This is a genomic window from Granulicatella sp. 20925_1_45 (genome assembly GCF_041433555.1).
Taxonomy (GTDB): Bacteria; Bacillota; Bacilli; order Lactobacillales; family Aerococcaceae; genus Granulicatella.
Genome location: NZ_JAPWBR010000019.1, coordinates 1 through 40,392, shown reverse-complemented (window position 1 = coordinate 40,392; position 40,392 = coordinate 1). Strand labels below are relative to the sequence as shown.

The window sequence follows — 40,392 nt, the reverse complement described above, 5'->3', positions numbered from 1 at the left end:
GCCGGCTTAGCTCAGTTGGTAGAGCATCTGATTTGTAATCAGAGGGTCGAGGGTTCAAGTCCTTTAGCCGGCATTAAAATCAAATTGCGGAAGTAGTTCAGTGGTAGAACACCACCTTGCCAAGGTGGGGGTCGCGGGTTCGAACCCCGTCTTCCGCTTTGCCAATGTAAAACCATGGCCCATGCCGGGGTGGCGGAATTGGCAGACGCACAGGACTTAAAATCCTGCGGTCAGTGATGACCGTACCGGTTCGACCCCGGTCCTCGGCATTAATTAAATATACAATGCACCCATAGCTCAATTGGATAGAGTACTTGACTACGAATCAAGCGGTTACAGGTTCGACTCCTGTTGGGTGCATTTTTTACTTACGGGAATTAGCTCAGCTTGGTAGAGCACTTGGTTTGGGACCAAGGGGTCGTAGGTTCGAATCCTGTATTCCCGATACGTAAACAAATGAGGAAGCTAGACATCTTGTCTAGCTTCTTTTTTATCAAAAAATGCAAGATGATTGGCAAAAGGCGCATTCTTTTGTATAATTAAAGTCAAATATAGTCAAGGTAAAAGGAGGAAGATGAATGCAAAATCAAAATCAAAATCAAAATATGTCGGATTTGATTGAAGATTACTTAAAGAATGTACTGCATAAGAATGAAACAGTTGAAATCAGACGCAGTGAGATTGCAGACCAATTCAATTGTGTACCTTCCCAAATTAATTACGTGATTAATACTCGCTTTACCATTCAACAAGGCTATGTCGTTGAAAGTAAACGTGGTGGCGGTGGTTATATCCGCATTATGAAAGTAAATCTAGTGGACGAGATGGATGTCTTAAATGCTTTAGGAGATCTTGTTCCAGAAGAGCTTTCAGAGCGAGAAGGCAATCATTTATTACAAAACTTATACGAGAATAAGCTGATCACGAAACGTGAGGCGCAAATGATGTCACTCATGATGGAGAAGGATACATTCCCTTCAAATGTGAAGAATGCTGCAGAAGTTCGCAGTAATATGATGAAGAAATTAATCGACAATTTGAAATACCGTTAAAGAAGAAAGGAATAAACGCATGAGTGAAATTTTTACACCAAAAGCAAAGAGTGCGATGGTCTTAGCCGCAAGAGAAGCCATCCTGTTCAAACACCAAGCTGTGGGAACAGAGCACTTACTATTAGGATTAATCCTTGAACAAGAAGGCATCGCGGGAAATGTGCTACGTGCTGCTGGGCTGACTGCGGAAATCGTTCGTTCTGAAATCGAGTCACTCACAGGATACGGCTCAAACCGCAAGCAAATGGATCCGTACTTAATGCCATATTCACCAAGAGCGAAGAAAGTGATTCTATCGGCGACCGATGAAGCCAAACGCCTCGAAGTACCACAAGTCGGAACAGAGCACTTACTATTAGCCTTATTACGTGAAGAAGTATTAGCAACGAAGATTCTCCGTGATAACCAAATTGACCCTCAAGAGTTGATGAAAGAAATCTACGGTAAAATCGGAATTCAACCTTCAAACGCTGGTTCTAAGAGAAAAGCACGCCAAGAGTCTTCACAAGAAGGAACGCCTACATTAAACAGCTTAGCGCGTGACTTAACCGAATTAGCACGTGAAGGTAAAATCGACCCAGTTGTTGGTCGTGAAGACGAAGTACGCCGCATTATCCAAATCATCAGCCGTCGTACGAAAAATAACCCTGTTCTTGTTGGGGAACCAGGTGTTGGTAAGACAGCCATCGTTGAAGGCTTAGCACAACGTATGGTGAGCGGAGAAGTTCCAGAAGAAATCGCCGAAAAACGTCTGATGATGTTAGACATGGGTGCGGTTGTTGCGGGAACAAAATACCGTGGTGAGTTCGAAGAGCGCATGAAGAAAATCTTGGACGAAGTATACCGTGAACAAGATGTGATTCTCTTTATCGATGAGTTGCATACCCTTATCGGTGCAGGTGGGGCAGAAGGCTCAATCGACGCTTCAAATATCTTAAAACCAGCGCTTGCTCGTGGTGAAATCCAAGTCATCGGGGCGACAACTTTAGATGAATATCAAAAATATATCGAAAAAGACGCTGCTTTAGAACGTCGTTTTGCCTCAGTTCATGTTAACGAACCTAGCGCAGACGATACGGTTGAAATCTTAAAAGGCCTTCGCAAACGTTATGAAGACCACCACCGTGTGGAAATTACAGACGCAGCGATTGAAGCGGCCGTTCAATTATCGGTTCGTTATATTACGTCTCGTAAATTACCAGATAAAGCGATCGATTTGATGGACGAAACAGCAGCAAAAGCCCGTCTGGACCGCAGTGGTAAACATTCACCGCTTCAAAAACTGGAAGCAGAAGTGGCAGAACTAGCAGTGAAGAAAGACGAAGCGATTCGTGAGCAAAAATTCGAAGAAGCAGCTCGTTTACGCAAGAAAGAACAAGCCAAACGCGACAAGCTTGAAAAACTACGCCAAAAAGTAGAAGTTGAAGCCAAACGAGAATTTGTGGCGGCGATTACGGATGAAGATATCGCAGAAGTCGTATCACAATGGACTGGAATTCCATTGAAACAAATGGAGAAAAAAGAAAGCGAACGTCTCGTTCATCTTGAAAAAGAATTGCACCAACGCGTGATTGGACAAGAAGAAGCTGTATCAGCGGTCGCTCGTTCGATTCGTCGTGCTCGTAGCGGATTGAAAGATCCAAAACGTCCAATCGGTTCATTCTTGTTCCTTGGACCTACAGGGGTTGGGAAGACAGAGTTAGCGAAAACGTTAGCGGAAGCGATGTTTGGCGACCAAGACGCCCTCGTTCGTATCGATATGTCTGAGTACATGGAGAAACACGCGGTTAGCCGTTTAGTGGGTTCACCTCCAGGATACGTTGGATTCGATGAAGGCGGACAATTAACAGAGAAGATTCGTAACAAACCTTACTCTGTGATTCTGTTAGATGAAATCGAAAAAGCTCATCCGGATGTATTTAACATTCTGTTGCAAGTCTTAGACGATGGACATCTAACGGATTCGAAAGGACGTAAAGTTGACTTCAGAAATACGATTCTAATTATGACGTCAAACCTTGGGGCAACGGCTCTAAGAGATGAAAAAGCAGTTGGATTCGGTGCGAAAACCGTACAACACGACCATACGGCAATGGAAAAACGCATCCGCGAAGAGTTGAAGAATGCGTTCCGTCCAGAGTTATTGAACCGTATTGATGAAATTATCGTCTTCCATAAATTAACGAAACCTGAATTACGTCAAATCGTTCAATTGATGACAAAAGACATTAAGACGCGTCTTGCGGAACTCAATATCGAATTGAAATTCACTTCAGGTGTGATTGATCTTATCTCAGAAGAAGGATTCGACCCAGAATACGGGGCACGTCCAATTCGTCGCGCGATTCAAAAGAAAATCGAAGACCCACTTAGTGAAGCACTCCTCAGCGGAGAAATTCGCTTCGGTCAAAAAGTGACTATCGGTTCTCAAAAAGGAAAAGTGACGATTAAAGAAACAAAAGTCGCTCCTAAAAAAGAAGCCGTTAAAGCATAAAAATCATAATGAAAACAGCCACTTCTATGTGAATAGAAGTGGCTATTTTTTAATAACTTTGTTTTTGTAAGAGTAGGTGACCAAGCGTAAGGTCATTCATGTCTTTGACGTTCAGCCCTGTTTGTTCTGCGAAACGGTCAATTCGATACTGCAAAGTATTGCGGTGTAAGAAGAGTTTTTGGCTCGCCTTTGAGACATTTCCATGAGCGTCCCAGAGCGCTTCAATCAGTTCTTTTACTTCGTCTTCGCTTAATAAGAGAATCAACTCGTCGGCAATCGGTGCGATATCAACCAAAGCGTTGGCAATCGCCCATAACATCACTGGTGCAAATTCCAAACTCGAGCGCTTGTGCGAATGCATTAAGTATTCCACGAAGAGCGCTTTTTCGGCTTGATAGAGAAGAGGCACAGGGCTTGACGTTGCCCAGCGGTTTCCGATAAAGAGTTGTAATTCCACTGCAAAGTCATCTTCAATGGCGGATTGCACTTCAAAGAGCGTGCTTGCTAGCGAAGGAGCGACTTCTGGGTTCACGACTAGCGTGTAATGATGGCGGAAGTTTTTGAAGACGGCAAGGGTCCCAACCGTTAAGTTCTCGACGAACTCCAACCAGTCTTTTTCTTGAAAGACGCCTTCTTGCTTTGGAAATACCGCAAAGTGTACGCATTGGATATACGCAGTTGGAGTGGGCAGTGCGCCTTTTCCTTCTAAGTACGCTAGCCAAGGATGCGTTGGGATTGAAGATTTTGTCGGTTGTGTATTTAAGGTTTCAATGAGGAATCGTTCGCGCTCAGTTAGGCTCGATTCTAAGAGATAAATCACTTCACCGTTCAGCGTTACAGGAACAGCGTTTTGACCGTTTTCTCCAAGAAGAGCATCCGGAAACAATTCTTTCCAAGTCTTTTTCATAAGAACTCCTTTTTTGAAAAGTGTTTGCCTCTTAAGTATACACGTTGTTGCCTAGAGAATAAAGGTTCTTATACTATGATTTTATAAAGAAATTCGGTAGAATAGGACATATAGTCAATATAAGGGGGATACGAAATGTCAACAGAATGGTCATTAAAAGAAATATACCCTTCATTTGAAAGTGAAGAGTTTCAACGTGACTTTGAACGTTTTTCAAACTTTAGAGAGGTATTCAACGGTTTAACGCTCGAAGACAACTTAGAGTCTATCAAAGCGGCAATTGCAGCGCTAGAAGAGTTCAGCGTCTTAAGCAGCCGTCTTGGAAACTACATTAATTTAACATTAACTGCCAACACAACAGACGAAACAGCGAATAAATACCGTACTTTATTCGGAAATGCGTATGCTGCGTTAAACAGTGCATATACACAAGTCTACAAATTTATCGGAAGTGTGGAAACAGATATCACTGCCGACGAAAATCTAAAAGACTACGAATTCTACTTTGCAGAAGCAAAACAACAATACAAACATCTATTATCAGATGAATTAGAAGATGTAATCGCGAAATTCTCTATCAGCGGTGGCGACGGTTGGGAACAACTTTTCGAAGCGATGACTTCAGGCGTTGAAGGCGAATTTAAAGGCGAAAAAGTAACGCTTAGCGAAATTCGTAATATGGCGTACGATGCGGATGCAGCGGTTCGTAAAGAAGCGTACGAAACAGAATTGAAGATGTACGATACGATCAAAGAACCAATCGCATTTGCCTTAAACAATATTAAACAACAAGTATTAACAGAAACAAGCTTACGTGGTTTCGAATCACCACTTGCACAAACATTAGAAGCGTCTCGTATGTCTCGTAAAACATTGGATGCACTTCTTGAAGCGATTCGCGAATATTTACCACAATTCCGCGCTTACTTAAAACATAAAGCAGCGCTCTTAGGTCACGAAAATGGATTACCATTCTACGACTTATTTGCACCAATCGGAGAAAGCTCACGTCGTTTCACAATCGAAGAGTCGAAAGAATTCTTATTAGAAAACTTCAAAGGCTTCTCAGAAGATTTAGCGCAAATGACAAAAGAAGCTTACGAAAACAACTATATCGACTTCTTACCACGTAAAGGAAAAGTGGGGGGCGCGTTCTGTAGCAACCTACCGTTCATCAAACAATCACGTATCTTAACAAACTTCTCTGGTTCATTGAGCGACGTTGTGACAATTGCGCACGAATTAGGACATGCGTATCACGGTTTACATATCGAAAACCACCGTGTATTAAACCAAGAGTACTCAATGCCTGTTGCTGAAACAGCGTCAACTTTCAACGAAAATATCGTGATGAACACAGTGATTAGCGAAGCAAGCGATGCTGAAAAAGTAGCCTTACTCGAATCACAATTACAAGATACAACACAAATCATCGTGGACATCTACTCACGTTACTTATTCGAATCAGCAGTATTTGAAAACCGTGAAAAGAGCTTCATGTTCTCGAAAGATTTAGAACAATTAATGTTGGATGCGCAAAAAGAAGCATACGGCGACGGATTAGATCCAGACGCAATGCATCCATATATGTGGGCTTGCAAACCGCACTATTACAGCAGCGGCTTAAGCTTCTACAACTTCCCATACGCATTCGGAGGTTTGTTCTCTAAAGGGTTATATGCAATCTATCAAGAGCAACCTGAAGGATTCGTTGAGAAATATCAAGAGTTATTGCGTGCAACAACAGTGACTTCTGCGGAAGATACTGCAAAGGTGTTGGGCGTGGATGTTGAGGATAGCGCATTTTGGAAGAAGGCACTCGCGCAAGTTGCCGATAACATCGAGCAGTTCATTGCTTTAACTCCGGTAAAATAAAACAGAATATCTGACAGATTCATCCATCTTACGATGGGATGGATAAACCTTCGAGCATCAGTTTGATGATTGAAAGAGTCATAGTGGGGTACCGGCTCGTGCCTGTAGTCACTCACCTTTGAAGCCTCAAAGAGGGAGTAAGGAATCAATTCCTAACCCCCTCTTATTCGTTTCAATACAACTTCCCACTATTCTTTCAATCAACTGATGCTCTTTTTGTTTATCCATCACGCTCTACGATTGGAGCAGTTAGATATTCTGTTATATTTTCCTTTTTTGATAAACTGCTACGATGTTATCGGCAATGCTTAGGAAAGGAACGCAAAGGGTGTGTGCTTCATTATTGGAGGAAGTTTAGCGAGTTTGTTTGGTTTTAATTAAATGGGTAGTTGCCGATGTTATCGCCAATGCTTTGGAAGGGAACGGCAGGGGTGGGGTGCTTTTGGAGGAAGTGGGTGCCAAAAAGGCTTTTTTTATTGGATTTAACCGATTTTTTATATTGCATATGGGGGTAAAGAGGAGTACCATTAGGGTATCAACCTTAAAGGAGATGAAGTTATGTTTACGTTAACAAAGGAATTGACGAAACAATATAAAGAAAATTTTCAAAGTAAGCCAGAGCGTATCGTGGCGCAAAATGCTGCGGTGAAGAATGGTTTGAAAGGTGCCAGCGAAACGGTCGCTTCTGTTGTGGAAAATCAGCCGGTGTATTCGATTGATTTGGAACACGGAAAAGTAGCCAACCAAAAGGCTTCTGGTCGTTGCTGGATGTTTGCGGCGCTGAATACATTCCGCCACAGACTCTTTAATAACTTCAAGCTCGAAGAATTTGAACTCTCACAAAGCTATACATTTTTCTGGGATAAATACGAAAAGGCTAATTATTTCCATGAAAATATTTTAAAAACAGCGGGCGAACCTGTGACAAGCCGCAATGTAGCCTTTCTCTTACAAACGCCTCAACAAGACGGTGGGCAATGGGATATGATTGTGTCACTGTTCAAGAAATATGGGGTTGTGCCAAAGAGTGTGATGCCGGAAAGTTTTTCAAGCTCGGCTTCAAGCGATTTGAACAAATACTTAAATAAAAAACTTCGCCAAGACGCAAAAGTGCTTCGTGACTTAGTGGCAAGAGGTGCTAGCGAAGAAGAAATCAATGAAACGCGTAAACAATTAATGCAAGAAGTGTACGACTTACTTAGCGTGACTCTTGGAACTCCGCCAGAAACATTTGACTTCGAATATCGTGATAAAGACAAGGAATTCCACCGTCACTTGAATTTGACACCACAAAGCTTCTTCGAACAATTCGTGGGCTTAGATTTGGACGAGTATGTGTCTATCATCAACTCGCCAACAGCGGACAAACCATTCAACCGTTCATATACTGTTGACATGCTTGGAAATGTCGTTGGCAACCAAGTTCGCTACTTGAACCTTGATATGGCAACGTTCAAAGAGTTAGCGATTCGTCAATTAGAACGAGGCGAGTCAGTTTGGTTCGGCTGTGATGTCGGTCAATCTTCAAACCGCGGTAACGGCCGTCTTGCGCTTAATAACTTTGACCTTGAAGGCTTAACTGGTATCGACTATTCTCTAACGAAGGGCGAACGTCTTGAATATGGCGATAGCTTAATGACACACGCGATGGTATTAACAGGGGTGAACCTTGTCGATGGCAAACCAAATCGCTGGAAAGTGGAAAATAGTTGGGGTGAAGAATCTGGGGTTGAAGGGTTCTGGATGATGAGCGATGCGTGGATGGACGAGTATACGTACCAAATCGTTGTCAGAAAAGAGTTTCTTACAAAAGAGCAACTCGACGCTTTCAACAGCGAACCAATTGTGTTAGCTCCATGGGATCCAATGGGGTCTCTTGCCTAATCATGTAAAAAAACAAAATAAGTCCTCTGGACATCTTCATAGTGGTGACAGTAAAGGCACCGGATTGAGCCGAAGTCTCAATTCCTAGCAAGCTTCAAACCGAGGGTAAGTGATAAATCACGAACCCTCGGTAATTCACATTGCTTGCGCTTCTTTACTGTTCCCGCTATAGAGTCCAGAGGATTTTTGTTTTTTAGATTAGGTAATAGAATCCGTGCTTCCTAGGGCTAACTCAATTAGTTTTGAAAAGTCGAGTTGTCTTTTGCTTTTTAGGCTAGAAGGGTGCAAGGACGGAGAGCGAAATTAACAAATATGTTAATTGAGGCAATAAAAAAGGTGGGTAAAGGCCTGGGCCTTTATCCACCTTTTCAAATTTGAATGGTTATTCGCTGCGGAGCGATTCGACTGGGTCTTTCTTCGCGGCGATGCGTGAAGGGATGAGACCGGCTAACATGGTTAATACAATCGAGATACCAATTAGGATAAGCGCGGCTTCCCATGGTAATTGTGCTACATTTTCCACGTTAGTCATTTTCGCAACGACGGCATTGATTGGAATTGTCGCAAGGAGCGTAATGGCGATGCCGAGCACTCCGGAGATAAATCCTTCGATGGCTGTTTCGGCCGTGAAGATGCGACGGATGTCTTTCTTCGAAGCCCCCATTGCACGTAGGATTCCGATTTCTTTTGTACGTTCGAGAACCGAGATGTACGTGATAATCGCAATCATAATCGATGATACGATGAGCGAGATAGCTACGAAACCAACGAGTACGGTTGTAATCACGCCCACCATTGTCGTAATCGAAGACATGATGGTTTGAATATCGTCGGAGTAGGCGAGCACTTTGTCGTCTTCGCCGGCGTCTTTTTTCGCCGTGTTATAGGCGTTGATGAAGTCCTTCAACTCTTGTTTTTGTTGGAATGAAGAGGTGTAGAACTCGATGGCAGCTGGTTTGGATTTGTCGATGACACCCAATTTCGCGAGGTTTTCCTCGTAAGTGGCTGCCGAGTTTTCGTTGTATTGTTGGATGTATTGCGCTTGTTGTTCAGGCGTCAATTTGACCAACTGGATTTTTTCTTCTTCGGTTAAATCAGCCGAATTGAATGGTTTTGGATCTTTGGCAAATTCTTTTCCAGTAAATACATTAATGGTTGGGTTGGCTTCTTGCTCTTTCACGATGTCACTGTTTTGAATTTGTTCAGAAGTGTAATCGATCAGGGCGCTTGTGTAAGCCACACCACCAGAAGGAGAGTTCACACCAGAACTTGTGCCTTCTTTTTGACGAAGAACGCCGACGATTCTAAGCTCGAGGCCATTCTCGATTTGCGTCTTCATATACGCTTCGTCATCAATTTTATTCATCCATTGGTTGTTTTCTTTCACGAAGCGGTTCGTGTTCACAACGGCTTTGAATGTTTTCCCGATGAAATCACTATATTGATACGTTTGTGATTTGAGTTCGTCGAGTTTCTTTGCATCGTTTAATTCGCTAGGATCTTTGATGCGTAAGCTATAAAGGAGCAGGTCACTGATTTGGTTATCTTCGTCGACGATAAGGACGATTTCAGATTTATCCTTTGGAAGGCGACCTTCTAGCACGTCATATTGCGCATTCAGCATCTCCTCGTCGCTTGAAAGTTGGCTCCAATAGTCGATATTTTGCAAGTAGCCTTTAATCGTTTGGTTCGTCGTGTCGACTTCGCTTGCTATGTTCGACGGAAGAATGCTCTTTGGACCGCCTGATGTATCACTAGCGTAAATATAGGGTTGCAGGTTGTATTGGTAACGAATGTCTTTTGTGAGTTTTTCGACTTCGGATGCGTGTTCGTCCAAGTATGCCTTGAAGGACGCGATGTCGTTTTTCCCGATTTGTTTTTTCAATAAATTCGTCAACACCGTATTGACACCGAGCTCGTTATTGTCTTTATAAGGCTTATCGCTTAAATCCGGAGAGGTCGCTAGCAGATTGCTTTGGTTCTGCTCGCTAATCGTCAGTGGAAGAGAGACGAGGGTGTCTTCTTGCACCTTCTTCACGTAGTCGCTCACACCGTTCGAGAGGGCCAGGATAAGGGCAATCCCGATAATTCCGATAGAACCGGCAAACGCAGTCAGGAAGGTACGGCCTTTCTTTGTCAATAAGTTATTAAACGAAAGGGCTAGAGCCGTCATAAAGCTCATCTTCGTCTTCGTGAACTGAATGTCCCCTTGTTTAGATTCTTCGGTTGGTTCGTATGGATTCGAGTCGCTTAAGATGTTTCCGTCTAATACTTGTACGATTCGAGTGGAGTACGTCTGTGCCAGTTTCGGGTTATGCGTCACCATGATAACGAGACGTTCCTTGGCGATGTCTTTTAATAGCTCCATGATTTGAACAGAAGTCTCAGAATCGAGCGCTCCTGTCGGTTCGTCGGCTAAAACGACTTTTGGATTATTGACAAGGGCACGCGCAATCGCAATCCGTTGCATTTGTCCCCCAGACATTTGGTTCGGTTTCTTATATAAATGGTCTTTCAATCCAACGCGTTCGAGCGCTTCGATGGCACGTTTCTTGCGTTCTGCTTTGGAAACACCAGAGAGTGTCATTGCAATCTCGACGTTTGAGAGTGCCGTTTGGTGACCGATAAGATTATACGACTGGAAGACGAATCCAATCGTGTGGTTTCTGTAGCTATCCCAATCGCGGTCTTTAAATTGCTTTGTTGATTTTCCTTGGATGAGTAAATCACCCGATGTGTATTGGTCGAGTCCACCGATGATATTTAATAGGGTGGTTTTCCCTGAACCCGATTGCCCGAGAATCGAGACAAACTCATTTTCACGGAAACGAATCGAGATATCTTTCAACGCGTGAAACTCTTGATTAGCTGTATGATAAACTTTTGAAATGTGTTGTAGTTGTAGCATCACCAAGCTCCTTTCATCAATGTCCATAGTGTACCACAGTTGAAGGACTCTGGCATAGGACTGGAGTCGGAATTTTAGAAAAAAGTTGGCGGGGAGAAATGTTGAAACTCTTTATAAAATCTGTATAATAGGAATACAACACAAAAAAGGAGTACAACCCATGACAACAATTGATAAAGTGGCTCTGATGGAGCAAGCGAAAGAAGTTTTAAAGAATGCTTACTGTCCGTATTCAAAATTCCCTGTAGGCGCTGCGGTGTTATATAAAGATGGCCGTGTAATTACGGGAGCGAATATTGAGAATGTATCGTTTGGTGTGACAAACTGTGCAGAACGTAGCGCGATTTTCTACGGAGCTTCACAAGGCTATCGTAAAGGTGATATTTTAGCGATTGCCGTTGCGGGGGAAACAGAAGGATTCTTACCACCTTGTAACGTTTGCCGTCAAGTGATGGTTGAGTTCTGTGGACCAGATACTCCTGTATTCTTATTGAATGGAAAAGGCGAAATTCTAGAATTACGTCTAGAGGAATTAGTTCCTTATTCATTTGTTAGCTTAGAAATGTAATGAAACATTAGAAGAAATGAAGCAGCCAGCCGTTGCTTCGTTTCTTTTTTTTGTCCAAAAAATTGAAAAATAAATTCGACGGGAGTTGTTGGATCTATTCCGAAAACTGAATTTTTAGAATATAATCGCCCGAATTTCTAGTGATTGAATGATATAAAAGTTATTCAGCTGGTTTATCGAACGGCAGTCAGCAATCAAGTGATTGATTGGCTAGAGTTCCATTTCTAAAGGGATCTTCTATAAAGTGAAGAGCACGCTTATACAAAATTTGTTTGATTTAAAGTGTGTTGAAATGAGCTGTCTGTATAAAATTTTCTCGCGCCATTTTTGCATGAAAAAAAGTAAAATGTAGCATATATGTTACACTTCGAAAAATGAAGTGGAAAGATTGAGGCCGTAGAATCCAGCGGATGCCATAATGGCAGTAATGGGGGATGGCAACCAATGTGAATTACTGACTCTAGGGAATTCCCGTAGAGTCAGTTTGAAGCTTGGTAGAGCTTGAGACTTTGGCTCAAGCCGGTGCCCTATTACAGCTTTTATGGCCAAATCCGCTAGGATTCGAAGGGATTAAGCGCCAACCGAAATTAACTTATAAGTTAATTTTGATTTTTGAGTATTCGTTCTACTTGCAAGTGGTGCGGGAGTGTTTTATACTGAAGTCAACCAAATAGGTTTACACATTTGCAGGAGGTGTACGATGTATCAACCAGAGAAATTAAAAGAGAGAAGAGTGGCGCAGGGCTTGACGCAACAAGAGCTCGCCAATGCACTCGGTGTCTCTAAGCAGGCTTATTCTGCATGGGAGCGTGGAGTGAAGGTGCCAGCTTCGGATAAGGTGGAACAGCTGGAGAAGCTTCTATCTGTACCAAAGGGATATTTTACAGAAATAGAAATTGTACGATTATACCATACGCTCACGCCACCCAACCAAGAGAAGGCGGTGCGCTATGTCAAGGCGTTAGCAACCGAGGAACAAACGCCAAAAGTGGTGCCGATGAAGAAGAAACTAGTCGCGTATCATGTGTACGAGAAGATGTCGGCCGGGATTGGGGCGACGATTTACAACGACCGAGACTACGATACGGTTTACTACGATGAAGAGTTGGCGCATGATTTTGCGTCATGGGTATCAGGGGATTCGATGGAACCACGCTACCACAATGGATCGGTGGCGCTCATTCGTGAGACGGGATTCGATTATGACGGAGCGGTCTATGCGGTGGTATGGAACGGACAGACGTTTATTAAGCGCGTGTACCGTGAAAGGGACGGGTTGCGTTTAGTATCGTTTAACCCAGACTATGCGGACTTATTTGCTCCGTACGAGGAAGAACCACGAGTGGTAGGAATGATTGTTGGAAACTTTATGCCGTTGGAGGGATAAAGATGGGCTGCTTTGACTATTCGAAGGAACCGAGAAGCGACATTGCCTTTGTGGACATGAAGTCCTTTTACGCGAGTGTGGAATGTGTGGCGAGGGGGCTTCATCCATTGAAGACGTCGCTGTGCGTGATGAGTCGTGCGAATAATTCGGCGGGATTGATTTTAGCGTCCTCTCCAACGTTTAAGAAGGTCTTCGGGAAATCCAATGTCGGTCGTGCGTATGAATTACCTTTTGATGTCAAAACACGCAAGTTTAGTTATGCCAATGCGCGCCGTCAAGGAATTGAAGTGACGCCGCAGTATGTGCGGTTTATCGAAAGTTGGGCGAAGGTGACCTATATCGTGCCGCCTCGAATGGACGAGTATATTAAGGTGAACATGCAAATTCAACGCGTGTTTCAAAACTTCGGTGGGCCAGAGGATATTTTTCCGTATTCGATTGATGAAGGGTTTGTTGATTTAACGTCGTCGCTGAATTATTTTGTGCCGGATGATGCCTTGTCTAGACGGGAAAAGCTCGACCGGGTGTCTGCGGATATTCAACGAGCGATTTGGAAGGAGACGGGGATTTACTCGACAGTTGGAATGTCGAACGCGAATCCTCTCCTGGCCAAATTAGCGCTCGATAATGAAGCGAAGAAGATTCCGCATATGAGAGCGAACTGGTCGTATGAAGATGTCGAAGAGAAGGTCTGGGGAATTCCAGAGATGACAGACTTCTGGGGAATTGGCTCCCGGATGGAGAAGCGGTTGAATGCGCTCGGGATTTATTCGATTCGCGAACTGGCTAATGCCAATCCTGACCGATTGAAACAAGCGCTTGGGGTCGTGGGACTCGATTTATGGTTTCACGCGAATGGCATCGATGAGAGCAATGTGCATGTACCGTATCGCCCCAAGTCAAGAGGGCTCGGGAACTCACAGGTGCTTCCGCGTAACTATGTTCGCCAGCGTGATATTGAAATCGTGCTTCGCGAGATGGCGGAGCAGGTAGCGATTCGCATGAGACGGATTAAGAAGAAGGCGACGGTTGTTTCGATTCACGTAGGCTACTCCAAGGACGAGGGATTGTCGTCTATACAGGCGCAGCGTAAGATTGACCCGACGAATCGCACTTCGGTGTTATCGGAAGTGGTGTTGGAACTCTTTCGTAAGAAATACAAAGGAGGTGCGGTGCGTAATGTGACGGTGCGGTATTCCGGATTTGTCGAAGAAAGCTTTGGACTCATTTCACTATTCGAAGATATTGAAGCAGTTGAGAAAGAAGAAAGGCTCCAGACGGCGATTGATACGGTCCGCGACCAATACGGATTCACCTCGCTTTTAAAAGGGAACGCTCTGGAAGGTGGTTCGCGCGTGGTGGCTAGAAGCAAGTTAGTCGGAGGACATTCCGCTGGAGGATTAGACGGTTTGAAATAATGGAAAGAGCGTATTTGCCGTATCGCTCGGCAAGAGAGCACGAGGATCGCGGCATGGCCAAATGGATGGGATTTTTCCTGTCTGAACATACGACGTCCCTAAAGGATGAACGTAAGCGCGAGGACCAGACGAGTCGGCTCTCGATGGAAGAAAAATGGATGCTGCTGTCGCAACTGTATGTCGGCAAGTTGCAAGCCAGCATTACGGTGCCGTATCGGATGATGCGACAAACGCTCATTGGCGAAGTGAGTGAATTATACGAGAGTGAAATCTCGCTAAAGACAGAAGAGGGCTACCGCCGCATTGCAGTGGAAGACATCTTGCAAATTCAGTTGGTGGAAGGCGAATGAATATTGTATCGAGGTACGGTACTAGAGTAATTGAGGTGAGACTATGTCGAAGATAAAAACTGCAAGTGTGCATATAAGAATAAAAGAAGATACCAAAAAGCAAGCTGAAGCAATTTTGGAGGAATTGGGAATTTCGCGAACAGTGGCGATAGAGATGTTTTATAGACAAATTATCCTCAATAACGGAATTCCTTTTGAGGTAGCTATTCCAAATGCGTCAAAATCACGTGAAGAACTCACATCAGAAGAATTTGACAAGATGATGAAGGTAGCCGTTAAACAAGTAGAAAAAGGCCAAACAACACCGGTAGAAGAAGTTTTTGAAGAGCTATATCAAGGTGTAAAATAACCACTCAAAACACTGTTTGTGAGTGTCCAATAAGTGAACGTCCCCCGTTATTCACTAGAGTTGACGGGGGCGTTCTTTTTTGCTAAAATAGTCGTGTTGTAATTGTGAAGCACCACAGCTACAACCGCTCGGATTAGAGTACAAAAGACCGGAATCGGCACTTTAAACTGGCGAGTCTTAGTCTAAAATATAGGAGGTGCAATATGTACGCAATCGTAAAAACTGGTGGAAAACAAGTTAAAGTTGAAGTTGGTCAAGCAATCTACGTTGAAAAATTAAACGCAGAAGCTGGCGACAAAGTAACTTTCGAAGAAGTAGTATTTGTAGGTGGAGATGACGTTAAAGTTGGTGCTCCATTCGTAGCAGGTGCAACTGTTGAAGGAACTGTTGAAAAACAAGGCCGTCAAAAGAAAGTTGTAACTTTCAAATACAAACGTCGTAAAGACTCACACCGTAAACAAGGTCACCGTCAACCTTATACAAAAGTTGTTATTGACGCAATCAACGCTTAATCACGATGATTCAAGTGACTGTACACAAAAAGAACCAACGTATCGTTTCCTTTGAAATGACTGGTCATGCAAACTTTAGTGAACATGGTTCAGATATTGTTTGCGCAGGGGTATCGGCTCTAGCCATTACAACTGTGAACAGCATTGAGAAGTTAGCAGGATACCAACCGATTGTCGAAGTCGACGAGGTTGAGGGTGGTTACTTATATATGGAAGTTGTAGAAGACTTGACGAAAGAGCAAGAACATACAACTCAAATTTTATTAAATAGTCTATTACTAGGGTTAGAAGATATTCAATCGGAATATCAAGACTTTCTAGCTGTAACTGTTGCATAATCAATCAAGGAGGTGCACAACTATGTTAAAAGTGAATTTACAATTATTCGCCCATAAAAAAGGGGGCGGTTCTACATCAAACGGACGTGACTCACAAGCGAAACGTCTAGGTGCTAAACGTGCTGACGGACAATTCGTTTCAGGTGGTTCAATTTTATACCGTCAACGTGGAACAAAAATCCATCCAGGTGAAAACGTAGGTAGAGGTGGAGACGATACTTTATTTGCTAAAGTAGACGGAATTGTACGTTTCGAACGTAAAGGCCGTGACAAAAAACAAGTATCTGTATATCCAGTAATCGCTGCTGAATAATATTGAGGAGGATGTGACATTCAGTCACATCCTTTTTTTTAGGAAATTTGAGCGAATTTAAAACTACTACGAACTTTTCAGATATCTCTATAATTGCTATACTAGCTGTATCGGAGGAAGCCTTGCGTCTTCCTTCCTCTCACGCTTCAAACTGACTCTAGGAAATGAATTTCCAGAGTCAGTCATTCACATTGAGTACAATCGCTAGTGTTGCTATTATAGAATCTGAACGTTCTGCGTAGTTTTGCAAAAAAGCATGTACTGCTGTCGTAGTACATAGTTTTCATAGCTCAAAAAGTCTTAAAAATAGAAGGAGGGATTCTTATCGAAGCAGGTAAAGAAATTAAAGCGTTCGAAGAATTGGCAAAAGCTGTAGAGGTGCTTCAACAAGAAATCGGTTATTCGAATGTAGAGGCGCTTGGTGAGACGTTACAAAATATCGTCAATAATAACACTGCGCAACAAGTCGAAGGATTGCCAAGTAACGAAGTCGCTGAAAAATTAAACAAAGCGTATCAACAATTAGATTTAACAAGCTATTCGAGTGAAGAGATTCGCCGTATGATTCAATTCACGTTCTTAAAAGCCGCTAAAGAAGATGGCTTACAAATGAACCATCAAATGACGCCAGATGCCATCGGCTTACTCGTGGCGTATATGATCGACCAAATGACGAAGAAAGACGAGCCATTGCAAATTGCGGACTTTGCTGCAGGAAGCGGGAACTTGCTCAGCACGATTCTATTATTCTTACAATCTGCTGGTAAAACTGCGAGTGCAACAGCCATCGATAATGACGAAGTGCTCGTTCACTTAGCCTTACAAGCTTTCGCGTTAGAACAGTTGGATGTAAAGACTTCCTTACAAGATGGCTTGCAAGATTCACTTGTGGATCCGCAAGACTTCGTGGTGAGTGATTTACCAGTTGGTTACTATCCAGTAGATACGAATGCCGCTCGTTTTGAAACGAAAAACGACGAAGGACATTCATTCGCGCATCACTTACTCATTGAGCAACAAGTGCGTTACTTGAAAGAGGCAGGAGTTGGATTCTTTATCGTTCCAACAAATCTTTTTGATACACCTGAAGGAGAGAAGTTACTTTCTTATTTACAAAAAGAAACATACGTGCAAGCCATGTTGGCATTTCCACGCAATCTCTTCAAAGATGTGCAATTTAGCAAGTCGCTTTTAATCGTTCAAAAACGTGGAAAAGGCGCAAAACAAGTGAGTCAAGTGCTCCTTGGAGATATCCCAGAATTTAAGAACAGAGAAAAATTCAGAAAATTCACTCTAACATTCGAAAAATGGGTACAAGAAATGTTATAATAAATCTGTTAGACCCACTAATGGGCTTAATTTGAAATTAAAGGAGAATGTGCATGTCAAAATCAATCGCGATTAATGCAGGAAGTTCAAGCTTGAAGTTCCAATTATTTAATATGCCACAAGAAGAAGTAGTGGCTAAAGGTTTAGTAGAACGTATTGGATTAGGTGATTCAATCTTCTCAATCAGCTATGGAGACGACCAAAAATTTGAAGTGGTAGAAGATATTCCAACCCACGAAGTTGCGGTAGAAAAATTATTAGAACAATTAGTAGCTCTAAACATTATTTCTTCATTCGACGAAATCACTGGTGTTGGTCACCGTGTCGTTGCTGGTGGAGAATTATTCAAAGATTCAGCTTTAGTTGATGACACTGTTATCCAACAAGTTGAAGACTTAGCAGAATTTGCACCATTACACAACAAAGCTGAAGCGGTAGGAATGCGCGCATTCAAACACATCTTACCAGACATTACAAGTGTTGCTGTATTCGATACTTCATTCCATACAACAATGCCTAAGAAAGCTTACTTATATAGCATTCCAATGGAATACTACAAAAACTTCAAAGCTCGTAAATACGGAGCTCACGGAACAAGCCACCGCTACGTTTCACGCCGCGCTGCTGAAATGTTAGGTAAACCAATCGAAGAATTAAAAATCATCACTTGCCACTTAGGTAACGGTGCTTCAATCACTGCAGTTGATGGCGGTAAATCAGTAGATACTTCTATGGGATTCACTCCATTAGCAGGGGTTACAATGGGTACTCGTTCTGGTGATATCGATGCTTCATTAGTAGCATTCTTAATGAACAAATTAAACATTACAGACGTTAACGAAATGGTTGACATCTTAAATAAAAAATCAGGTTTATTAGGCCTTTCAGGTGTATCAAGCGACATGCGTGACGTTGAAGCTGCAAGTGCAACAAACGAAGATGCTAAAGTTGCAGTAGAAATCTTCGTTGACCGCGTTCAAAAATACATTGGACAATATGTTGCTGTTATGAACGGTGTGGACGCTATCGTCTTCACTGCTGGTATCGGTGAAAACTCTAAGACAATTCGTGCTCGTATCATCGACGGTTTAACTTGGTTCGGTTGCGATATCGATCCTGAGCGTAACGATACTCGTTCAGAAGCTATCATTTCTTCTGAAGGTGCGAAAGTTACTGTATTAAACATCCCAACTAACGAAGAGGTTGAAATCGCGCGAGACATCGAACGTTTACGCAAATAATAATACAAACTGAAGGTTTGAAGAGAAACTTCTAAATCCTTGGATTTGTTTATAGTAGTGATTGTAGGAGACCGGCTCGAGCCTGTAGTCTCTCACCTATCGAATTCAAAGAGCCCCATGGCGGAACATCCGCTGTGGGGCTCTATTTCATTTCGATTCTTATTCCCTACTATCACTACTATAAAATCCAAGGTTTATCCGTTTCTCTTCAAAGGAACAGATTATTGCGTAAATCTTTCTCAGTTAGTACGTGACAAGTGCTTTTGGAGAAGGGCTTAAATCCTTCTCAGTTAAATACGCGACGAGTGCTTTGGAATGTGGGGTAAATTTTTGGAGGTAGAGTACGTGACACAAGTCGTGATATACTATAAAAAACTTCTGGGTAGAAAGTGGGAGTCTAATGAACATAACAAGAAAAATAATAAAGGGAATAGTTGCTGTATTAATTCTTATAGGTTTGGTTATAGGTGGAATAAAAATCATGCAACAAGTTCAGTATTATGAAATGATCCACACGGTCAAAAGTGAAGAAGTGAAAAATATTATTGAACATAATTTAAAGCTAAGACATGCAAGTGCTTTAGAGAGTGGAGATGTCATTCAATCCTATCAAATCGATGTTGATTCTATTGAACATAGTCCAATGGGAGGAATAATCTTTAAAGTGTACATTAATAATGATGAACAGTTATACGTTCATTTTTTAATCAATAAAGACTTAAATAGTGGTAAATTAGTTCACGAGGGCGGAGGAACTTCTGAAAAATTCAGTGAATTGATTAGAAATCAAAAGTAGTGAATATGAGTCCGTAAACAAGAGAGTATAAATCATCGATAGTGGTGAGCTATACTCTTTTTTTCTATTTATTCAAAAGAATGCGTTTTTAGGAATAACCATTGGAAAATTCGAAACTATATAGATTTCCTTCTAGATTATGTGGAATTAGAATTTTTATGGAAAGAAACGGGTTCATACATTTGAAAAAATATTTAAGGCATGAAAGGATTTCTAAAAAGGGGTTTGGAATTTTCCATAAAAAGCAATTCGAGCTTCAAAGTCCATTTTTAAAATAGAAGAGTGAAGAATGAATCGAATGGAGATGAAAATCATGATGATTTCAAACGGAAAAAAGAAATTCTTACTGGCGGCTGCGCTCGTTGGGCTTAGTGCTGCGACGCTCGCGCCTACAAATGTGGTAAACGCGGATGAGATTTACTACGAAAATCAATATGGAGCGAATCAAAACTATCTTCGCTATGAAGCGGTGGACGGTCAGTTGAAGGATGCGGAAATCGTCAATAACCGTACATTTGATACATTGGCGTATGAAGCTTCCGATAATTCATATGTTAAGGTGAATAATAAAGGAAGTGTGACGTTCACGGCGAAGGAAGGCGCAGATGGGTTAACGATGCGTTATTCCATTAAAGATGGAGACAAAGGGGAAGTTAAGGTTTATGTGAATGGCAATCTAATGCGCACTTTCCACTTGGATTCGAGCTCTGCCTATCAATATGTGGATGGAAGTAATGTCTACGATACAAAGGCGACGGGTCATAGTCATGCTCGCTTTAGTTTTGACGAAGTGCATGGATTCTTCGGGGTCCACGTGAATCCTGGAGACACAGTGACGATTGAAAATAATGGCGTTGAATTGGCGCTGGATTTTGTGGAATTAGAAAATGTACCTGCACCTATTCCTCAACCAGAAAATAGTATTTCAATCACAGATTCAGCGTATGGTGCCAAAGATGGGCAAGATAGTACAGTTGCGTTTGAAAAAGCGCTAAAAGCAGCGATTGAACAAAAGAAAACTCTCTATATTCCAGTGGGGGAGTTCAAAATTAACAAAAAGATTGATTTTACTGCTGACGGCTTAACGGTTACAGGAGCAGGAATGTGGTATTCGAAATTGAATTTCACAACGAATGCAAAAGGACAAGGCGGATTCGAGATTGGCCACGATTCTAACCGATTGACGTTTAGCAACTTTGCGATGACATCAGCCTTAACGTCACGTTATGACCATTTAGATGATAAGGCTCAATACAAAGCTTTTGCGGGAAGCTTTGGTAAGGATTCAAGAATCGACCATATGTGGATTGAACACTTTGAATGTGGAGCTTGGATTGGCGACTATGCCTCAATAGGTATGAGATACACGGATCATTTGGTGATTGAAAATAGCCGTATCCGCAATAACTTAGCGGACGGGGTGAACTTCACGCAAGGAACTCGTAATTCTGTAGTGCGTAACTCGAATATCCGTAACAATGGGGATGACTCGCTAGCGACATTCTCAAGTAGTATCCACACGAATGTATATGCGGAGAATAATTCGTTTGAACATAACACGATTGAACTTGGTTGGAGAGCTGGTGGTGTTGGTATCTTCGGCGGGAAAAATCATAAAGTAACGAATAACTTGATTAAAGATAGCCGTGGTGGCGCTGGAATTCGTGTATCAACGGTCTTTGCGAAAGATGGAGAAGGCCTTGGCTTCAAAGACAATAACGAGATTTTAATCAAGGATAACATGATTGTAAATTCAGGAACGACGAATGATTTCTATTGGGATCATCCAAAACCTCGTAGTAACATTGACTTTGAAGAAACATTTGGACCTATTAAAGGCATTACGGTTCAAAACAATGTCTTCGTGAACCCGGTGTATACGGCTGAAGCGATTACGCATGCCGGTGTGGAATTAGATGGAAAAGTAAAAATCATTGATTCGAACGTTCAAGGCAATACCTCTTCGGATCCTTATAAGGTAGATGCAAGTATGAGCCATTCTGTTGAAAACGGAAAAGAAGTGTATAACTTTACGTACGGTGATCAACCAACTTTCCTTCCAGAAAACAGCACGGCGTTTGAGCGTGACTACAACTATCGTGGCGAACGCGAAGTGGACGGCCACATCATCCGTCTGTGGGAGCACAAATAAATATTGAAGAAAAAAGCATTGCTGGCTTTCCGGGACTGACCCCAAAAAGTGAGAATTTAATAAAAAGACACCTCCATGTGCATTTGATTATATTGTGTCAAATCCAACTTGGAGGTGTTTTTATTTAGTTCTCATTTACGGGGGTCAGTGCCAAAAAACACTTGACTTAATTAATGAAAAGGGTCATACTATGTTCAAACGAATACTTGAATGATATTGAGGTAAGAATATGATTAAAAAAGATACTTGTGAAATTTATTGTTATGACGAAGAAAAGGTCAATCGAATACAAGATAATTTACAGACAGTAGATATTTCTAGTGTTGCCCAAATATTAAAAGCTATTGCAGATAAAAATAGAGTAAAAATTACCTATGCATTGTGTCAAGATGACGAACTGTGTGTGTGTGATATTGCAAATATTATAGGTGTTACGGTTGCAAATGCCTCTCATCACCTACGAACGCTGCATAAGCAAGGGATTGTTAAGTTTCGAAAAGAGGGAAAACTTGCATTTTATTCATTAGATGATGAGCATATCAGACAAATTATGATGATTGCATTGGCACTTAAGAAAGAGGTGAAGATCAATGTCTAGTGGGAAAGCAAAACAGTTCGAAGAAGAAATGAAAGCCTATCGTGTTCAAGGATTTACTTGTACTAACTGTGCAGCCATTTTTGAAAATAATGTTAAAGAACTTCCCGGTGTTCAGGATGCGAAAGTAAATTTCGGAGCATCTAAAGTTTATGTTAAAGGGACGACAACCATTGAAGAATTAGAAAAAGCAGGAGCATTTGAAAATTTAAAAATTCGAGATGAAAAAGAACAAAGGGTAGAAGGAGAACCTTTTTGGAAGCAGAAAGAAAACATTAAGGTATATATATCAGCTCTTTTACTTGTAGTTAGCTGGTTCTTAGGAGAGCAGTATGGTGAAGAGCATGTTCTACCGACAATTGGTTATGCAGCGTCCATTTTAATCGGTGGATATTCGTTATTTATTAAAGGTCTCAAAAATTTAAGCAGATTAAATTTCGATATGAATACGCTTATGACTATTGCCATTATAGGAGCTGCAATTATTGGTGAATGGGGTGAAGGGGCAACCGTTGTTATCCTATTTGCGATTAGTGAAGCATTAGAGCGTTATTCAATGGATAAAGCACGTCAATCTATTGAATCTTTAATGGATATTGCCCCAAAAGAAGCGTTAATTCGACGAGGCAATGAAGAAATGATGATTCATGTTGATGATATTCAAGTTGGAGACATCATGATAGTTAAGCCCGGGCAAAAGTTAGCAATGGATGGAATAGTGGTTAAAGGTACATCGACATTAAATCAGGCTGCGATTACAGGTGAAAGCGTTCCAGTAACGAAAATCACAAATGATGAAGTATTTGCAGGAACCTTGAATGAAGAAGGGTTACTTGAGGTTAAAGTAACAAAACGAGTTGAAGATACCACTCTTTCAAAAATCATTCACTTGGTAGAAGAAGCCCAAGCAGAACGGGCCCCCTCTCAAGCGTTTGTCGAGAAATTTGCAAAATACTATACACCAGCTATTGTCATACTAGCTCTTTTAATTGCAGTAGTTCCACCATTATTTGGCGGAGACTGGAGCCAATGGATTTATCAAGGATTAGCTGTATTAGTGGTTGGTTGTCCTTGTGCCTTAGTAGTCTCAACTCCAGTTGCTGTGGTTACAGCAATAGGAAATGCAGCGAAAAATGGTGTATTAATTAAAGGTGGTATCCATTTAGAAGCAGCAGGACACTTAAAAGCGATAGCCTTTGATAAAACAGGAACATTAACCAAAGGGATTCCAGCTGTAACAGACATTGTGACATATGGTAGAAATGAAAATGAATTAATAACCATAACATCAGCCATTGAAAAAGGATCGCAGCACCCTCTTGCTTCAGCGATTATGCGAAAAGCAGAAGAAAATGGATTAAAATTCAATGAAGTAACAGTAGAGGATTTTCAATCCATTACAGGTAAAGGCGTTAAAGCCAAAATAAATAATGAAATGTATTATGTGGGAAGTCAAAATCTTTTTGAGGAATTACACGGAAGCATTTCAAGCGATAAAAAAGAAAAAATTGCCGATATGCAAACTCAAGGTAAAACGGTGATGGTGTTAGGAACAGAAAAAGAAATTCTTTCGTTTATTGCCGTAGCCGATGAAATGAGGGAATCGTCTAAAGAAGTTATCGGCAAGTTGAACAATATGGGAATCGAAACAGTGATGCTAACAGGCGATAACCAAAGAACGGCAACAGCCATCGGAAAACAAGTTGGTGTTTCGGATATTAAAGCTGACTTACTTCCAGAAGATAAGCTTAATTTTATTAAAGAACTTCGAGAAAAACATCAAAGTGTGGGGATGGTCGGAGATGGCGTGAATGATGCTCCAGCCCTTGCGGCATCTACCGTTGGTGTAGCAATGGGTGGTGCTGGAACTGATACAGCTTTAGAAACGGCTGACATCGCCTTAATGTCTGATGATTTGAGTAAATTGCCATATACAATAAAATTAAGTCGTAAGGCTTTAGCAATCATCAAGCAAAACATTACCTTCTCTTTGGCGATTAAATTAGTGGCATTACTTTTGGTCATGCCCGGTTGGTTAACACTTTGGATAGCGATATTTGCTGATATGGGAGCAACTTTACTTGTAACATTAAACAGTTTACGCTTATTGAAAATCAAAGAATAGGTTCTAAAATGGTTGTACTGACCCCAAAAAGTTAGACAGAAAATCTAACTTTTGGGGTGTTTTTATTTAATTCTCATTTACGGGGGTCAGTGCCTTTCAGTAATGCTTTTTTTCTTCAAGTCATTTGTCATGTGTTGGCGTACACTATATAATAAAGATATCTTTACTTTGAAGGAGTACTTATGACTCAAGGAATTATTATTAAAGCGTTGAGCGGGTTCTACTATATCGAATCGGATGGAGTGATCTATCAAACTCGTGCGCGCGGAGTTTTCCGCAAACGAGGCCAATCGCCACTTGTTGGGGATGTGGTGGAGTTCGAGAGTAGTAACTTGCAAGAAGGGACGCTAACGAAAATCTTGCCGCGAAAAAATGCCATCGTGAGACCGCCTGTCGCCAATGTGGATGTCGGGATTATCGTGATGTCGGCTGTCGAACCAGAATTTTCGACGCATCTTGTCGACCGTTTCCTTGTCTACTTGGAAGGCTTGGATGTACATCCGGTCATTATGATTACAAAAACCGACTTGCTCGATGAAGCAGGAATGGCACGTCTCGTGGACATTAAGGCGCGTTATGAAAAAATCGGCTATCCGGTTTATTTTGGACAGGAAGTCATGAAGGACAAGGCGCCGCTCTTAGAGAGCTTGCGTGGTGAGAAGGTCATCTTCTTAGGGCAGTCCGGGGTTGGTAAATCCACCTTGCTGAACGAGATGATTCCTGAATTAAACCAAGAAACGGGAGAGATTTCGAATGCGTTAGGGCGTGGACGTCATACGACCCGTCATGTATCGCTTCATGAAATCGAAGGCGTGTGGATTGCGGATACACCGGGATTCAGTACGGTTGATTTTATGGATATTGAAAAAGAGGACTTACCGCATTTATTCCCAGAGTTTGTCCAAGTAGAGCATGAATGTAAATTCAGAGAGTGTTCGCACCAACATGAACCAAACTGCGCCGTGATTGCAGGAGTGGAGTCAGGAGACATTTGGCAAGAGCGATACGACCACTATTTGAATTTCTATGAAGAACTGGACCAAAGAAAACCAGTATATAAACGAAAAAAGTAGATAGAGGAGACAGAACATGAAAGTAGCACCATCAATTTTAAGTGCAAATTTTGCAACATTAGGAGAAGACGTTAAGAAAGTCGAAAAATTAGGAGCAGACTGGATCCATATCGATGCCATGGACGGACAATTCGTTCCAAACTTAACATTAGGACCAAACATCGTTGAAGGATTACGTCCTGTGACTGATTTAGTATTAGACTGCCATTTAATGGTACAAAACCCAGAACGTTTCATTCCACAATTCGCAAAAGCAGGAGCAGACTACATCTCTGTTCACGTGGAAGCAACGCCACATATCCACCGTGCGCTTCAAGCGATTAAAGCAGAAGGCGTAAAAGCTGGTGTCGTGATTAACCCAGGAACACCAGTCAGTGCCATTTCAGCAGTCTTAAGCGAAGTAGACTTAGTATTGGTGATGACAGTGAACCCAGGATTTGGCGGTCAATCATTCATTCCAGAAACATTGGATAAAGTACGCGAATTAGTCGCATTGCGCGAAGAAAAAGGCTACCACTACTTAATCGAAGTGGATGGCGGAGTGAACGGTGAAACAGCAAAACTTTGCGCTGCTGCAGGGGTAGACGTTGCCGTTGCCGGTTCATATGTATACTACGCAGACGATATTAAAGCTGCGATTGATTCAATTAAAGAGGCATAAGAGGGACGAAGATGGAAGTTGTGATTATCTTGGGAGGACCAAACACCAAAGAAAACATCAAGGAGCTCTTAGAAAACCGATACGGTAAGGCCTATGAAGACTTCCGCTTTGTCGGCGTCGATGGTGGCGCGCTTCGGTTATTAGACCAGCATCTTCCCATGGAAGTAGCGATTGGGGACTTTGATTCTGTGACAAAAGAACAGCGCGACTTGATTCATGAAGCAGCGGGTACTATTGTCCAGCTCCCTTCTGAAAAAGACGATACTGATTTTGAGGCAGCTTTATTATGGGTGAAGGAGCATTACGAAGGAACACCGATTCATGTACTCGGTTCCTTTGGCGGGCGAGTGGACCACGCGATTAGCACCTTATGGACGATGATGCGACCAGACTTAGCACCGCTTATTCCATACGTGGTATTTGAGGATGCAACGAATGTCGTGAATTTCATCCAGCCAGGCACATACACGATTGAAAAGATGGACTTTACGAAGTACTTATCTTTTATTAGTATGACTCCTGTGGAAAATGTAACCCTCGTTGATGTGAAATACACGCTCGATTCAAAAAGCTACGCATATCCAGTGGCCCTCGTCAGCAATGAATTTACAAGTGACAAGATGACCATCTCCTTTACAAAAGGACTCATCTTAGTCGCCCAAACTCGAGATCATTGGAGATAAAACAAACATCGCACAATTAAATTGCACCCCAAAGGTTAGATAAAAAAGGCTCTTTGTCAAATAGTGTTGATGAAGAATTTTAGGAAGGGATTAAGCAACTAATTGTTGCTTAATTCCTTTTTGTTTTGGGCCAAACATTTTTGTTATTAAAATAATCCTGTTCCTAAAATGGTAATAGTTTCTAAAGCCATAAGCATTCCTTTTGAGTACTTTTATTTTATTGTTTATTCCTTCGATAGGGCCATTTGTTCTAGTTGGATGCTCACAAGTATTTTGAATATATGGCAAGTAAGTCATAAGAGTCTTTAATACTCTTTTTAAACCAGGAGATAGGTTTAATTGTGTAGCTGCTTCAATCGTTTCCTTGAATTCTATATAATCTCTGTCCTGAATACATTCACGAAGTGAATGTACAACCTCATAATCATGTTTAAGAGATGGATTGTTTTCTAAGATATAATCCACGATTCCTTTACTTGTTATGAAGCTTTCAAAAAGCTTATAACGATTATATTTATAGTTCTGAAGTTCATTAGGGTTCTTTAAAATTAACTTCCAATAATGTTTTAACTTTCGATATAATTTTGGATCTTTATAACGATGCTTATTCATGACACGTACCCTAGTTCGATTTAATTCTCTATTTAAGGCTTGTACGATGTGAAAAGGATCAATGATAATTTTAGCGTTAGGAAACATTTCTTTTATTAATTGAATGTACGGTAAGTACATGTCGATTGAGATAGTTTTTACCTTTAATCTAGTCTTAGGCTCAAAACGATGAAAATACTTTTTCAAACTGTAAGATTTTCTATCTCTTACAACATCGACTAGCTTGTGTGTTGTGCTATCACAAATAATGAAACTCATATTACTATCGGAAGATTTAACGGATTTAAATTCATCAAAACACAAATGCTCAGGTAAATCATGTAATGGTTTAATCGTTAATAATCGTGCTGTATCATCTATGATACGTCTTACAGTATGAACTGAAACATTTGTTTCTTTGGCGATATATGTTTCAGATACAGTTTCACTTATTTTTGATTTGATTTCGTTTTTTAAGCGTTTAGAGATATGACAGTGTTTTTCTACGATTCTACTAGTGTCTGCGGTAAATGAAGAGCCGCATTCTCTACAGAGAAATCTCTGCTTGCGTAGATTTAAGTAGGCCGGTAGGCCTGAAACAGAACAGAGAGTGATACGAGAAGTTTTCGTGCCATTTTTGACGATATTATTATTTTGGCTAACACATCCACAAACGGTACAAAATTCTGGTTTATGCGTATATGTAGCTGAATAAAATAAAGATTTTCTCTTTTTAAATATCTTCTCTTGAACTGTATTATCCCAGATAATGTTTTTATCTTTGATTTGTAGCGTGGCTTCTAGTATATTGTTCATATGGTCATCATCCTTTTGTTTTAGGTTTAGGCGCTTTTAATATAATGGATGTTGGCCTTTTTGTATACACTAAAATAGGGTTGATGGAAAATTTCCATCAACCCTAAAAATTATAGAACCATAAAAAATCTAAGTTTTGGGGTGCTTTAATTATGAAGTTGAGTTATGCGAAGACAGTTCAACCACCTATTCAAATTTGTTTTGCGTATTTTTCTAAATGTGTTTGGATTTTTGGCATGATGAGATGCATGATTTTAAGATTCGAAAAAGCTATTACCATGGCCAATAAAAGATAGACAACGACTGATAACAAAGAAACGTCAGAAGGCCAATAGTGGAAAATAATCATTAAAACCATTGGCAGCTCTAGTGTTACTGTGACGACTCCAGGAACATAGCCTCTAAATTGCAGGCACATGATATAATGGATTATGAAATGAGATGTATACGCTACTACAAAAGATAAGTAGAGTAGGCTGTTGTGAGTCAATTGGCAAAATCCAGAAATAAACAGCAAAATGATAAACTCTTCTAAAACGCCTACTGCAAAGGCAGACCCTTGTGTAACAGAACCAAAGAACGGTATCTTAAAAGTTGCTAACTTTTGATGATGGCGTATTTTCCATAAGGGCATAACAATCATTTCTTCAAAATCGTGTAAAATAAATAAAATAGGTAGCATCCAAACGTTAAAAAGAATGCTCATATTGTTTACCTCCTTAGTAACAACTAACAATTGTATAATGTTAACGATAAATTTTAATTATCTATCACGCGCGATAGTTTTAGTGTAAGGAGATACGATTTCAAAAACAAGATGTTAAGTGAAATTGGCATAGTTTGACCAAAAGTGTGCCAGGAAAGGAAAAGTATCATGGAATATCAAACGCGACAATGGTTGGAAGAAGCCTTGTTTGATTTGTTAGCAACTAGAAAGTCTTTGCAAAACATTAGCATCGCAGAACTCAGCGAACATGCTCAGATTGCTAGACGAACGTTTTATCGTTATTACCATTCAAAAGAGGAAGTCCTCACGAACTATATCGACCGCTTAATCCAGAGATATATTATCGAACTTCAAACAGAAAAATTGGATGATTTTGAGGATCTTGTAAACTTATTTTTTAAGTACTGGAGCCAGTACACTGAACCATTAAAAATTTTGCAAGATGCAAGATTGCAAGCACTTGTTTTACAAAGGTGGTATGATAAGCTTCCTGCTGTTTATACTAGCATAAAGGCACCTTGGCATATCACAAACAGTACGCAAAGACAAATCAATTATGATAGTAGATTTATTATCGGTGGTCTCTACAATGTTTTTGATGAATGGTTAAAAACAGATAGTCAAACAATGCCTATTGATGAATTAGTCACTACAACCTTAAACACTATAAAACGTGTAAAGGGAAGTTAATTAAGAAGCTGAGATTTTTAGGATAGTCATGAACGTTCCAACTACTTGTTTTAAAAATATCTAAAACAAGAGATAGCTTGTATTTTTCACAAAGAGTTTTGAAATTCCAAAATTCACTTATAAGTGAATTTTGGGATTTTTACGTACGCTGTTATTTTCAAAGAGAGGTGCTCTATGTTTCTTATAGATAAGCCTTTTTCGGAAGTTGCAAATCCAACAGGCTTCAAAATTTACAAATGATGTAAATAGATTTCATTTTATTGAGAAGCCTTCAAAGCGTATAACAATGGGCTTTTCACAAACTCCATTTTTTTGAAATAAAACGCAAAAAAGCGTGAGAAGCACCACCCATGGTCCCTTGGTTTCCTGGCATTAATCTCAGGTAAAGTAGAGTTGAAAAGAGTGGCGGATCCTAACTCTTTGGTTTATAAGAGGCTTGAAAAGAGCGAAAACTTCTAGAGACAGAAAAAGATATTTGAGGAAATAGCGGTTAGTGTAATGAATAAGTAACCAATGTGAATTACCAAGGGTTAGCGACTCGTCGCTTATCCTTGGTTTGAAGCTTGGTAGGCAAGGAGACTTTAGGCTCCTGCCGGTACCATTACACTAAATTCCGCTATGCATTCCTTCAAATATCTTTGAATGTCTTTTAGCAGTTTCAATTCTCTTTTCAAGCCTTCGGCTTATTTATTTTTAGAAAAACAAAAAGAGCTTAGGGATATCGCCTAAGCTCTTTTTAATAGTGCTCTGTATTAAACACGTTCTACTTTACCTGATTTTAATGCACGAGTTGAAACCCATACTTTTTTAGGCTTGCCATCGATTAAAACGCGAACTTTTTGTAAGTTTGGTTTCCAAGTACGACGGTTAGCGTTCATAGCGTGAGAACGAGTGTTACCTGTTTCAGCACGACGTCCAGTGAAATAACATACTTTAGCCATTGTTATTCTCCTCCTTTATTTAATTCATTATCAGCTGATATAATTTTGAACTAAATCATATACCTAAATAATTTAGCATAGTTGACCATAGATTGCAAGCGTACTGGTTAGTCAGTTTTCTAAGAGGGTTAAAAATTGGTAAAAGGCTAGGTAAACCGCTTGGAATATGATATTATAGTATAGAAATAATGTGTCAATCTGTCTAAAAATTAGACAGACACCTTTATACATTTAAGGGAGGTATTTGTATGACAGTAAAAATTCAAACAGAAAATGGACAAATTGAACTTAGCAATGAAGTGATTGCAACGGTTGTAGGTGGTGCCGCTACAGACAACTATGGTGTTGTTGGTATGGCTAGCCGCAATCAAATCCGCGACAACTTTAATGAAATCTTGAAGAAAGAAAACTTCACTCGTGGTGTTGTGATTCGTCAAGAAGAGGAAGGCGTTGCAGTGGATGTTTACATTATTGTAGGTTATGGTACTAAGATTTCTGCGATTTGTAGAAACGTTCAAGAACAAGTGAAATATAACTTAGAAACAATGTTAGGATTTGCTGCAAAAACAGTGAATGTCTATGTTCAAGGAGTTAAAATCATCGAAGCGTAATGCTTGTTGATTCTAGTCAGGAGGAAGTAAGAATAATATGGCAACTATGAAAACTATTACGGCTCAAGATTTCCGCGCGATGGTGGAAATCGGTGAAATGCGTTTATCTGAAAATGCAGAATTCGTAAACTCATTAAACGTATTCCCAGTACCAGATGGAGACACAGGGACAAACATGATGCTCTCATTCAAATCTGGTGCGGAACGTGTTGCGAACTCTACAGCAACAACTGTAGGTGATTTAGCACAAGATTTAGCAAAAGGATTATTAATGGGTGCTCGTGGGAACTCAGGGGTTATCTTATCTCAATTATTCCGTGGTTTCTCTAAAGCCGTTGTCGGTAAAGAAGAAATCACTGGTGAAGAATTAGCGCAAGCATTTACGAACGGTGTGGAAACTGCTTATAAAGCGGTTATGAAACCTGTAGAAGGTACAATCCTTACTGTTGCTCGTGAATCAGCAAAACGTGGTGTTCGCAAACTAGAAACTTCAAACGACATCATCGAAGTAATGGGATCTGTTTTACGTGGTGCTGAAAAAGCATTAGCGAAAACTCCAGATTTATTACCAGTATTAAAAGAAGTTGGCGTAGTGGACTCAGGTGGTCAAGGTCTTGTTTTCATTTACAACGGATTCTTCGAAGCATTAACAGGGGAAGCAGTTCCTGTTCAATCATTACAAAGCAATAAAATCGATTTAACTTCAGTGGCTCACCACGAAGCAGGCGTTGACTACGAACACGTATCAACAGGCGACATCAAATTCGGTTACTGTACTGAAATCATGGTGAAAATCGGTGAAGGCGAAACAGTCGTAGATACGTTCGACTACGATACTTTCCGTAACTATTTAAACGAACTTGGAGATTCTTTACTTGTAGTAGCTGACGATGAAATCATCAAAGTACACGTGCATACAGAACGTCCAGGTGAAGTCATGAACTACGGACAACGCTTCGGTTCATTAATGAAAGTGAAAGTGGACAACATGCGCTTGCAACACGAAGAAGTGTTAAAAACTGACTACACTGCAAAAGTTAAAGAAGCAGCGCAAAAACAAAAAGCGGAATACGGAATCGTAGCAGTTGCTGCAGGTGAAGGAATTCAAGAATTATTCAAGAGCATGGGTGTAACGACAATCATCAACGGTGGTCAAACAATGAACCCAAGTACAGAAGATATTCTTCAAGCTGTAAAAGAAGCACATGCTGAAAAAGTTATCGTGTTACCAAACAATAAAAACATTCAAATGGCTGCAAACCAAGCGGCTGAAGTATCAGAAGATGCTGCAGTTGCCGTCGTTGCAACTCGTACAATCTCAGAAGGGTTAGCTTCATTATTAGCCTTCAACCCAGAAGCAAGCTTAGAAGATAACCAAGCTGCGATGAGTGAACAAATGGCGCTTGTATCAAGTGGTCAAATTACTAACGCTGTTCGCGATACTAACATTGATGGCGTTGAAATTAAGAAAGACGACTTCATGGGTATTGTAGATGGCAAGATTTTAGTAAGTATTGCGGACCGTAAGGAAGCAACTCTTGCGACAATCGATAAGATGATCGACGACGATTCGGAGATCCTAACAATCATCTATGGTGAAGACGCAGACGCAAGCGAAGTGGAAGAAATCACTGAAGCTGTAGAAGCGAAATACCCTGATGTAGAGGTTGAAGTCCATGAAGGAAACCAACCAGTATACACTTACTTATTATCTGTAGAATAATAAAGAGAAAAAGACAGTAAAAAAGAGTACTAATATCCTTCCGGATATTCTCTATAGTCATCATTAAAGCTGTAACGGGACAAGCCTTGGTCTTGTCCCTTTCGAGCCTCAAACAGATGCTAAGAAATAAATTTCTAAGCATCTGTAATTCGCATCGAATACTAGTCGCTATGATGATGACTATAGAATCCGGTAAGGATATTTTTGTACTCTTTTTTTTACATAAGTAAATGTATATGGTGGCCGGGACACTACACCAGGAGAATTGCGCTTAGTGTGAACTCGAATTCGCAGTATTCTCCGTAATCCTCAAGGATTTCTATTCAACAATAAGTAAGTGTAACTGGTTGGTTTTGGTGCTCACATCAGGGGTTGCGCTTCTACAGAGAGTGCTTTCTAAATTTCGCTTGCTTCTGAGTCTTCACTCGCCTCGGAAGGGAAAATAGCGCACTGAGTGGGTGCTCCCTAGTTTTTTTAGTGCGGAAAGGTTCAACGAGGGAAGACTGCACTTTGTGGAATGCAGACAAAAACTTCTGGCACTGTAAGAGTTGAGGAGGGAGGAAGGAAAGTTGAAGGAGTGAAGATTCTTTAGGATTTCATCGGAATCACAGTACCGAGTAAGCAACCAATGTGAATTAGCGAGGATTAGGAATTTATTCCTTAGCCTCGCTTTGAAGCTTGGTAACCCTGAGACGAAGACTCAGGGAGGTGCCGGATTTGTGATACCGATGAATAAATCCTAAAGAGAATCTTCACGACTGTTGGAACTTTCCTTCCTCTTGACGATTTACGAGAAATTGAATTACACTTATTAAAGTAGAAAGGATGTGATTGGATGAATGAAGTCTTTCAAAGTGTGCAAGTCTTGCCAGGCGTTGGACCAAAACGATTAGAGCCATTAGCTGAGCTTGGCATCGAGACAGTCTATGACTTGTTAACGCATTTTCCGTTTCGTTATGAAGATATTCAGATTCGTGATGTGCAAAGTATCATGGACCAAGAGAAAGTCACGCTAAAAGGGCTTGTGGCGACGCAACCGGTTGTTAGCTACTACGGCTTCAAGAAGAACCGTTTGTCGTTTCGCATGGCGATTGACCAGCAAGTCATCCAAGTTGCGTTCTTTAATCAGCCGTATTTAAAAGATAAAGTGGTTCAGGGCGAAGAGATTGCTATCTACGGAAAATGGGATGCAAAGCGTTCGACCTTGATGGGGATGAAAATCTTATCGAACCGAAACTTGGAGGACGAAGAAGGCGACCAAGTCGAGGCGGTTTATCGCACGAATAAATCGTTGAAGCAGGCGACGATTCTTAAACTCGTTCATACGGCGATGGATCGTTTTGAAGATAAAATTCCAGAAGTATTGCCAGAAGAGTTGACGGCGTCGCACCACTTGATGGGGCATAGAGACGCTGTACGGGCAATGCATTTTCCAAAAGATGAACTGGAAAGACAGAGTGCGCAATATCAGCTCGTCTACCAGGAGCTCTTCTTATATCAACTGCGCTTGCAATGGATGCGTCAGAAACGTCATCAGCAAACAAAAGGGCAAGCGGTGCTGTATGATAATGCTCAGTTGAAGTCGTTTATTCAGACATTGCCGTTTGAACTGACAGATGGGCAAAAGAAAGTTGTGAATGAGATTTGCTTTGACTTGCGTGCGCCTTATGAGATGAATCGTCTCTTGCAAGGGGATGTAGGGAGCGGGAAGACGATTGTGGCGACGATTGCCATGGTCGCAACGGCTCTAACCGGCAAGCAAGCAGCGCTCATGGTTCCTACAGAAATCTTGGCGGAACAACATATGCTGACGATTGAAAAATTGATTCAAGGAACACCGTTGAAGGCCGTGTTGTTAACCGGAAGTATGAATCGTTCGCAGAAGAAGCGAAAAGAGTTACTCGCGCAAATCGAGAGCGGGGAGGCAAACCTGATTATCGGGACGCATGCCTTATTCCAACAAGATGTGAACTTTAAAGACTTGGCCTTTGTCGTTATCGACGAGCAACATCGTTTCGGGGTGCAACAACGTCAGGCACTCTCTGGAAAAGGAGCGGGCGTGAACGTGCTTCAAATGACCGCGACGCCAATTCCTCGTACGCTGGCGATTACGGCTTTCGGGGAAATGGATACTTCTATCTTGAGTGAGATTCCTCGTGGGCGCCAACCCATCAAGACGTCTTGGGTTCGCGAGCAGGAAATGGAACAGATTTTCAATTTTGTAGAACGTCAAATTCAAGAAGGGCGACAAGCGTATATGATTTCGCCACTGATTGAAGAGTCGGAACATCTCGATGTGCAAAATGCCGAAGAGATTTACCGCATGATTTCAGCGCATTTCTCAGACCGCGTGAAAGTGGGTCTCCTACATGGGAAAATGCCAGCGGAAGAAAAAGAAGCGGTGATGGCGGACTTTAAAGCCAATAAACTACAAGTGCTCGTTTCCACAACGGTCATCGAAGTTGGGGTGGACGTGCCGAATGCCACAGTGATGGTCATCTTGGATGCGGATCGATTCGGGTTAGCCCAACTCCACCAATTGCGTGGACGTGTCGGACGTGGACAACATGCCTCAAGCTGTATTTTAGTGGCGAGTCCAAAGACCGAAAACGGGAAAGAGCGCATGCGCATTATGTGTGAGTCGACGGATGGATTTTATCTCAGTCAAAAAGACTTGGAGCTTCGCGGTTCTGGGGATGTATTTGGGGTAAAACAATCCGGTATTCCAGACTTTAAGATTGCCGATTTAATACGAGATTATGATATACTAGAACAAGCACGTAAAGATGCCATCCTTTATGCCTCGGAAGATCCAGCAGGAGAAAAAGCCGAGACAAAACGCATGAAGGCATTTATCGAACAAACAACAAAAGAAATCAATGGATAACTTCACGGCTACGTGGCTAGAAGAGGAGGAACAACAATGGTAAGAATTGCAATTGACGCAATGGGTGGAGATAACGCTCCTAAAGAAATCGTCCAAGGGGTCGTCCTTGCAGCAAAGGAAATGCCAACTGTCGAGTTTCAATTATACGGAGACGAAGCAAAAGTGAATGCATGCTTGGAGGAATCACTTCCAAATATTCGCGTGATTCACTGTTCAGAAAAAATCAACTCTGATGACGAACCGGTTAAAGCGATTCGCTCAAAGAAAGACGCTTCAATGGTCGTTGCCGCTAAAGCTGTGAAAGAAGGGGAAGCCGATGCGCTCTTCTCTTGCGGAAATACAGGGGCTCTTCTAACGGCTGGTTTATTAGTGGTTGGCCGTATTAAAGGAATCGACCGTCCAGGATTAATGCCAGTGTTGCCTGTTCTTGGAAAAGAAAACCGTCAATTTATTATGATGGACGTTGGTGCGAACGCGGAATGTAAACCAAAGAATGTTCACCAATTCGGTATTCTTGGTAGCTACTATTCAAAATACGTTCTTGGCTACGAAAACCCAACAGTCGGTTTATTAAATAATGGAGCTGAAGAAGGAAAAGGGAACGAACTCGCAAAAGAAGTATACGGACTCTTGAAAGAAGACGATAGCTTAAACTTCGTAGGAAACGTGGAAGCTCGTGACATCTTAACAGGTGCTGCGGATGTGGTTGTGACAGACGGATTCACAGGAAACGCCGTATTGAAAACAATCGAAGGAACAGCGCTTGCGATGATGGGACTTCTAAAAGAAGGCATCAAAGGACAAGGCATCCAAGGAAAACTTGGAGCGCTCTTATTGAAAAACACCTTCTACGGATTAAAGAACACATTGGACTACTCACAATTTGGGGGTGCGGTACTCTTTGGTCTTAAAGGAGCAGTAGTGAAATCACACGGTTCTTCAAAATCAGATAGCGTGTACCATGCGATGAAACAAATCGATACGATTGTATCAAGTGGAGTCATCAACGACTTAGTCGCTCACTTTGAACAAACAGCAGAGTAATGAAATAAAGCTCTCTTCTATCATGGAAGAGAGTTTTTTTGATAATATTTATAAATTTCATAAAGTCGCAATAAATTCTTAGGAATTCTAGCGAAAAAAGGGTACAATAGATAAGTACATAAAGTTGCGGACGCGACTAAAGGAGGAAAGCCTATGTTCAAAGAAGTGAACGAGCAAATCTTAAAATTAATCGAGAAGAATAGTCGTTTAACACCAGAAGAAATTGCCTCTTTATTAGAAATTGACGTGGATGAAGTGAAACGTCGTATTAAAGAGATGGAAGAAGCCAAAATTATTTGTGGCTACCATACATTAATCAACTGGGAAAAAACTGATAACGTGAATGTTTCAGCGATTATCGAATTAAAAGTAAATCCTCAAAAAGGAAAAGGGTTCGACCGTATTGCGGAAAAAATCTATCATTTCCCAGAAGTGGAAGCTGTCTACTTAATGTCAGGTGGATATGATTTCATGGTGCAATTGAAAAAAGCACCAATGCGTGAAATCGCGAACTTCGTATCTTCACGTCTTTCAGTGATTGAAGAAGTACAATCTACTAAAACACATGTTGTATTAAAACAATACAAAGATCACGGCACAATGTTTGTCGGTAAAGCAGATGATAAACGTCAGGTGGTTACTCCATGAATTTAGAAAATATGTTAAACAATAAAATTAAGGATTTGAAACCTTCAGGGATTCGTCGTTTCTTTGATATGGCGAGTGAATACAAGGATATTGTTTCCCTAGGGGTTGGAGAGCCTGATTTTGATACGCCTTGGCATATTCGTCAAGAAGCGATTAAAGCGTTGCAAGAAGGCCGTACATTCTATACAGCTAATGCAGGGTTAAAAGAGCTTCGTGAAGAAGTGTGTGTCTTTACAGAAGGCCGTCATGGGGTGAAATATGACCCAATGCACGAATGTGTCATCACTGTTGGGGGAAGTGAAGCCGTTGATATTTCAATGCGTGTTCTCTTGAACCCAGGGGATGAAGTGATTATTTGTGACCCAGGTTACGTGTCATACGTTCCAGCAGTTACAATGGCTGATGGGACTCCTGTCATTCTTCCGTTAAAAGAAGAAAATCAATTCCGTATCACACCAGAAGACCTTGAAGCGGTGATTACACCGAAGACAAAAGCGATTCTAATGAACTTCCCGAATAACCCAACTGGTGCGGTTATGGGACGTGAAGACTTAGAAGCGGTTTGCGAAGTGTTAAAACGCCACGATATTATCGTTGTTTCTGACGAATTATATGGAGAATTAACATACACAGGAAAACCTCACGTATCTGTTATCGAAATCGATGGCATGCGTGACCGTACAATTTTAATCGGAGGCTTCTCAAAAGCATTCGCGATGACGGGATGGAGACTTGGGTATGCCTTGGCTCCAGCAGTAATCATGGAACAAATGTATAAAATTCACCAATTTGCGATTATGTCAGCCCCAACTCTTAGCCAATATGCGGGTGTGGATGCGCTTCGTAATTCGGAGGAAGATATTGCAGAAATGCGCGATAGCTACAATCAACGTCGCCGTTACTTGGTAAAACGTTTCAAAGACTTAGGCATTCCTTGCTTTGAACCATTTGGAGCTTTCTACATCTTCCCAAACATCTCGCAATTCGGATTAACTTCTGAAGAATTTGCAATGCGCTTAGTAGAGGAAGAACGCTTAGCCGTTGTTCCAGGAACAGCCTTTGGGGACTCTGGGGAAGGCTTCCTACGTATCTCTTACGCTTACTCAATCGAGGACTTAAAAACAGCCTTAGATCGTATCGAGCACTTCATTACGAAGTTAAGAAATGAACAATAATTCAATCAAATAACTACGCTTCTTTTGGAATTGCAGGATTTCAAAAGAGGCGTTTTTTATTGATTAAAAATCGATTAAAATAAATTTACTAGCGGTTAGGGTTGTGCTACACTATGCTTACTAAAAGAGAGGAGACTGTGCTTGAAAGAACGTTTTACCAAGTTTATTGATACGATTATCGCGCTTGATAAGGGTGACCATACATTAACCGATAAGCAATGGATGAAGAAGCAAAGATGGGTCTTCGCCCTGAAGCTGTTTTGGGTGATTGTGCTTGTAGCGACCTTCCTTCTAGCCATTAATGTCTCCATCAGTTATTTTGTCTATTTCTTCTATTTTGTGAGTATACTCTTTATTCTTACAAAAGTATTAGAGTATTTTATTGATCGAAGAGTGGCGCAATTAGCCGAGGAGGAATAGGAAAAAGAATGAGAGTGGTGTATTTTATTATCGCGTGGATTTCGCTAGCGCTGGGGTTAATTGGAATTGTGCTCCCAGTACTTCCGACGACACCGTTTCTACTGCTGACAGTGGTATGTTTTTCAAAGAGTTCTACTCGTTTTGAAGAGTGGTTTCAACAGACAAAACTGTATCAACTATATGTCGCAGATTACCGTGAAACGAAGTCGATTGCGCGCAGTCGTAAAAAGAAAATTATTGTTTATATCTATATTTTAATGGCCATTTCCATTTACTTAGCCCCGATTTTAGCGGTGAAAATTGGACTTGGCGCGCTGACAGTGTTTATTACTTACTATCTATTTTGGGTAATTCCAGATAAAAAATAAGGAGTGTTTCAGATGGTTGAGAAGTTTAAGGCGAAGTTTAGAGCGTTAATAGAAGATTATAAAGTGACAAAGAATCCTGGTGAAGATTTCGTTTTTTGGTATATTCACCGTGTAGCGCCCTTTAATTTTCGTTATGTAGTGGCTGTAGGGGTGATTCTTTGTATTGCTGCACTCTACTATAATATTCAATATGCGCTCACAACAGTGCTCATTTTATGGCTCATTGCCGTTATGATTACCATCGCAGAAAGAGTTTATCGAAAACTAAAACAATAATAGGAGAACCAGAAGAATCTAGTTTGCGCTAGGTTCTTTTTTTTTTACCTATCCTTAGGAAGAAATTTCAGAGAAAAAAATAGCGCTGAGACCTTTGAGAAATAGCGCGAATAGGACTATAATTTAGATGTAGAAATAAAGTTAATGGAGGTAATTTTTATGAGATTTGACCAAGAACATGATTCATGTACAACTATTCTTGTTGGGAAGAAGGCCAGCTACGATGGGTCAACGCTAGTAGCGCGTACAGAAGATTCATGTAATGGAGAATTTACTCCAAAGAAATTCATTGTCGTACGTCCAGAAGACCAACCACGTCACTATAAAGCAGTCATTTCAGGCTTTGAAACAGACTTACCAGACAATCCTGTTCGCTATACGGCCATGCCAAATGCCATCAATAACGAAGGAATTTGGGGTGCTGCGGGGATTAATGAATATAATGTAGCATTAAGTGCAACTGAA

Annotated in this window: 38 protein-coding genes, 5 tRNA genes and 1 other annotated feature; of the genes, 38 read left to right on the top strand and 5 right to left on the bottom strand. The window is 41.1% G+C overall.

Translation table 11 applies throughout. The annotated features are described in order from the left end of the window. From O3798_RS06980 to O3798_RS06950, 7 genes are all read left to right on the top strand, one after another. Nucleotides 1–73: transfer RNA gene (locus O3798_RS06980), tRNA-Thr, on the top strand. 13 nt (nucleotides 74–86) lie between these two features. Further along, nucleotides 87–158 (top strand) — tRNA-Gly (locus O3798_RS06975). A 25-nt stretch (nucleotides 159–183) separates the two neighbouring features. Then, a tRNA-Leu gene (locus O3798_RS06970) sits at nucleotides 184–269 on the top strand. Nucleotides 270–286: 17 nt separating this feature from the next. Further along, nucleotides 287–360 (top strand) — tRNA-Arg (locus tag O3798_RS06965). A gap of 11 nt (nucleotides 361–371) precedes the next feature. After that, nucleotides 372–445 (top strand) — tRNA-Pro (locus O3798_RS06960). Between the two features lie 133 nt (nucleotides 446–578). Next, nucleotides 579–1,052, top strand: a complete 474-nt coding sequence (locus O3798_RS06955) for a CtsR family transcriptional regulator (RefSeq protein ID WP_371464063.1) — start codon at nucleotides 579–581, stop codon at nucleotides 1,050–1,052. A 19-nt stretch (nucleotides 1,053–1,071) separates the two neighbouring features. Then, complete coding sequence (locus tag O3798_RS06950) at nucleotides 1,072–3,546, top strand: ATP-dependent Clp protease ATP-binding subunit (RefSeq protein ID WP_371464062.1); 2,475 nt, start codon at nucleotides 1,072–1,074, stop codon at nucleotides 3,544–3,546. A 49-nt stretch (nucleotides 3,547–3,595) separates the two neighbouring features. On the opposite strand, the gene O3798_RS06945 is transcribed toward O3798_RS06950, so the two are convergent. After that, nucleotides 3,596–4,453: a helix-turn-helix domain-containing protein gene (locus O3798_RS06945; protein ID WP_371464061.1), complete on the bottom strand. Its 858-nt coding sequence runs from the start codon at nucleotides 4,451–4,453 to the stop codon at nucleotides 3,596–3,598. Between the two features lie 135 nt (nucleotides 4,454–4,588). On the opposite strand from O3798_RS06945, the gene O3798_RS06940 reads away from it, so the two are divergent. The 3 genes from O3798_RS06940 (at nucleotide 4,589) to O3798_RS06930 (ending at nucleotide 8,212) form a co-directional block, all read left to right on the top strand. Beyond that, on the top strand, nucleotides 4,589–6,328 hold the full coding sequence (locus O3798_RS06940) for a M3 family oligoendopeptidase (RefSeq protein WP_371464060.1): 1,740 nt from the start codon (nucleotides 4,589–4,591) through the stop codon (nucleotides 6,326–6,328). 367 nt (nucleotides 6,329–6,695) lie between these two features. Next, a complete protein-coding gene (locus O3798_RS06935) occupies nucleotides 6,696–6,899 on the top strand; it encodes a hypothetical protein (RefSeq protein ID WP_371464059.1) in 204 nt (67 codons plus the stop codon). Beyond that, nucleotides 6,887–8,212, top strand: coding sequence for an aminopeptidase C (locus O3798_RS06930; RefSeq protein WP_371464058.1), 1,326 nt, complete (start codon nucleotides 6,887–6,889; stop codon nucleotides 8,210–8,212). Before O3798_RS06935 ends, O3798_RS06930 begins: the two co-directional genes overlap by 13 nt. 382 nt (nucleotides 8,213–8,594) lie before the next feature. Here O3798_RS06930 and O3798_RS06925 read toward each other — a convergent pair whose 3' ends face one another. Beyond that, nucleotides 8,595–11,120 carry an ATP-binding cassette domain-containing protein gene (locus O3798_RS06925; protein ID WP_371464057.1) on the bottom strand — a complete coding sequence of 842 codons (2,526 nt, stop codon included), beginning with the start codon at nucleotides 11,118–11,120 and terminating at the stop codon, nucleotides 8,595–8,597. A 160-nt stretch (nucleotides 11,121–11,280) separates the two neighbouring features. Here O3798_RS06925 and O3798_RS06920 point away from each other — a divergent pair, with 160 nt between their 5' ends. The 17 genes from O3798_RS06920 to O3798_RS06840 all read left to right on the top strand — a co-directional run bounded on the left by O3798_RS06920 (nucleotide 11,281) and on the right by O3798_RS06840 (nucleotide 27,010). Next, nucleotides 11,281–11,688, top strand: coding sequence for a cytidine deaminase (locus O3798_RS06920; RefSeq protein WP_371464056.1), 408 nt, complete (start codon nucleotides 11,281–11,283; stop codon nucleotides 11,686–11,688). A gap of 700 nt (nucleotides 11,689–12,388) precedes the next feature. Then, nucleotides 12,389–13,075 (top strand): helix-turn-helix domain-containing protein, encoded by a 687-nt coding sequence (locus O3798_RS06915; RefSeq protein WP_371464055.1) that lies wholly within the window; start codon nucleotides 12,389–12,391, stop codon nucleotides 13,073–13,075. Nucleotides 13,076–13,077: 2 nt separating this feature from the next. Continuing rightward, nucleotides 13,078–14,493, top strand: coding sequence for a Y-family DNA polymerase (locus O3798_RS06910; RefSeq protein ID WP_371464054.1), 1,416 nt, complete (start codon nucleotides 13,078–13,080; stop codon nucleotides 14,491–14,493). Then, the gene (locus O3798_RS06905) at nucleotides 14,490–14,843 is read left to right on the top strand and encodes a hypothetical protein (RefSeq protein ID WP_371464064.1); all 354 of its coding nucleotides are present in this window, start codon (nucleotides 14,490–14,492) and stop codon (nucleotides 14,841–14,843) included. The genes O3798_RS06910 and O3798_RS06905 overlap by 4 nt, the downstream gene beginning before the upstream one ends. Nucleotides 14,844–14,886: 43 nt before the next feature. After that, nucleotides 14,887–15,192: a type II toxin-antitoxin system RelB/DinJ family antitoxin gene (locus tag O3798_RS06900; protein ID WP_371464053.1), complete on the top strand. Its 306-nt coding sequence runs from the start codon at nucleotides 14,887–14,889 to the stop codon at nucleotides 15,190–15,192. Between the two features lie 112 nt (nucleotides 15,193–15,304). Then, nucleotides 15,305–15,380, top strand: a sequence feature (ribosomal protein L21 leader region). Between the two features lie 15 nt (nucleotides 15,381–15,395). Further along, entirely contained in the window at nucleotides 15,396–15,704 is a 309-nt protein-coding gene (gene rplU / locus O3798_RS06895; RefSeq protein ID WP_005607264.1) for a 50S ribosomal protein L21, read from the top strand. 5 nt (nucleotides 15,705–15,709) lie between these two features. After that, entirely contained in the window at nucleotides 15,710–16,042 is a 333-nt protein-coding gene (locus O3798_RS06890) for a ribosomal-processing cysteine protease Prp (protein WP_048713159.1), read from the top strand. Between the two features lie 22 nt (nucleotides 16,043–16,064). Then, a complete protein-coding gene (gene rpmA, locus O3798_RS06885) occupies nucleotides 16,065–16,355 on the top strand; it encodes a 50S ribosomal protein L27 (RefSeq protein WP_048713162.1) in 291 nt (96 codons plus the stop codon). Between the two features lie 360 nt (nucleotides 16,356–16,715). Beyond that, nucleotides 16,716–17,684, top strand: a complete 969-nt coding sequence (locus tag O3798_RS06880) for a class I SAM-dependent methyltransferase (RefSeq protein ID WP_371464052.1) — start codon at nucleotides 16,716–16,718, stop codon at nucleotides 17,682–17,684. 53 nt (nucleotides 17,685–17,737) lie between these two features. Further along, entirely contained in the window at nucleotides 17,738–18,925 is a 1,188-nt protein-coding gene (locus tag O3798_RS06875) for an acetate/propionate family kinase (RefSeq protein WP_371464051.1), read from the top strand. Between the two features lie 400 nt (nucleotides 18,926–19,325). Continuing rightward, complete coding sequence (locus O3798_RS06870; protein ID WP_371464050.1) at nucleotides 19,326–19,721, top strand: DUF1310 family protein; 396 nt, start codon at nucleotides 19,326–19,328, stop codon at nucleotides 19,719–19,721. Nucleotides 19,722–20,010: 289 nt separating this feature from the next. Then, nucleotides 20,011–21,873: a right-handed parallel beta-helix repeat-containing protein gene (locus tag O3798_RS06865; RefSeq protein WP_371464049.1), complete on the top strand. Its 1,863-nt coding sequence runs from the start codon at nucleotides 20,011–20,013 to the stop codon at nucleotides 21,871–21,873. A gap of 229 nt (nucleotides 21,874–22,102) precedes the next feature. Beyond that, nucleotides 22,103–22,471, top strand: a complete 369-nt coding sequence (locus O3798_RS06860) for a metalloregulator ArsR/SmtB family transcription factor (protein WP_048783487.1) — start codon at nucleotides 22,103–22,105, stop codon at nucleotides 22,469–22,471. Then, nucleotides 22,464–24,593, top strand: coding sequence for a heavy metal translocating P-type ATPase (locus O3798_RS06855; RefSeq protein WP_371464048.1), 2,130 nt, complete (start codon nucleotides 22,464–22,466; stop codon nucleotides 24,591–24,593). Before O3798_RS06860 ends, O3798_RS06855 begins: the two co-directional genes overlap by 8 nt. 182 nt (nucleotides 24,594–24,775) lie before the next feature. After that, nucleotides 24,776–25,666 (top strand): ribosome small subunit-dependent GTPase A, encoded by an 891-nt coding sequence (rsgA, locus tag O3798_RS06850; RefSeq protein ID WP_048711026.1) that lies wholly within the window; start codon nucleotides 24,776–24,778, stop codon nucleotides 25,664–25,666. A 16-nt stretch (nucleotides 25,667–25,682) separates the two neighbouring features. Further along, on the top strand, nucleotides 25,683–26,327 hold the full coding sequence (gene rpe / locus O3798_RS06845; protein WP_039849202.1) for a ribulose-phosphate 3-epimerase: 645 nt from the start codon (nucleotides 25,683–25,685) through the stop codon (nucleotides 26,325–26,327). Between the two features lie 11 nt (nucleotides 26,328–26,338). Continuing rightward, nucleotides 26,339–27,010 carry a thiamine diphosphokinase gene (locus O3798_RS06840; protein WP_048783481.1) on the top strand — a complete coding sequence of 224 codons (672 nt, stop codon included), beginning with the start codon at nucleotides 26,339–26,341 and terminating at the stop codon, nucleotides 27,008–27,010. Between the two features lie 90 nt (nucleotides 27,011–27,100). On the opposite strand, the gene O3798_RS06835 is transcribed toward O3798_RS06840, so the two are convergent. Both O3798_RS06835 and O3798_RS06830 read right to left on the bottom strand, forming a co-directional pair. Further along, a complete protein-coding gene (locus O3798_RS06835) occupies nucleotides 27,101–28,417 on the bottom strand; it encodes an ISL3 family transposase (protein ID WP_371464047.1) in 1,317 nt (438 codons plus the stop codon). Nucleotides 28,418–28,607: 190 nt separating this feature from the next. After that, entirely contained in the window at nucleotides 28,608–29,123 is a 516-nt protein-coding gene (locus tag O3798_RS06830; protein WP_048783479.1) for an HXXEE domain-containing protein, read from the bottom strand. Between the two features lie 168 nt (nucleotides 29,124–29,291). Here O3798_RS06830 and O3798_RS06825 point away from each other — a divergent pair, with 168 nt between their 5' ends. After that, the gene (locus tag O3798_RS06825) at nucleotides 29,292–29,834 is read left to right on the top strand and encodes a TetR/AcrR family transcriptional regulator (protein ID WP_048783477.1); all 543 of its coding nucleotides are present in this window, start codon (nucleotides 29,292–29,294) and stop codon (nucleotides 29,832–29,834) included. Between the two features lie 752 nt (nucleotides 29,835–30,586). Here O3798_RS06825 and rpmB read toward each other — a convergent pair. After that, complete coding sequence (gene rpmB / locus O3798_RS06820; protein WP_048713558.1) at nucleotides 30,587–30,775, bottom strand: 50S ribosomal protein L28; 189 nt, start codon at nucleotides 30,773–30,775, stop codon at nucleotides 30,587–30,589. Between the two features lie 248 nt (nucleotides 30,776–31,023). On the opposite strand from rpmB, the gene O3798_RS06815 reads away from it, so the two are divergent. The 10 genes from O3798_RS06815 to O3798_RS06770 all read left to right on the top strand — a co-directional run. Beyond that, entirely contained in the window at nucleotides 31,024–31,386 is a 363-nt protein-coding gene (locus tag O3798_RS06815) for an Asp23/Gls24 family envelope stress response protein (protein WP_371464046.1), read from the top strand. A gap of 37 nt (nucleotides 31,387–31,423) precedes the next feature. Further along, a complete protein-coding gene (locus tag O3798_RS06810) occupies nucleotides 31,424–33,109 on the top strand; it encodes a DAK2 domain-containing protein (protein WP_371464045.1) in 1,686 nt (561 codons plus the stop codon). Between the two features lie 835 nt (nucleotides 33,110–33,944). Beyond that, the gene (recG, locus tag O3798_RS06805; RefSeq protein WP_371464044.1) at nucleotides 33,945–35,996 is read left to right on the top strand and encodes an ATP-dependent DNA helicase RecG; all 2,052 of its coding nucleotides are present in this window, start codon (nucleotides 33,945–33,947) and stop codon (nucleotides 35,994–35,996) included. 36 nt (nucleotides 35,997–36,032) lie between these two features. Then, a complete protein-coding gene (plsX, locus tag O3798_RS06800) occupies nucleotides 36,033–37,040 on the top strand; it encodes a phosphate acyltransferase PlsX (RefSeq protein ID WP_371464043.1) in 1,008 nt (335 codons plus the stop codon). Between the two features lie 153 nt (nucleotides 37,041–37,193). Next, complete coding sequence (locus O3798_RS06795) at nucleotides 37,194–37,688, top strand: Lrp/AsnC family transcriptional regulator (RefSeq protein ID WP_217951147.1); 495 nt, start codon at nucleotides 37,194–37,196, stop codon at nucleotides 37,686–37,688. Next, nucleotides 37,685–38,863, top strand: a complete 1,179-nt coding sequence (locus O3798_RS06790) for a pyridoxal phosphate-dependent aminotransferase (RefSeq protein ID WP_371464042.1) — start codon at nucleotides 37,685–37,687, stop codon at nucleotides 38,861–38,863. Before O3798_RS06795 ends, O3798_RS06790 begins: the two co-directional genes overlap by 4 nt. A 141-nt stretch (nucleotides 38,864–39,004) precedes the next feature. After that, entirely contained in the window at nucleotides 39,005–39,283 is a 279-nt protein-coding gene (locus O3798_RS06785; protein WP_371464041.1) for a hypothetical protein, read from the top strand. 8 nt (nucleotides 39,284–39,291) lie between these two features. Next, nucleotides 39,292–39,651, top strand: a complete 360-nt coding sequence (locus O3798_RS06780) for a YbaN family protein (RefSeq protein WP_371464040.1) — start codon at nucleotides 39,292–39,294, stop codon at nucleotides 39,649–39,651. 12 nt (nucleotides 39,652–39,663) lie between these two features. After that, a complete protein-coding gene (locus tag O3798_RS06775; protein ID WP_371464039.1) occupies nucleotides 39,664–39,927 on the top strand; it encodes a hypothetical protein in 264 nt (87 codons plus the stop codon). A 159-nt stretch (nucleotides 39,928–40,086) separates the two neighbouring features. Continuing rightward, on the top strand, nucleotides 40,087–40,392 hold a 306-nt coding region (locus tag O3798_RS06770), incomplete at its 3' end, for a C69 family dipeptidase (RefSeq protein WP_371464038.1).

Coding starts and splice junctions, on each gene's coding strand:
- O3798_RS06955 (WP_371464063.1), top strand. CDS start 579: ATGCAAAATCAAAATCAAAATCAAAATATGTCGGATTTGATTGAAGAT.
- O3798_RS06950 (WP_371464062.1), top strand. CDS start 1,072: ATGAGTGAAATTTTTACACCAAAAGCAAAGAGTGCGATGGTCTTAGCC.
- O3798_RS06945 (WP_371464061.1), bottom strand. CDS start 4,453: ATGAAAAAGACTTGGAAAGAATTGTTTCCGGATGCTCTTCTTGGAGAA.
- O3798_RS06940 (WP_371464060.1), top strand. CDS start 4,589: ATGTCAACAGAATGGTCATTAAAAGAAATATACCCTTCATTTGAAAGT.
- O3798_RS06930 (WP_371464058.1), top strand. CDS start 6,887: ATGTTTACGTTAACAAAGGAATTGACGAAACAATATAAAGAAAATTTT.
- O3798_RS06925 (WP_371464057.1), bottom strand. CDS start 11,120: ATGCTACAACTACAACACATTTCAAAAGTTTATCATACAGCTAATCAA.
- O3798_RS06920 (WP_371464056.1), top strand. CDS start 11,281: ATGACAACAATTGATAAAGTGGCTCTGATGGAGCAAGCGAAAGAAGTT.
- O3798_RS06915 (WP_371464055.1), top strand. CDS start 12,389: ATGTATCAACCAGAGAAATTAAAAGAGAGAAGAGTGGCGCAGGGCTTG.
- O3798_RS06910 (WP_371464054.1), top strand. CDS start 13,078: ATGGGCTGCTTTGACTATTCGAAGGAACCGAGAAGCGACATTGCCTTT.
- O3798_RS06900 (WP_371464053.1), top strand. CDS start 14,887: ATGTCGAAGATAAAAACTGCAAGTGTGCATATAAGAATAAAAGAAGAT.
- rplU (WP_005607264.1), top strand. CDS start 15,396: ATGTACGCAATCGTAAAAACTGGTGGAAAACAAGTTAAAGTTGAAGTT.
- O3798_RS06890 (WP_048713159.1), top strand. CDS start 15,710: ATGATTCAAGTGACTGTACACAAAAAGAACCAACGTATCGTTTCCTTT.
- rpmA (WP_048713162.1), top strand. CDS start 16,065: ATGTTAAAAGTGAATTTACAATTATTCGCCCATAAAAAAGGGGGCGGT.
- O3798_RS06875 (WP_371464051.1), top strand. CDS start 17,738: ATGTCAAAATCAATCGCGATTAATGCAGGAAGTTCAAGCTTGAAGTTC.
- O3798_RS06870 (WP_371464050.1), top strand. CDS start 19,326: ATGAACATAACAAGAAAAATAATAAAGGGAATAGTTGCTGTATTAATT.
- O3798_RS06865 (WP_371464049.1), top strand. CDS start 20,011: ATGAATCGAATGGAGATGAAAATCATGATGATTTCAAACGGAAAAAAG.
- O3798_RS06860 (WP_048783487.1), top strand. CDS start 22,103: ATGATTAAAAAAGATACTTGTGAAATTTATTGTTATGACGAAGAAAAG.
- O3798_RS06855 (WP_371464048.1), top strand. CDS start 22,464: ATGTCTAGTGGGAAAGCAAAACAGTTCGAAGAAGAAATGAAAGCCTAT.
- rsgA (WP_048711026.1), top strand. CDS start 24,776: ATGACTCAAGGAATTATTATTAAAGCGTTGAGCGGGTTCTACTATATC.
- rpe (WP_039849202.1), top strand. CDS start 25,683: ATGAAAGTAGCACCATCAATTTTAAGTGCAAATTTTGCAACATTAGGA.
- O3798_RS06840 (WP_048783481.1), top strand. CDS start 26,339: ATGGAAGTTGTGATTATCTTGGGAGGACCAAACACCAAAGAAAACATC.
- O3798_RS06835 (WP_371464047.1), bottom strand. CDS start 28,417: ATGAACAATATACTAGAAGCCACGCTACAAATCAAAGATAAAAACATT.
- O3798_RS06830 (WP_048783479.1), bottom strand. CDS start 29,123: ATGAGCATTCTTTTTAACGTTTGGATGCTACCTATTTTATTTATTTTA.
- O3798_RS06825 (WP_048783477.1), top strand. CDS start 29,292: ATGGAATATCAAACGCGACAATGGTTGGAAGAAGCCTTGTTTGATTTG.
- rpmB (WP_048713558.1), bottom strand. CDS start 30,775: ATGGCTAAAGTATGTTATTTCACTGGACGTCGTGCTGAAACAGGTAAC.
- O3798_RS06815 (WP_371464046.1), top strand. CDS start 31,024: ATGACAGTAAAAATTCAAACAGAAAATGGACAAATTGAACTTAGCAAT.
- O3798_RS06810 (WP_371464045.1), top strand. CDS start 31,424: ATGGCAACTATGAAAACTATTACGGCTCAAGATTTCCGCGCGATGGTG.
- recG (WP_371464044.1), top strand. CDS start 33,945: ATGAATGAAGTCTTTCAAAGTGTGCAAGTCTTGCCAGGCGTTGGACCA.
- plsX (WP_371464043.1), top strand. CDS start 36,033: ATGGTAAGAATTGCAATTGACGCAATGGGTGGAGATAACGCTCCTAAA.
- O3798_RS06795 (WP_217951147.1), top strand. CDS start 37,194: ATGTTCAAAGAAGTGAACGAGCAAATCTTAAAATTAATCGAGAAGAAT.
- O3798_RS06790 (WP_371464042.1), top strand. CDS start 37,685: ATGAATTTAGAAAATATGTTAAACAATAAAATTAAGGATTTGAAACCT.
- O3798_RS06780 (WP_371464040.1), top strand. CDS start 39,292: ATGAGAGTGGTGTATTTTATTATCGCGTGGATTTCGCTAGCGCTGGGG.
- O3798_RS06775 (WP_371464039.1), top strand. CDS start 39,664: ATGGTTGAGAAGTTTAAGGCGAAGTTTAGAGCGTTAATAGAAGATTAT.